We start from the raw sequence: 47,672 nt of genomic DNA on the forward strand, positions 1-47,672 counted from the left end.
AAGCCCCAGCCGCGAGGACGGCGCACGCTCGCTGTGCGCCTCACTCGGTCGCTGACGCTCCCTCGTTGCGGTGCTTGCATCGCCTGCGCCCGCCTCGCGGCTGCCCCTTTGAGTCCCGCCCGCCTGCACCGCATCCTCACGCCTCCCCAACCTCGCGGTTCGCGCTCTCCGAGCGCTCACCGCGTCCCTCGCACGCGCTGACTCGCGGCCGCCGAGGGCGGCCGCTCGCAGGCGCGCGCCACCGCATCGTATCTTAAATAATCGTCGCGGTCGCGTTCCGTTATTTAAATATCATATATCGGTGTCTACTCCTGCTCGAATCCGAAGACCTCCCGGGGATTCTCCAGCACGACTTTCCGGATGTCGTCGACGTCGATCCCGTACCGGTACAGCTCGAATATCGCGCGCTTGAGGGCGTACGGGTCGGTCCGGAGGACGTTCGCGCAGTCGGTGTCGACCATGATCCGGTCGGGGCCGTACTCGTCGATGGCGTCGGCGACGTCGGCGGCGTCGACGCCGACCAGCCACGAGTGACCGATGGTGTAGCTCAGGTAGCAGTCGGTCTGTTCCATCAGGTACGCGGTGTTGTTGCGGTCGGCGTGCGAGGCGACGACGCGCTCGTCGTCGAGGCCGGCGTCGCGCATCGCCTCCACGTCGAGCCGGACCGCGTCGAGCGCGGGGTTCTCGCCGTCGAGGACGGGGTCGGTGCCGAGCCCCGCGTTCTTCTCGTAGCCGGGCGTCACGCCCAGCCCGTCGCGGTAGGGCCGCTTCGCGTCCGTCGACGTGTTCGGCGTGTGGAGGATCACGGGGAGGCCGTGGTCGCGCGCGAGCTCCATCTGCGCCCCGACGACCGCCTGCTGCTCGTCGAGCGCCCACCCCTCGACGTGGCCGGCGGGGACGACGCCGGTCTCGCCGACCGCGACGACCTCGTCGAGCGCGCAGTAGTCGTCCATCGCCGCCAACAGCTCGTCGGGGTCCTCGATGCGGACGCCGGTGTGGACGCCGAGCCCCAGCTTCGCCTCGAAGAAGTGGTTCCGCTCGATGGCCGCGCGGCGATTGATCGCGTCGTCCCAGAGGAAGCGGATGTCGTCGGCCGCGACCGGCTTGTATGGGGCCCAGTGGTAGCCGGACGCGACCATGAGCATGGACCGACACCCGGAGAGCGCGTAGCGCTCGCGGTCGTCCCACGAGAGCGTGTGGGCGTGGTTGTGGACGTCGATCCACGGGAGGGTGAGCAGCTCCCGCGGGGGGTCGATGTCGTCGTCGAGGTGCGCCGCGTCCGTCGGCCGCTTGGTCGGGTGGGGTGTAGTCATGGCGTGTGGAATCGGGATGCCCGCTGCTCTCCACTTTCACCCCCGGCCACTTAGCGTTTTACAGCTTGGTAAAAACTTTAGTACGCGTCCGACGCACGTAGCCGTGTATGACACTGTTGATCGGGACGGACGACGGGCTCTATCGAGTCGACGACGTGCCCTTCGAGCGCGACGAGGCCGAGCGGGTCCTCGACTGCGAGGTCGTCACCGCGGTGAAGTCGTGGGACCACGCGGCGGGCGTCTTCGTCGCGTCCTCGACGGGGGCGTACCGCTCCCGCGACGGGGGACGGACGTGGGAGGACCTGGAGGTTCCCCTCGGCGACCGCTTCTGGCACGCCGGCCAGAGCGAGGTGTGGTCGATCCTCGCGACCGCCGACGGGGCGCTGTACGCCGGGACGAACGACCCGTACATCTTCCGCTCGGTCGACGACGGGGAGACGTGGACGGAGCTGAAGGGGTTCCGCGACCTGCCCTCGCGCGGCCACTGGGAGTCGCCGATCGACCCCCACTACGCCAGGCTCCGGGCGCTGGAGGCCGTCCCGGGGCGACCGGAGCGGCTGATCGCGGGCGTCGAGGCCGGCGGGATCCACCTCAGCGACGACGCCGGGCAGACGTGGACGGACCGGCGCGACACGATCGTCGACGACGTCCACCAGATCCTCCCGATCTCGGATGACGTGTGGCTCGCGACGACCGGCTACCTCGACCACGACCTGGAGAACCTCGGGCTCGGCCACGCGGTCGGCGAGGGCGGGCTCTGGCGAACGACCGACGCGGGCGAGTCGTGGAGCCGGATCGACGCCGGGAACGACTTCTCGTACATCCGGCGGGTGTTCGTCCACGACGGCACCGTCTTCTTCTGCGGCGGCGAGGAGGCGCCGCCGGCGTGGGTGAACGACGACCACGAGGTCGCGCTGTTCGAGTCGACGAACTTCGGCCGCGACTTCGAGCGCGTCCCGTTCCCGGGCGAGCCCCACGAGATCGTCGAGACGTGGGCCGTGCACGACGGTGACGTGATCTGCGGCTCCGGGCTGTTCGACGTGCCCGATCAGCGCGACGACGTCGAGGGCCGGATCATGCGTCGCGGCGACGACGGCGCCTACGAGACGGTCGGGCGCGTCGACGCGAACGTCAGCCGCATCGAGGTGGTGTCGGCGTGAGCGACGACGACGCGGCCTCGGCCGACGACGCGGCGCCGACGGTGGGGTCCGCCTCCGATCCCCCGTCGGCGATCGGCCGCGCCCTCTACGGCGGCATCCTCGCGTACATGGCCGTCGACGGGTTCAAGAACAACGAGAAGCGGGTCTCGGTCGCCGAGGAGAAGGGCGTCCCGATGCCCGACGTGCTCGTCCCGTTCGTCACCGGGATGCTGTTCGTCGCCAACCTCGGCGTCGTCTTCTGGAAGTTCCCGCGCGCGTCCGCCGGCGCGCTGATCGTCTTCTTCCTCGGCACCACCCCCTCGATCCACGACTTCTGGACGATGGAGGGGAAGGAGCGGCACGGCAACAAGATCAACTTCCTGAAGAACGTCGCGCTCCTCGGCGGCGCGGTGATGCTCCTCGACGCGGCCGCCGAGAGCGCCGACGAGTAGCCGCCGCTTCGGCGTTACTCGTCCGCGCCGGGCGATTCCGGATCGAATTCATCGGGATCGAACGCCTCCGGGTCGAACTCGTGCTCCCGGAGCCGGTCGGGGTCGACGGCCCGGAGCACGGACTCGTCGGTCGCCTCCAACACGACCGGCGGCGCGACCCCCGCGTCGGCCGCCTCGACCCACCGGCCGACGCAGAGGCACCACCGGTCGCCCGGCTCCAGCCCGGGGAAGTCGAACTCCGGCCGCGGCGTGATCAGGTCGTTGCCCCGCTCCCGGCTGTACGTCAGGAACTCCGCCGTCACGACCGCACAGAGGGTGTGCTCGCCGACGTCGCCGTCGACGTCGCGGCAGTAGCCGTCGCGGAGGTACCCCGTCGTCGGCTCGCGGCCGCAGGGCGCCAGCTCGCCGCCGAACACGTTGCGGTCGCCCTCGCTCCCGTCGGTCTCGTCGGTGGACACGCGTGTCGTTCGGTGCCCGCGCGACTTATCGGTGGCGCCGGGCGACCGCCGCTCTCCGGACACCGCAGCGTCGAGCGCGCCGTCGAGCGCCCCCTCGGATCGGTGCGACTATGCGACTTCCGCCTCATCCGGTAGCATGGCCGAACGCTGGCTGTACGGCTGGGGGCTCGGGTCGGTCGCGTTCGGAGGCGCCTCGCTCGTCGTCCCGCTGTACGTCGTCGAGCTCGGCGGGGGACCGTTCGTGCTCGGCGTGCTCGCCGCGGTCGCCGCCGTCGTCGGGGTCCCGGCCGCGCTCGGCGCCGGTCGGATCGCCGATCGGACCGGCAAACGCCGCCCGATCGTGCTCGCGATGCTGGCGCTCGTCGCGGTCGGAATCGGGGTCATCCCGCTCACGGACCGGGTGACGCCGGTGATCGTCGCGAACGGCGCGATCTGGTTCGCGTTCGCGGCGGCGACGCCCGTCCTGACGCTGCTCGCGGTCGCCGACGTCCCGGAGAGCGCCTGGAGCGAGCGGATCGCCCTGTTGAACCAGTACCAGGGCGTCGGCTGGGCGCTCGGGCTGCTGCTCGGGGCGGTCTGGACGGGCGTCGGCGGGCGACTCCTCCCCGCCGAGACCGTGATCCGGTGGCTGTTCGTCCCGTTCGCGGCCTTCGCGGTGCTCGGGCTCGCCCTCGGCGTCCGCACGCTGCCCGCGGACCCGGGCCCCGGCGGCGACCGACGGGCGTCGGGGACGCGCCTCAGGCGCGCCATCCGCGCGGCCGACCGCTTCAGCGTCCGGACCGCCGCGTTCCCCGTCACCGTCGGTCGGGCCGACTTCCGCGGGCTCCACCCGCGCCGGTTCGTCGAGCGGTTCACCCCGGCGCTCGCGCTGTACTTCCTCGCCGTCTTCTTCGCGTTCGCGGGGTTCGCGGTGTTCTTCGCGCCGCTGCCGGCGTTCCTCACCGCGGTCGGCTTCGGCTCCGACGGCGTGTTCGCGCTGTACCTGATAAACGGCCTCGCCGCCGCGGCCTTCTTCGGCGCCGCGGGAGAGCTGACCGCCGACCGCGACGCCGCGCTCCTCCAGCTCGCGTCGCTCTCGACGCGCGCGGTCGCCCTCCCCGCGGTCGCGCTCGTCGGCGCGGCGTGGGGCGCGGCCGCGCTCGGGTTCGGCGTCGCCGCGGCCGTCTTCGCAGTGATCGGGGTGACGTGGGCGGTGATCGCGGTGACCGCGGGGACGCTCGTCGCCCGGCTGTCCCCGCTGTCGATCCGCGGGGAGGCGCTCGGCACCTACGCCGCGCTCGGCGCCCTCGCCGGCGGGGTCGGGAGCGTCGCCGGCGGGTGGCTCGCCGCCCTGAGCTACGCCGTCGCCTTCGGCGTCGCCGGCGGACTGGTCCTCCTCGGCGCGGCGCTGGTGGCCCTCGTCCGACGGTACACGGCCGCGCCGCCGGTCGACCGCACCGCGGGCTGACCGGATCGGGGGGTCCGCCTCGCCGGTCAGTATAAGGAGCGCCCGGCCGAACCCCGACTCAATGAGCCGGAACGACGAGGTCGCCGCCCTCTTGGAGGAGTTCGCCGACCTGCTCGAGGCGACCGGCGTCGAGTACAAGCCGACCGCGTACCGCCGCGCCGCCGAGAACGTCCGCGAGCACACCGCCCCGATCGAGAACCTCGCGGGGGAGGGGGAACAGGCGGTCGCCGAGATCGACCGCGTCGGCGACGCGATCGCGTCGAAGATCGTCGAGTACTTCGAGACCGGCGAGATCGAGGAGCTGGAGGCCCTGCGCGAGGAGCTCCCGGCCGACATGGCGGGGCTCACCGCCGTGGAGGGAGTCGGCCCGAAGACGGTCGGAAGCCTCTACGAGGCGCTCGAGGTGACCACCCTCGACGAGCTGGAGGCGGCCGCGGAGGCGGGCGAGATCCGGGAGGTCTCCGGCTTCGGCGCGAAGACCGAGGAGAACATCTTAGCGAACATCCCGTTCGCCCGCGAGGCGCGGAAACGGACCCGGCTCGGCGACGCCCGGCCCGTCGCCGACGCGGCGCTCTCGTACCTGACCGACGTCGACGCCGTCGAGTCCGCCGAGGTGTGCGGCTCGATCCGGCGCTGGAAGGACACCATCGGCGACATCGACCTCCTCGTCGCCAGCGACGCGCGCGAGCCGATCGTCGAGGCGCTCACCGGCTGGTCGGAGGCGGACGCGACGATCGAGGCGGGCTCCGGGAAGGCGAGCGTCCGCGCGAGCGGGACCCGGGTCGACCTCCGGATCGTCGACCCGGACGAGTTCGGCGCCGCGCTCCAGTACTTCACGGGGTCTCGGGCCCACAACGTCGCGGTGCGCAACCGCGCCATCGACCGCGACCTGAAGCTCAACGAGTACGGGCTGTTCGACGTGAGCGACGTCGACGACGGGGCCGACGCAGACGACGCGAGCGACGACGGGGCCGAGTCCGATTCCCGGCGCGTCGGCGAGCGCGTCGCCGGCGAGAGCGAGGCGGGGGTGTACGAGGCGCTCGACATGGCGTTCGTCCCGCCGGAGCTCCGAGAGGACAACGGCGAGGTCGCGGCGGCCGCGGCGGGCGAGCTCCCGGACCTCGTCGAGACGGTTGAACTGCGCGGCGACCTCCACACCCACACCGACTGGTCGGACGGCGGCTTCTCGATCGCGGAGATGATCGAAGCGGCATCGGAGCGCGGCTACGGCTACCACGTCGTCTCCGACCACGCCGCCGGACCGGGGATCTTCGGGAACACCGGCCTCGACGAGGCCGACATCGCGGAGCAGGCCGCGGCGGTCGAAGACGCGGTGAGCGAGGTCGACGGCGCCGTGATGGGCCGCGAGGTCGACGACGCGAGCGCCGACGACGGAGCGGGCGCCGGCGACGACGACGCCCGGATCGCGGTGTTCCACGGCATCGAGGCGAACATCGACGCGGAGGGGGCGATCACCACCGACGACGCGACGCTCGCCGACCTCGACCTGGTCGTCGCCTCGCCGCACTCCGCGCTCGGGCAGGACGGCGACGCCGCCACGGAGCGACTGGTCCGCGCGGTCGAACACCCCCACGTCGACGTCCTCGGCCACCCGACCGGCCGCATCATCAACAGCCGCCCGGGGATCTCGCCCGACCTGGCGGCCGTCGTCTCGGCCGCCGCCGACGCCGGCACCGCGATCGAGGTGAACGCGAACCCCGCCCGCCTCGACGCAGACGGCGACGCCGTGCGCGCCGCGGTCGACGCGGGCGCCGCGATCGCCGTGAACACCGACGCCCACTCGCCCCACGAGCTGGACAACGCCCGGTACGGCGTGCACACCGCCCGGCGCGGCTGGGCCGAGACCGCCGACGTGATCAACGCGCGCCCGGTCGACGGCCTTTGGGAGTTCCTCGACGGCTGATGGCGCCCCGCGTCCTCGTCGACACGATGTGCGGCAAGCTCGCGACCTACCTCCGGATGTGCGGGTACGACGCGGCGTACGCGCTCGACCGCGGGGTCGAGGCCGACGACCGACTCCTGTCTCTCGCGGCCGACGAGGACCGACTCCTCGTCACCCGCGATCGGGAACTCGCGGCGCGCGCCGCCGACCGCGACCACGGGGCGGTCCTCCTGACCGAGCGCGACGTGCTCGACCAGCTCCGCGAGGTCGCGGCGGCCGGGCTTCCGGTGGCACTCGCCGCGGAGCCGACCCGCTGTGGGGCCTGTAACGGCCCGGTCGAGCGGGTCGGCCCGGAGGGCACCGATGTCGACCCCGACGACCGGCCCGAGTACGTCCCCGACGACGTGGGCGCGTCGCCCGCGGCCGACTCCGATTCAGCCACCGACACCGACCCCCGCCCCGCGTGGCGCTGTCGCGACTGCGGGCGCTGGTTCTGGAAGGGCGGCCACTGGGAGTCGGTCGCGGCGCGGCTCGACGACCTCTGAACCGCGACCCGCGGGACGCCCGGCGCCCCCGAGCGTAACCGGTTTGCCCGCGTGCCGCCAACGGTCCGCCAATGAACCGCGAACAGGCGGTCGACCGGCTGGCGACCCTCGTCGACCGGGTCGAGAACGAGACGATGCCGGTCCCCGTCCGCGAGGTGTGGGCGTTCGGCGACGTCGCGCTCGGCCTCGACCCCGTCGAGCGCCTCGACGTCTACCTCACCAAGGACGTGATCATGGGCGGCGACGCCGACGCGGCGGCGGCGTTCGAGGCCGAGTACGGCGTGAAGGGGGTCGGCACCTCCGTGCGGGCCGAGTGGGCCGAGGCGCACCCGGACCGCGTGCGCGCGAGCGACAACGGGTACGCCGCCCCCGAGAAGTGCCTCGCCGCCGAGCTCGTCGGCGACAGCGAGGGACGTAGTCCCTCTGGCAGCCGGACGCAGTCCGGCGACAGCGAGCCGATCCACCTAGAGGTGTGTAACGCGAGCTTCGAGGACAACGTGCGCCAGCGCCTGAAGGGGGCGCTGGCCCGCGACGCGTACGAGGAGGTGCTCGACCCCCGCGGGGTCTGCCTGTGGGTCGACGGCACCCGCGACGAGGAGGCCTTCGACCGCCTGCGGGCGGGCTCGCTCGCGATGCCGACGCTCCCGACCGCGCTCGGGATGCTCGGCGCCGACGAGGACGTGGCCCGCGAGGCGGCGGACGTGCTCAAGCGGCGCCGGGCCGAGCAGGAGGGGTCGTCGGTGCGCGGCGACATGGTGTAGGCGGCGGACGCCGACGGCGCCGCTCCGCCTCCGCTCGGGCCGCGTTTGGCCGCCACCCGACGGTTTTTTGCTCGGTTCGCCGTGTGGACGGTATGCCAACGCCCACCGACCGCGTCCGGCGCGCGGAACGCTCGCGGATCCGGGTGATGTTCGACCTCGCACAGCGTCACGGCGGCGACCTCGTCAGGCTGGAGGTCGGCGAACCCGACTTCGACACGCCAGCGCACGTGATCGACGCCGCCGCGAGCGCCGCCCGCGACGGCGCGACCCACTACACCTCAAACGCGGGGCTCCCCGCGTGTCGGCGGGCCATCAGCGACACGCTCGCCGCCGAGTACGGCGTCGAGCACGACCCGGACGAGGTCGTCGTCACCGTCGGCGGGATGGAGGCGCTCCACCTGGCGGTCCTCGCGGCGGTCTCGCCCGGCGAGGAGCTGCTCGTCCCGGGCCCGACGTGGCCTAATTACAAGACGCAGGCGACGCTCGCGGACGGGCGCTTCCGCGAGGTCCCCATGCCCGCGGAGACGGGGTTCGCCCTCGACGCGGACCGCGTGATCGACGCGATGAGCGACGACACCGCGGCGGTCGTGCTCACGACGCCCTCGAACCCGACCGGCCGCGTCTTCGACCGCGACGAGTGCCGTGCGGTCGTCGAGGCGGCGGCCGACCACGACGCGTACGTGATCGCCGACGAGGTGTACCTCGGGCTCACCTACGACGGGCCCGCCCAGGGGATCGCCGCGTACACCGGCCACCCGGACCACGTGCTGACGGTCGGCTCCTGCTCGAAGCGGTACGCGATGACCGGGTGGCGGCTCGGCTGGCTCGCGGGCGACCGGGAGATGATAGACGCGGTCGCGACGGTCCGCGAGTCGACCACGGCCTGCGCGTCGAGCGTCGCGCAACACGCCGCGATCGCCGCCTTGACCGGCCCGCAGGAGCCGTTCGAGGAGATGTACCGGGCGTTCGAGGAGCGTCGCGACCTCGTCGTCGACCGTGTCGACGCCATCGACGGGCTCTCGGCTCCCCGTCCCGAGGGCGCGTTCTACGCCTTCCTTGACCCCGGCATCGACGCGCCCGCGATCGACGTCGCGAAGTACCTCCTGCGGGAGCACGGCGTCGTGCTCGCGCCGGGCGACGGCTTCGGCGACACGGCCCCCGGGCGGCTCCGCCTCTCGTTCGCGAACTCCGTCGACCGGCTGGAGGAGGGGTTCGACCGGATCGAGGCGGGACTGGCGGAGTACTGATCGCCTACCGCATCAGCTCCCCGCCGTTCACGTTCAGCGTCTCGCCCGTGACGAATCCCGCGTCCCGGAGGTAGGCGGCCGCGTCGGCGATGTCCTCGGGCTGGCCGTACCGGTCGACGGGGATCGCGGCCAACTCCTCGCGCTTCTCCTCGGGCGTCCGGTCGCCCGTCATGTCCGTCTCCACGTGGCCGGGGGCGATCGCGTTCACCCGTATCTCGGGCGCGAAGTCGCCGGCGTGGCTCCGGGTGAGCGAGAGGAGTGCCCCCTTCGAGGCGGCGTAGTGGCACTCGACCGGCGCGCCGGTGTGCGCGAGGATGGAGGAGACGTTCGTCACCGACGGGCCGTCCTCCGACTCCCGGAGGTGCGGGAGCGCCGCCTTCGTGACGGCGAACGCGGAGTTGACGTTGACGTCCATGATCCGGTCGAAGTCGTCGGGGCTGAGGTCCGCGGTGTACACGTGCTGGTCGATCCCGGCGTTGTTGACGACGTGGTCGACCCCGCCGAGGGCGTCGGCGGCCGTCTCCACGAGGTGGGCCGCCGCGTCGGGGTCCGAGACGTCGGCGCCTACGGCGACCGCCGCTTGCCCCCGGTCGCGGACCGCGTCGGCGACGGCCGCGGCGGCCTCGTCGCTGGTGCGGTAGTTGACCGCGACGTCGTAGCCGTCGTCCGCGAACCGAAGCGCGATCGCTCGCCCGATACCCCTGGAGGACCCCGTCACGAGTGCGGCCGGCATGTGTCTCGAGTCGACCCGGTCCGACTTCGACCTTCCGGACGCGGCGGCGGAACGCCGCGTCCGTCAGTCCCCGGTCTCGACCCGTCCCACGGTCACGTCGAAGGGGACGCGCTCGACGCGCTCGTACTCGCCGGCGTCGATCGCCTCGACCACCTCGCGGCCCATCTCGCGCCAGCGCCGCCGGAGGTCGTCGTACGCGTCCACGGAGGTCGCGGCCACCAGCTCCTCGCGGTGGTCGGCGAGGCCGGCGCCGGACGCCTTCCGGGCCGCCGACGCCAGCGCGGGCTCCGCGTACGGGGCCGCCGTCCGCTTCTCGTGGACGTACCGGCGGGTGCGGAGGTCCTCGACGCCCGCCGCCGCGAACGCCTCCCGGACGCGGTCGCCGAGGGCGACGTCGGTGCCGACGCCCTCGAGGTACGCCTCGCGCGCCTCCCGCTCCAACCGCTCCTCGGCGTCGACGGTGGACGTCACCGTCACGTCGCCGTTGTCCGGTTCGATCGCGGCGACGAGGTCGGCGGAGACGCGCGCGAGCTCCCGGACCGCGGCGACCGGCTCGGGGAGGTTGATGAGGAGGGCCTGACAGACGGCGAGGTCGACGGCGCCGTCCGGGAGCGGGAGCCGGGTCGCGTCGCCGGCGACGTACGGGAGTCCCGTCTCCTCGCGGGCGACCGCGAGGAGGTCCGTGTCGGCGTCGACGCCGATCACGGTCGCGTCCGGCCTCGCCTCCGCGTCGAGGACGCGCGTCAGTTCGCCGGTGCCGCAGCCGACGTCGACGACGCGGCGGCGGCTCGCCAGCTCGATGTCCGCGAGGGCCGCCCGGTCGTCGGCCCACATCCCCTGCCGGGTGTGTTCGAGGTACTCCGCGGAGAAGCGTCGCACGGCACCGCGTTCGACGCGGGACGAATTAAACGTGGGGAAGCCGAGCGCCCGGGCGCGCTCCGACTCTCAGTCTTCGTCGCCCTCGCCGTCGCCGCCGCTCCCGAACCCGACGAGGTCCGAGAGCAGCGCGGCGGTGACGCCGGCGCAGTAGCCGACGAACGCGCCGGTCAGCCCGACCGCGGCGAACGCCATCGTCACCCCGCCGATCGGGGAGTCGCCGGGGCCCACGCCCGGGACGCCGAAGACGGTCCCGACGACCACGAGCGCGGCGAAGACGACCGCGGGCACCGCGCCCACCGCGAGACACGCCGGGCCGCCGCAGCGCGCGTACCCGCCGACGGCCGCGATCGGCGCCGGCGCGTAGAACGCCAACAGCGGGACGAGCCGGTCGGTCAGCGCCGCCGCGGTCGGGAGACCCGCACGCTCGGCGACGACCGCGACCGCCAGCGAGAGCGCCACCAGACCGGCGAATCCGCCGACCATCGTGAGGGCCAAGCGGCGCCGGCGACCGATGAGGAGCGCCTCAGTGGTGGTCATATCCGTGGATCTCGGCTCCGACCACATAAAGCCGCGTCGGACAATTGTAACTAAATTCGGGGGTTTCCTCCCCTTCGCTCCCGCGACGGCCCGGCCGCCCCGGGCTCACTCCGCGCGCAGTTCGCGGACGCGATCGATGTTCCACGCGAAGCTCTTCCCGTTCTCGGTCGGCGTCTCCAGCGCCAGCGGCACGTCCGTCAGGTCCGGGTGGTTGACGATCCGCTCCATCCCGGCCTCGCCGATGTGGCCCTCGCCGATGTGGGCGTGCTCGTCCTTGTTGGTGCCGCAGGCGTGCTTCGAGTCGTTGAGGTGGATGTACTCCAGGTGTTCCAACCCGACGGCGTCGTCGAACTCGGCGACGGTCTCGTCGACCGCCTCGGGCGTCGAGAGGTCGTAGCCCGCCGCGAACGCGTGGGCCGTGTCGACGCAGACGTCGATGTCCGTCTCGGTGCGGTCGATGATCCCCGCGAGGTGTTCGAACTCGTCGCCGAGCTTCGTCCCGGCGCCCGCGTCGCTCTCGATGAGGATCGTGACGCCGTCGGGGACGTCGACGTCGTCGATGACGCTCGCGGCGTTGTCGAGGCCGCCCTCCACGCCGGCCCCCGTGTGCGCGCCGAGGTGAACGTTGACGTACGGAATGTTCAGCTTCGCGGCCGCGTCGACCTCCTTCTGCATGGAGTCGAGCGACTTCTCGCGGAGCCCCTCCTTCGGCGTACAGAGGTTGACGAGGTAGGAGGTGTGGATCACCCACGGCCCGACCAGGTCGCGTTCGGTCCCCTCGCGGAACTGCGCGGCTTCCTCGTCGCTGATGTCCGGGTCCTGCCACACCTGCGGGGAGTGCGTGAATATCTGTCCGCAGTTGCCGCCGAACTGCTTCTGTCTGAACACCGCGTTGGCGATGTTCCCGTACGGCGGCGTTTCGGGATCGTTCGACGCCCGCGAACCGGAGATCGAGACGTGCGCGCCGACCTTGAGACTCATACCGCTACAACGGGGGCGATTGAAAAAGCCCCTTCGGAACCGGTTGGTCCGGTTCCCCTCCCGTTCCGGCGGCTACGCGCCGTCGTTTCCCGGTCGGGTCCGGACCCAGCCGTCGTCGCGGTACTTCTCCTCGACGAGCTCCTCCGCCCGCACGAGCTCCGCGCTCGACCACGAGCCGTCGCGGTCGAGCGCGACCGCGTCGGCCCGGCCGTTCTCGCCGTCCGCCTCGTCGCCACCGCCCTCGTCGCCGTCTCCGCCCGTCACCCACGCGACGAGCGCGTCTTCGACGGCCGCCGCGGCGTCCGCCCGGTCGGCGTCGGCCAACTCGTCCATCCCGACGACGCGCTCGCGGAACTCCTCGGGCGTGACCGGCGGATCGGAGAAGACCCCGAGGTGACGCTCCGCGTCGACGGCGAACGTCAGCGAGCCGTGCTGGATCACGGCGTCGCGCTTGCGGTACTGGGCGTTGCCGGCTATCTTCCGGCGGTCCGTCGCGCCCTCGTCGCCGTCGCCGGCCGCGCCGCCAGCCTCCGTCGCGCCGTCGGCCTCCGGCTCCGCCGAACCGCCCGCCACCACGTCGTGCGCGGGGTGAAGCTCCCGGAGGTAGCAGGCGGGGCGGTACAGCTCCGGCACCGACTCCTCGACGTAGTCCGCGTCGATCCCGAGTCGGTCGAACGCGTCGAGGACCGGCTCGCAGAGGAGGTGGTAACAGTCGAGCAGTTCGCCGGGCACGTCGGCGGCCGGCACCGCGACGGAGTACGCGACGTCCCCGCGCCCGTCGTGGTAGATCCCGCCGCCGCCGGTCTGTCGGCGGGTCACGTCGATCCCCTCGCGCTCGCAGAACGCCCAGTCGACCGTCTCCGGGTCCTGCCGGTAGCCGAGCGTGAGACAGCTCGGCTCCCATCGGTACGTGCGGACCGTCGCGGGGCCGCCCGCCGCCGCCGTCTCCGCCGCCACCTCGTCGAGCGCCATCTGCATCGGCCCCGGACGGGCCTCCTCTCGGATCAGCCGCCAGTCGCCCGTCGGCGCGGTCATACCGTCACTCTTGGGCGGCGAGCCGAAAGCGGTTGCGCTCGCGGTCGGCGGCGCCCGTCAGTGCCCGTCGCTTCCCGCCTCGATCGACCGCGACTCGTACTCGATGTCGGCCTTCTCGAGGGACGACTCCAGCCGCTCCATGCCGCGTTCGGGGTCGTAGCCGACGCCCTCGCGGTCGCGGGCGATGGCCCACGAGAGCGCGACGAGCGCGTATTCCTCGCAGTCGCCGCGGCCCGCCTCGACGCACCCCCGCGGGCACCGCGCGAAGTCCCGGAGGGCGTTCCACGCGTCCTGCGTCCAGTCGTACTCCGACCGCGACCACGCCTCGAGGTCGAACTCCTCCCACCAGTCGTCGCGGTCGACGTAGCGAGCGGGCACGACGAACGTGAAGGGAGTCCAGCGACGGGGGTTCATGCCAGCCGATACGCCGTCGATCGAGGTAATGGTACTAATTGGCATGGTCACGGTGCCGCCTCCCGACTCGCCGCACGCGCGCCGTCGGAACGGGCGGGCCGAGGCTCCTTCCGTCGAAGGTTCATTTTAGGCCGCCCAAAAGTATCTGATATTTGACAAGTTTTAAGAGGATGGAGAATGTATCTCACGCGCATGAGCTCCCAAGAGACAGTTCGCCGCCAGGCTGACACCGTTGGCGAGAACCCCGTGCGGATCGACGAAGAGAAGGCCAAACAGATCGTCGAGGCGTTGAACACCGACCTCGCGGACGCGTACGTCCTGTTCCATCAGCTCCACAAGCACCACTGGAACGTGGAGGGCGCCGAACACCTCGACATCCACGTCTTCCTCCAGGAGGCGTACGAGGATGTCGAGGAGGCCGCCGACGAGATCGCGGAACGCCTTCAGGCGCTCGGCGGCGTCCCGCACGCCAGCATGCCCGCCCTCTCGGCGGCCGCGACGGTCGAGCCGGAGGACGAAGACGTCTACGACATTCGCACGTCGCTTTCGAACGACTTGGAGATGTACGGGGACGTCATCGAGAGCTACCGCGAACACATCGAGCTCGTCGAGGGGCTGGGCGACTACGCCACCGGCGAGATGCTCCGCGAACAGCTGGAAGACCTCGAAGAACACGCCCACGTCATCGACCACTACCTCGAAGACGACACCCTCGTCTTAGAGTCCGCGACGCGCTAGGCCGCCCGATGGCGGGCTCTTGGACGTCCCGTGTTTTTCCGCCGTTCCGATCCGGCCGCCCGAGTTCGACGTCTCCGGTTCGGATGGTGGCCTGTTCCGCTCTCCGCGGCGGTAGCCGAAGAGTCAGCAACCGCGCGTCGTTGCATGTGTTTCGGGCCTCCAGCCCCGTCCTAAGGGCATGGGGCATGTCAACGAGTCACGTCGACCGTGAGATCGCTTGCGATCCATCCGTCGGTGTTTCCCGATTCGAGAAATACTGACGTCCCCGGACACCCCTCACAGACAGAGATTTCGGGTCTGCCGTGTGTTTCCGATTCGGAGACCGATTCGAGGTGGGGCTGGGTGCCAGCTGCCATTACGATATTTAGGCAAGCCTAAAATAATAAAGGATGCGGTCCGGCCCGAATGGGCGTGACTCGATCTCCTTTTCGAGAGCCTACCCATAATAATCGTGTCCTTCAGGCGCCTTTTGTCTACGCGACGGCCGAGGAAACGACGGCGAGCGGCACGAAGACGGGAGATGCTTGGCGTCCGCGACGCTCTATCATCCCGCAGACCGCGCGGACTGTCCGTCGTCGCGCGCGACTCGAATCCGCCACCTCCACCCGACCCATCCGTCGAGACCGTGGACTCCGGACGGCGTGTTTCGTATCGTTGTATTCTGTTTATCGCCTGGCGCTCGAAACGCGCGTCCCTTTTAGGAATCGCCGGAGTAGGGGCCGTATGGTCCGAAACGTCGCCGGCGACATGGCGGAGCTCGAACCCGAGGACTTCTATCTCCTCTCGGGCGTCGAGCAGGGGATGCGATTCTCGGAGTGGGTCCGCCGGGACAAGATCCCCGACTACGCCGACCTGACGCGCGAGGAGGTGGACTACCGGATCGACCGGTGTCTCGACCGCGAACTGATCCAGCGGAAGACGATCCAGTACGAGGGGTACCAACTCACGTTCGAGGGGTACGACGCCCTGGCGCTCCGCACGTTCTCCGAACGCGAGACCATCGACGGCGTGGGCTCGCCCCTGGGGTTCGGCAAGGAAGGAGACGTGTACGAGGCCCAGTCGTTCAAGCCGCTCGCCCTGAAGTACCACCGCGAGGGATACACCAACTTCCGCGAGGTGAACCGCGAGCGCGAGTACACCGCCGACCGCGACCACGTCTCTTGGATGTACACCGCGCGCAAGGCGGCCGAGCGCGAGTACGAGGCGATGGAAGCGATGTACCCCGACGTGAGCGTCCCCCGCCCCGTCGACCACAACCGCCACGCCATCGTGATGGACAAGTTCGACGGCGCGGAACTCTCGCGCGCGAGACTCGAACCCGAACAGGCCTCCGCGGTCCTCGATTTAGTCCTCCGCGAGCTGGTCACCGCCTACGACCTCGGCTGGGTCCACGCCGACATGTCCGAACACAACGTCGCGGTCGCGGAGAGCGGCGTCACGATCTTCGACTGGCCGCAGGCGGTCCCCGTCGACCACGAGAACGCCGGCGAGTTCCTCGAACGCGATGTCGCGAACCTCCTGCGGTACTTCAGCCGGAAGTACCCCCACGAAGTCCCTCGAGACGCCGATATCGAGGGGATCGCCGGCGCTATCGCCGACGGCTCGTTCGAATCGGTCCGCGCGTTCGCGGCAGAGTAAATCGCATAGCGCGATACGAAATCGTTCGCCCCGTCCAGTCCACTGTTTCCGAATTCTGGAGTTATCGTCTTGTGGGAACTACTGGTGGATATTATAGTCTAATAAACACTATGATTGAATGTGATGTACAGGGTGCTCGTTCCGGTCGACAGAAGTGAGGAACGCGCGTTCCACCAGGCACAGTACGTGTCACGGCTTCCGAACGCCCCCGACGATGTCGAGGCGACGGTGTCGTTCGTGGTGCCTCCCGATGAGTTCAACGACGCCGACACGATGGAGTTCTCGGACATCGACGCGGCCGTCGGGGCGGCCAACCTTCTCGAGGGCGAGGGCGTTTCCGTGACCCGAACCGTGGACGACGGCGGTATCTCGGACCAGATCGTCCGTTCCGCTGAGGGGCTCGAAGCCGACGAGATCGTTATGGGCGGGCGCAAGCGGTCGGGCGTCTCCCGTGTGCTGCTCGGTAGCACGGTTCAGGACGTTATGCTCTCGGCCGAGCGGCCGGTTACCATCACGAGCGAGACGGCCGTGCCCGGCGAGGGGATCCGACAGGTTCTGGTACCGGTCGACGCCGACGTGGATCGCGCCCATCATCAGGCGGCGTACGTTGCGGGGCTGCCGGAGGCGGCGGAAACGGTTGAAGCGACGGTTCTCGTCGTGTTCCGTCACCAGGACTACAAGGGGGCCCCTCCCCACACGTTCGAGGAGATCAACGCGGCAGTCGAGGCGGCCGATACCCTCGAGAACGAGGGGATCCCCGTCGAGCGTGTCGCCATCGGGGGCGAGGTGGCCCGGAAGATTCTCGACGTGGCGGCGGAACGCGATGCCGACAGCATCGTCATGGGCGGGCGTAAGCGGTCGGGGCTCCAAGAGGTACTCATTGGGAGCATCACGCAGGACGTCATGCTCTCGACCGAGCGGCCGGTCACTATCACCGGCTGACCTCGGTCGAGCGCCGTCCCACGTCAACAGTAGTCACGATCATCGCGCGCAATGCTGTACACTGTTGGTCTGAGCAATCCGGTATCGAGCAGATCAAAGTCGCCGAGGACGCCCCGGTAGCCGGACATACGCTCGCGGAGATCAGCCTCCCGAGAGGGAGCCTTGTCATCTCGGATCGGAACCGAACACGGATAGCACGTGCGGATATGGAACTCGAACGCGGCGAGTATTACATCGCCGGCGCCGAGTCCGGAACGGTAGACCGCGAGGCCGGACGGGCCACGGTGGACGGCCTCTACGCGGCCGGATGGATGACGAACGAGACGGTCCACCAGGCGGTCGTGAGCGCGGGCCACGACGCGCGCGCGCCGCCGTCTCGCTGATCCGGGACGACGTCGCCGCGCGTTATTGGCCCGCCGTCGCCGACCACTACGTCGACTGGGTCGTTCGCGAGGGGCGATACGCGGGCGACGCTCGCTGTCGGGAGGTTCGACGTGCGTTCCACGAGACGGCTCGGCCCCACAGCCTCGCCGACGTCGACGACGCCGACGCCGAGTCGCTGCTGGAGACGGTCCGCTCGGAGTTCACCGAGTCGGTCGCGGTGGCGCTCGCGCCGACGACCGACGCCTCCTCCACCCCCTAGCTGAAGCGGACGATCGTCGGCGAGACGACCGCGCGTCGGAACGAAGTCATCGCGGTCGCGGAGGCGCTCGCCCGCGAGGCGGAGCACCTGTCCGAGGCCGCCGACGTCGTCGACGAGGTCACCGGGCGCGTCGTCGCCCTCGACGAGACGCCGCTGACGGCGCTCGGTTTCGACGCGCTCGGGCGTGGATGTACGCCGCGCTCTTCGCCCCGGAGGACGATCGTGGCGCCGACGGACCCGACAAACGCCCGTCGAACGAGGTCGGCGGCGAGATCCGAGGGGGCGAACGATGACCGGCGCCCCGCGGTACCTGTCGACCGTGTACATCCGCGGACACCGGGACGAGGCGCCGATCCAGACGAGCGCTGTGGACGAGGCGCCGGACCGGCCGCCGAGCGTCTCGCCGACAAAGCGCGCTCGACCGGCCGTTCCGACCGGTTCCGGCCGCCGGCTTCCCGTTTCGGCGAAGTGTTAGGCGAGCCTAAGATCCGAAACCGATTTAATCCTTTAGGGTGGCCTAAATCGTATGGAACCAGACGCGGACCGATCCCCCGCGACGCGACGCGACGCGATCAGGTACTGCGGCGGCGTCGCCGGCGCGGGACTGCTCGCCGGGTGCGCCGGGACCGATCCGGCGCCGGACGGTGCCGAGGGAGACGACGGCTCGGCGAGCGGCGGTTCGAACGGGAGCGGTTCGGCCGACGGCGACGGTGCCGGCGGCGAGGACGGCTCGTACACGGCCGAGATGGCGCCGGCCGGCGAGGTCGCGTTCGCCGCGGTTCCGGAGGACGTCATGGTGTACAGCCTGCTGTACGCCGACCTCGCGGTCGCGCTCGGTCACGGCGGCGCGGTGAACTCGCTCGGCTTCGACGCGAACGCGGGCGGGAACACGTTGGACGCCTACTACGCGCGCCTCGACGGCGTCTCCTTCGACGCCGAGGGGCTCACGCAGCTCAACTCCGGCTCGGGCGGCGGCATCTCCGTCGACCGCGAGCTCCTCTACGAGCTCGACAGCGACCTCCACCTCGCGGACCCGTGCCTGTTCGCGTCCTTCGACGGCTGGAGCGCGGCCGACGTGGCCGAGGTCCGCGACAACGTCGCGCCGTGGTTCGGGAACGTCTACAGCCGCCGGCACTCGGACCCCCCGGAGCCGTGTCGCGACGACTACGAGTACTACGCGCTCCCCGAGATCGGCGAGCGCGTCGCCGCCGCCTTCCGCGAGACGGAGCGCTTCGCCGCGCTCGACGCGGTCCGCGAGGACCTGATCGAGACGATCCGGAGCGACCTCCCGCCGGCCGAGGAGCGCCCGACGGTCGCCGCCCTCATCTACATGGACGGGACCTACTACCCCTCCCGGACCGACGGGTCGGGCTTCGCGAACGCGCACGTCCGTCCGTTCGACGTCCCCGACGCCTTCGCCGCGGACGAGGTCACCTACGAGACGGCCTACGACCACGAGCGGCTGCTGGAGGTCGACCCCGACGTCATTCTCCACCAGTACGGGATCGCCTCCTACTACGACGTCGGCGCGGTCCGCGAGGAGCTGGCCGACCACTCGGTCGCCGGCCGGCTCTCCGCGATCGAGAACGACCGCTTCTACCCCTCCGGAACCCCGGTGCAGGGGCCGATCATGAACCTGTTCCAGCTGGAGATGACGGCGAAACAGCTGTTCCCGGGTCGGTTCGGCGAGTGGCCCGGCTACGAGCACGGCGACGACTACCCGGCGATTCCGCCGGCCGAACGGCTGTTCGACCGCGAGGAGGTCGCCGCGATCGTCTCCGGAGGCGCGGAATGAGCGCCGCCGTCGATCGCGACGTCGTCGTGGTCGGCGGCGGTCCGGCGGGCTGCTCGGCGGCGGTGTTCGCGGCGCGGGAGGGGCTCGACGTCGCGGTCTTCGACCGCGGTCGGTCCTCCCTCGCGCGCTGTGCGCACCTGGAGAACTACCCCGGATTCCCCGCCGGCGTCGACGTCGAGACCTTCGCGGAGCTGCTCCGCTCGCACGCGGAGCGGGCGGGGTGTTCGGTCGTCTCGGACCTCGTCGAAGACGTCGAACGCCGAGCCGGAGACGGGGATGACGCCGCCGGCCTCCGCGTCACGCCGCAGGAGGGCGAGCCGGTCACCGCCCGCCGCGTGGTCGCGGCGACGCGGTACGGCGGCGAGTACCTCCGCGGGCTCGACGACGACGAGGCGATGTTCGCGGTCCACGAGCACGGCGACGAGACCCACGAGGGCTTCGACCGCGAGTACGCCGACCGCGACGGGACGACGCCGGTCGACGGGCTCTACGTCGCGTCGCCGTCGGCGGCCGACCGCCAGGTCGTCACGGCGGCCGGCCGGGGCGCCCGCGTCGGGAAGCGGGTCGTCGCCGACGCGCGGATCGACGACGGCTGGTGGCCCGCGGCGGCCGAGGGCGTCGACTGGCTGCGTCGCGAGGCCGCGGTCGACGACGAGTGGACCGACCGCGAGCGGTGGGTCGAGTGGTTCGACGCGGAGCACGCCGACGCCCCCGTCGACCCGGACTCGGACCGGTTCGCCCGCGTCCGCGAGGCCGCGATCGACGCCTCGCTGTCGTCGTACGTCGACGCGGACGAGGCCGAATCGCTGGCGGCCGCCGGGCGGCGCGCGCTCGCGGCACACCTCGACCCGGCCGCGGTCGTCGACGCCCACGGCGCCGACGCCCTGCTCGACGCGATGGACGACGAGGCGATCGCGGCGCACGCGACCGAATTGAACGGCGGGCGGGAGGCGGCCGACGGAGCGAGGGGAGACGGAGCGGCGGCCGACCAGGGGGCGCGATGAGCGGCGAGCGGTCCGCGGTCGGCGGCGGGGCGTCGACGAGCCGGTCGGCCGGGACCGACCGCTTCGGCTGGCTGCTCGACCCGAAACTCGTGAGCGTCGCGGTCGGGAGCCTCGCGGTGGTCGTCGTCGCGGGCCTCGTGCAGGTGAGCTTCGGCGCCTACTCGATGACGGTCGGCGAGGCGTGGCGGGCCGTCCTCGACCCCGCGGTCCTCCTCGACCCGCGGTGGCTGCTCAACTTCCTCGTCGGCGAGGAGCTGATGCGGGCGATCACGGGCTTTCAGGGCGAGCTGCCGGAGCTGTCGCACGGCACGCTGATCGTCTGGAACATCCGCCTACCGCGGGTGATCGTCGGGGCCATCGTCGGGATGAACCTCGGCGTCTCGGGCGCGATCTTCCAGGCGGTCACCAGGAACGAGCTCGCGAGCCCGTTCATCCTCGGCGTCTCCTCCGGCGCCGGGCTGATGATCCTGCTGACGCTGGTCGTGTTCGGAGGGCTCTCTGCGTTCCTCCCGCTGATCGCGGCGCTGGGCGGCGCCGTCGCGTTCCTGATCGTGTACGCCATCGCGTGGAAGAACGGGACGAGCCCCGTCCGGCTCGTGCTCGCGGGCGTGATCGTCGGGACCGTCTTCGGGAGCCTCCAGACGGCGCTGTTCTTCTTCGCCGACGACATCGGCGTCGTCCAGTCGGCGATCCAGTGGACGACCGGCTCGCTGACCGGGACGGACTGGGCGCAGGTGCGGCTGGCGCTCCCGTGGACGGTCGTCGCGGTACTGCTCTCGATCGCCGGATCGCGGCAGCTGAACCTGCTCCTGTTGGGCGAGCAGACCGCGAAGTCGCTCGGGATGTCGATAGAGCGCGTGCGGTTCGCGCTGTCGGGGGTCGCGGTGCTCGCGGCGGCCGCCAGCATCGCGGTGGCCGGCATCGTCAGCTTCGTCGGGCTGATCGTCCCGCACATGGTGCGGAACCTCGTCGGGAGCGATTACAAGCGGCTGATCGTCGGGTGCCTGTTCGTCGGCCCCGCCCTGATGGTCGCCGCCGACGTGGGCGCCCGGCTCGGGATGAGCGTCCTGACGGGCGCGGACGCGCAGATCCCGGTGGGGATCGTCACCGGGCTCGTCGGCGGGCCGTACTTCCTGTACCTGATGCGGAGACGGCAGAACATGGGTGAACTCTGAATGTCCATCGAACGCACGAACGCGACGGATTCGGACGAACCGAGCGGCGCGAACGCGCCGAACCGAACGACCGGCGAGCGCGCGGCGGGCGCCACCGACGCGAGCGACCTCGACGCGAGCGACCTCGACGCCGAGGGGCTCGTGTTGGGGTACCCGACCGCTCCGGAACCGGTCGTCGACGGCGCGTCGATCGCGGCCGAGCCGGGCGCGGTCACCGCCCTCGTCGGTCCGAACGGGTCGGGCAAGAGCACCCTGCTGAAGGGGTTGGCGAACCAGCTCGCGCCCGAGGACGGCTCCGTGCTCCTGGACGGACGCGACGTTCACTCGATGGACACGAAGGCGCTCGCCCGGAAGCTCGGGCTGCTGTCACAGGAGAGCACGTCGCCGGACAGCATCACCGTCGAGGACCTCGTCCATCACGGTCGGTACCCGCACCGCGGCTTCTTCGAGCGGACGACCGAGGCGGACGCTCGCGCGGTCGACCGCGCCATCGAGCTGGCGGGCTGCGGCCACCTCAGGGACCGCGAGGTCGGGAGCCTCAGCGGCGGGCAGAAGCAGCTCGCGTGGATCGCGATGGTCCTCGCGCAGGACACCGACGTGCTCCTCCTCGACGAGCCGACGACGTTCCTCGACTTACACCACCAGATGGAGGTGATGGAGATCATCGAGACGCTGCGCGACGAGAGCGACGTGACGGTCGTCGTCGTGCTCCACGACATCGAGCAGGCCGCGCGGCTCGCCGACCGGATGGTCGCGCTCAAGGACGGCGAGATACGGGCCCGCGGCGCCCCGGGAGAGGTCGTCACCGAGGAGCTGCTCGCTGACGTGTTCCGCGTCGACACCGACGTGGTGCAGACCGAGAACGGCCCCCGCGTCACCCCGTTGCGCGCCAGGCACGAGGGGTCGGAGTAACCCGACGCGTCCGGCCGACGACGACGTGGCAATATATTTTAGTCCGACCTAAAAACCGAAGTGGTTAAACATCTTTAGGCTAGCCTAAAAACATGTCCAGAGACGACGCGGTACACGGGGATCCGACCCGCAGAGCGTTCGCGAAGTACGGCGGTACCGTCGCGCTCGGCGGTCTGCTCGCCGGCTGCACCGGCGGTGGCGACGGGGAGGGCGACGGCGCCGACGACGGCTCGGCCGACGGCAACGGCACCGACGACGGCTCGGCCGACGGCGACGATTCTGACGGGTCCGGCGACACCGCCGAGAGCTACACGGCGTCGATCTCGCCGATGGGCGAGGTGACGTTCGAGTCGCCGCCGGAGACGGTGTTCACGCGGCTCACCCACCACGCGGACATGGCGTTCGCGCTCGGCCGGGGGAACGACGTCACCGCGCTGCACGCGCCCGACTACTACGACGGGCTGTGGAACCAGTTCGTCGAGCGGCTCCCGGGCGTCTCGCTCGACTGGTCCGGGCGCTACTCCTCGTGGAAGCCGGACAAGGAGAAGCTGTACGAGCTCGACAGCGACGTCCACCTCGCGGACCCGGCGTGGATCACCCGACAGGACGCCTGGGACCGCGCGGACGTCGACGAGGTCGCCGAGAACGTCTCGCCGTGGTTCGGCAACTCCCTCAGCGACCGCCACCAGGAGCCGACGGACGAGTGGGCCGACGGCTACCAGTACTACGGCCTGTGGGAGCAGTTCGAGACCGTCGCCGACGCGTTCCGGGAGCGCGAGCGCTACGAGGCGCTCGCGGAGGTCCGCGAGGGGCTTCTGTCGACGATCGAAGAGGGGCTGCCGCCCGAGGAGGAGCGCCCGACCGCGATCATGATCGCCGCCGCCGACATCGAGAGCATCTACGCGTACACGCTGAGCAACCCCGGCTTCCTCACGTCGCACACGCGCCCGCTCGGCCCGCGCGACGCGTTCGAGGGGAGCGTCGAGTCCGGCACGGTCGTCGACTTTGAGACGATGCTCGAGGCCGATCCCGACGTCATCCTCTACCTCGGCGGGATGGAGCCGGGGACGGACATGGCCGGGCGACGGACCGCCTTCGAGGAGGACGCCGTCGGCTCGGAGATCGCGGCGGTCCGGAACGACCGCATCCACCCGCAGGGCGCCCGGTATCAGGGCCCGATACTGAATCTGTTCCAGCTGGAGATGACGGCGAAGCAGCTCTACCCCGACGCGTTCGGCGCGTGGCCGCGGTACGAGGAGGGTCCGTATCCGGCGATCCCCGAGAACGAGCGGCTGTTCGACCGGAAGCGCGTCGCGGACGCGATCAAGGGGGACCTGTAGATGCGCGCCCGCGAGTGGACCGTGGCGGCGACCTACGGCGACCCGACCGACTACGACGTCCCGGCGCTGCCGACGTGGCGGGTCGAACGCGGCGCGTGCGGCGACCTCGCGTTCGCGGCGACCGACCGGGACGAGCCGTTCATCGCCGCCGCCAACCCGGTCCGGGTGCGGCGATGAGCGGGGCGAGGCCGGCCGCTCGACAGCGCATCGCGTCAGACCCGCGGGACCGAAGATCCTACCTCGCCTCGCCCGTGTCGACGGGTATGGAGCCGAATCAGCTACGGGCGGCGGACCGTTCCCGACGGAACCGACGGGTGGTCGACCGATGACCGACGGGTCGACCCCCCCGCGCGACGTGGTCGTCGTCGGCGGCGGCGTCGCCGGGCTCTCGGCGGCCGTGTTCACGGCGCGTCAGGGGCTCGACACGCTCGTCGTCGACGGCGGCGCGTCGATCCTCCGGCGGAACGCCCACCTGGAGAACTTCCCCGGGTTCCCGCTCGGAGTCAACGCCCGCCGACTGCTCGACCTCCTCGGCGAGCAGGCCGAGGCCGCCGGCGCGGACCGACTCGACGCGCGGGTGACGCGGGTCGCCGCGATCGACTCCGGCGACGCCGATTCCGGCGGTGACGGCGCCGTCCCGAGCGACGGCGCCCCGAGCGACGACGCCCGGTTCGCCGTCGCCACCGACGGCGACGACCGGATCCGGACGCGGTACGTCGTCGCGGCCACGAAGAACGAGGTCGGCTACCTCGACGGCGTCGACGGCGTCGGGATCATCGAGCGCGGGAAGGCGTACGTCGACGTCGACGAGCGCGGCCGGACCGGCGTCGACGGGCTGTACGCGGCGGGGCGGCTCGCGGAGAAGCCCCATCAGGCCGCGGTGTGCGCCGGCCACGGCGCCGAGGTCGCGGTCACGCTGTTGGAGGACGACGACGCGCCCTTCTACCACGACTGGGTGACGCCGGAGGGGTACTTCACCGACCGGGGCCGCGAGGTGCCCCCGGGCTGCGAGGAGATCGGCGCCGACGAGCGCCGCGAACGCGAGGCCGCCTCGCTGGACGCGACCCGCGAGCGGTTCGCGGAACCGCATCCCGACCCGCAAGAGACCCACCCGAGCCTGGAGGAGTGACCGGATGCGGAGCGTGACCGCGACGTGATCGGGACGACGCTGGCGGCTATCAGCGACCATATCGAGGCGCTCTCGTCGGAGACCGGCGAGTACTCGCTCGTCTGCGCCCGCTACGGCGACCGACCGGTCCCCGCGGCCGGGCTCCGGTTCGAGAGCCGGGCCGCCGCGCGCGCCGCCGCCCGCGCCACCGAGCAGTACCGCGACGCGCTCCGCCGGTACGACCCGCAGGTCCCGTACTACGACGTGATCGTCCGGCAGGAGTACGCGGGCGACGAGGGCGTCGACCGCGGCGTCTGCGACGGGAGCGCCGACGGCGACGCCGGAAGCGGTCGGTCCGCCGGCGACGCGCACGACGTGCGGCGGTTCTCGGCGACCGAGGCGGCGGACTGGTCGCTCTCCGACCCCGCCGTGGGCCGCGACCCCGGACCGAACCCCGATTCGAGCCGCGACCCCGAACCGAGCCCCGTTCCGAGCCGCGACCTCGTCGGGTTCTGTCACGACGCGGCGGCGGCGGTGTTCGAGGCCCTCTCGGCGGGCGACCACGACGCGGTCGAGTCGGCGGTCATGGACGCCTACTTCGCGTTCGCGGAGGAGCGGTCGGACCCGGACGGCCTCTGTCTCCGGCTCCTCGAAGCGATGGCGTTCGAGCTCCGCCGCGGCCTCGAGCCGACCGAACAGGCCGCGGTGCTGGCCGACGCCGCGTCGCGGCTCCCCGTCGCGCCCGACGCGGACCCGGTCGCGGGGGCGTTCGAGCGCCTCGCCGGAGCGGGGGTCGTCGGGAGCTACGCGGCCGACTCGGGCGGCGACGAGCCGCCGGCCGAGTCGGTGGTCGTCCACGTGTCCGACTACGCGCTGACCCCCCGGGACGGGCGGTTCCCGACGCTTCCGGTCGCTCTCGAACTGTGCCGACACGGCGACCGGTCGCCCCCGCGGGCGGTCCGCGTCGACGCCGTGGAGGGGGGCTGGCGGCTCGGGATCGACACCGCGTCCGGCGACGAGCCGTCGGGGCTGACGAGCGCGCCGATCCGCGAGTAGGTCGGCGTCGGCCTATTCGGCGTCGACCTATTCGGCGTCGGCGGTGCCGCCGGACGCGTCCGCCTCGCCGGCCTCGTCCGCCTCTATCCGCACGAGGTCGGCCTCGACGTCCTCGACGAACGCGCCCTTCCCGCCGACGGTGACGGTGCCGTCGTCGGTCTCCACGACGAGCGAGTGCTGGACCGGGAACTCGTTGTTCGTCGGCTCGACCATCCCCTGTTTCGCCTCGACGACGCGTCCCACGAGCTCGACGGCCTCGTCGCTCTCCGTCCGTCTCCCGCCGACGGTTACGCGCGGCGTCTCGCCGGCGCGGAGCCGCAGGGTCGCCTGTAACACCGTGTGCCGGAAGTTCTCGTACTCCGCCGGGAGCGGCGCCGGCGGCGCGGTCGCGGCCTCGGTCGCGGCCGGCCAGTAGTTCCCGAGGAAGGAGCCGACGATGACGGGCGCGAGCTGTTCCTGCGAGAAGTGGATCGCCTGCCGGTCGGTGTCGGACCGCCGGAGCAGCTCGGGCGGGGCGACGACGCCGGCCGCCGAGTCCACGGTGAGGAGCGTGGGCATCGCCTCGCTCCACGTCCGAACGACGCTGGCGACGCCCTCGAGGTCGACCGCGTCGCCGCCGACGTCCCCGATCGGCGTCCCCTCGGCGTCGGAGACGACGAGGAGCACGAGCACGCCCCGGTCGACCGCGTCCGCGAGCGACTCCCGGACCTCCGGGAGGTGCTTGGCCGTGACCGACAGCGCGACCTCCGACTCCGCCCCGTCGAGCAGCGACCGGATCCGCTTGATGACCGTGACGCGGGACTTGATCACCTCGAACTGCTCGGCCCGCCGCTCCACCCGCGAGAAGCGCTCCTCCAGTCCGGGTCGGATCGCGTCGACGTCCGAGCGGAGCCGGTTTATCACCTCGTCGGGCGGGTTCGCGCGGATCGTCGTCGGCACGACGTGGTCGTTCACCTCTACGAACCCGCGGTCCGCGAGCGACTCGCTCACGCTGTAGACGTAGCGCTTCGACACGCCGGCGGCGTCCGCGATGGTGCTCGCCTTCGCCTCGCCGTGCTCCAAGAGACTCAGATACGTGTCGATCTCCTTGTCCGAGAGCCCGAATCGGCGGAGGAGATCGTTCAGCGTCCGGTCGTCCATACGCAACAGAGGGCGAGGCGACCACTTATAAGGGTCGGACGACGCGACGGACGCGGATACCGCGACCGGGGAGACGGGACCCTATCTGAGGACGGCCACGGCGTCGACGGCGACCTCGGTCCCGACCGCGCGGTCGGCGAACAGGTCGGTCTCGACTCCCTCCGGCACCGCGACCGTCGCCGGCTCGGTCGCGAAGTTGACGACGACGAGGAGGGCGTCGCCGTCCGCCTCGTCGGCGCCCTCGTTATCGCCGACCGCCGTCCGGGCGTACGCGGTCACCCGCTCCGGGTCGCCGTCGACGACGCGCACGTCCGTCGCGGGGCCGCTGAAGTCGACGGCGCCCTCGCGGAGGAGCGGCTCGCGCTCGCGGAGCGCGGCCAGGTCGCGGTGGAAGTCGGTGAGGTCGTTGTCGCCGTCGTGCCAGCGGACGGGGCCGCGGTACGTCTCGTTGCCGCGCTCCTGCCCGGCGTAGATCATCGGCGCGCCGGGGAGCGTGAAGACGGTCGCGGCGGCGGCCTTCAGGGCGTCTCGGCCGTACTCGGCGAGGTAGCGGTCCTCGTCGTGGTTCTCGACGTAGCGCATCTGCGCGCTCGGATCGTCGAAGCCGAGCCACGCGGCGCGGTCGAACGCGTCGCCGACCGCGCTCGCGGGGGCCTCGCCCGCGCCGACGTCGCGGAGGATCCCGTAGAGGGAGGTGTCGTAGTGGAGGTCGAACTCCCCCTCGCCGTAGAAGGGGTCGTGCGGGAGCGTCTCGTCGAGCAGGAGGACGTCGTCGGGGGCGCGGTCGGCGACCTCCTTCCAGAACCCGTGCGGGACCCCCCACGCCACGTCGGCGCGGAAGCCGTCGACGACGGCGGCCCACTCGTCGACTACGTCCAGCAGCCACGCCCGGACGGCCGGACTGTCGAAGTTGAGGTTGGGGATCCGCCGCCAGTTGAAGTAGTACTCCGGCATGTCGCCGGGGGCGAGCTCCGCCCAGTCGGTCCCGGTCACGTCGAAGGCGCCGTCGGCCCGGCGGTAGTGGTCGGCGTACGCGTCGACGCCGGCGGCGTGCATCTGGAACGCGGGGTGGTCGCGGGAGGTGTGGTTGATCACGAGGTCGAAGACCACCCGGATCCCGGCGTCGTGGCAGGTCTCCACGAGCGACTCGAACGCCTCGCGCGAGCCGAGGTCGCTCGCCGTCTCGTAGTAGTCGGTGACGTGGTAGCCGTGCTCGGTCGGCGAGGCGAGCACGGGCGTCAGCCACAGCGCGTCGACGCGCAGGCTCTCCAGATACGGCACCCGGCGCTCGATCTCGCGGAACGTCGTCGGGAGGGTGTCGCCCGCGAACGACCTGACGAACGCCTCGTATATCGTCGGCGCGTCGGCCCACTCCGGGGCGGCGTGAGGGTCGGTGACCGCGACCGGCGCGCCGCCACCGGCGACGCCTTCGGCCGTCGGCCGCTCGTCGACGCCGCCTCCGTCCGCCGTCCGCCTCTCGTCGCCGTTCCCGCGCCCGATGCGCACCGTCTCGGCCGCCCCGTACCGCTCCGCACGCGGGACCGCGTGAACTCGGAGGCCGTCGCCGTCGAGGGCGTCGTCGGGGACCGCTTCGAGCGGGACGGCGAGGGTAGCCCCGTCCGCCAACGACTCGATCCGCGTGACCGTCTCCGGGGCGGCGTCGCGGTCGTCGACGAGGAACTCGACGCCGACGCCGCGGTCCGCGGCGTCGACCTCGCCCCGCACCCCTTCGCCCCCGCCGGCCGCGGGCGGCGCCTCGACGTCGGCCGTCAGGACGACCACCGATTCGGCGTCGCTACGGTCCTCGACCCGCCCGTCGAGCGAGAGTCGGGGGCGTCCGGGTCCCGGGACCTCGACGACGTCGCCGTGCTCGTTTCCGGGGTCGTCGTTGGCGACGAAGCTGAACCGGTGGCGCCCCGGCGGCACCCGGGTCTCGAGGACCCAGTCGTCGCCGTCGCGCTCGGGCCGGTCGCGGGCGAGGAGGCGCTCGTTGTGCGCCCACATCAGCGAGACGCGGTCGACGGCGTCGTCGTCGACCGGGATGTCCGCGGCCGCGACGCGGAGTTCGGTCTCTCGGCGCTCGTCCGGGAATGCGCGCACGCGCTGGCGGTGCGTCCCGTCGGGCGCGTCGAGCGTCAGGACGTAGGTCCCCGGCGCGTCCGGCCGGAGGTGAACGACCGGGGCGTCCGATCGGCTCGTCGCCCCGGAGACGAGGACCGGTGGTGTCCCCTCGGGTTCGTCTTCCGGTCGGTCACCCTCTCCGCGTCCGGTTCCCTCCTCGGACCCGCCGCCCTCCTCGGACCCGTCGCCCACCCCGGATTCGTCGCCCTTGCCGGATCCGCCGCCGCTCCCTATCGGTCCCTCGCCGACGGCGCTGTCGGCGGGCGCGTCGCGGACCGTCCACTCGTACGTACCGTCCGGATCCGGGGACCGAGGCGCCAGCTCGACCGATTCGCCGACGCTCGTCGTCCGCGGAGGCCCGGGCTCGTGCATGCCGGTACCCGGGCGCCTCCCGGCTTGAGGGTTTCCGTTTCTCGAACACATGAATAATAATTACACCAAAACTTCATACGCGGAGGGGGCGTTTACCCGCGTAATGCAACTCCGCGACGCGCTCGACGACTACAAGCGCAACACCGGACACGCCACCCGGTTTCCCGGCGAACGGCGGACCGTCACCGGACGGTTCACCGGCGGCGAGGGGCGGCTGGTCCACGTCGACGAGGACGGGGAGCTCCGCGATTTCGGCTACCCGCTGACGGGACGGACCGGGCTGGTCCGCTCGCGGATCGGTCTCGCGATCGGCGACGAGATCGTCTGGCTCGACGAGACGCCCACCGAACAGCGGTACGTCGGTGACGCGACCCTGATCGAGACCGTCCACGAGGCGGACGCCGCCACCGTGACCCGCCGCGACGTCACGATCGGGGACGCGCACCTCACGCGCGCGACGGTCGACGTCGGCGAGGACGGGCACGCGAACGTCGACCCCGACGCCCTCTCGCTCGTCGTCTACGCCCGGTTCGCTCCCGACGGCCGCGACGACCGCGTCGGCCAGCTCCGGTACGACGACGCGGTCGAGGTGTACCACGCCGACGAGCACGACTTCCTCGCGAGCGACACGGGGTTCCGCGACCTCCGCGGCCAGCTCCCGGCGACGTTCCCGGAGCTCCTCGAAGACGCGCCGACCGACCTCCCCCGCGACCGCGACGGCGACCGCTACGAGGAGGAGCGGCTCTCCGGCGAGGTGATCGCCGAGGCCCCCTTCGAGGGCGGCGTCGCCGCCGTCGCGTCGCTCCTGACCGACCGCGCGGAGACGCCGCGGGAGGCGGCCCGCGCCCGGCTCGACGAGCTGTTCGCCGACCTCGACTCGGCTGACGCCCTCGCCGCGGCCGCGGACGAGACGACGCCCTCCGTCCCCGCGTCGGCGCCGGCCCGCGAGTCGCTCGTCGCCGACCTCCGCGTGCTCTCGCTGCTCTCTGCCGACTCCGGGCTCCGGATCGCCGGTCCCGACTTCGACCCGTTCTACGCGACCTCCGGGGGCTACGGCTACACGTGGTTCCGCGACGACGCGGAGATCTCGACGTTCCTGCTCGGCGCCGACGACCGGCTCGGGCTCGGGCTCGACGACTGGCACGCCCGCTCGGCCGCGATGTACGTCGCCACCCAGCGCCCGGACGGCTCGTGGCCCCACCGCGTCTGGCCGCGGAACGGCTCCCTCGCGCCCGGGTGGGCGAACGCCCGGATCGAGGACGGCCCCGACGTCGACTACCAGGCCGACCAGACCGGCAGCGTGATCGCGTACCTCGCGCAGGCGCGAGAGAGCGGTGTGGCCGTCCCCGACCTCGACGCGACCCTCGTCGCCGCGCTCGCCGGCCTCGACGAGACGCTCGAGGACGACGGTCGACCCGTCGTCTGTCAGAACGCGTGGGAGGACAGCGCCGGGCGGTTCGCCCACACCGCGGCGACGTTCCTGGAGGCGTACAGCGAGTTGGCGCTCCACGGCGACGGGCTCGACGCCGACGCGCTCGGCGCCGACTCGGACGCCGCCGGTACCCCCGACGGCGACGCGGGGGCGTCCGGTGGCGACCTCGACCCCGCCGCCCTCCCCGACGACCTCGCCGGCCACGCCAGGGGGCAGGCGATTCGCGTGTACGAGGCGCTCGACGACCTCTGGGTCCCCGAGCGCGGCTGTTACGCGCTCCGCGAGACGCCCGAGGGGGCGATCGACGACCGGCTCGACTCCTCGACGCTGTCGCTGGCGAGCGCGCACCGATCGTTCGACGGGCTCGGGGGGGCCGACGGGAGCGACGGGGCGGCCGGCGCCGTCGACGAGGAGCGGCTCGACCGGCTCGTCTCGCACGTTGAGACCGTCGTCGACGGGCTCGCGCACGAGAGCGACGAGATCGCCGGACTGATCCGGTACGAGGGCGACGCGTGGCGGCAGGCCGGCCAGCTCTCGGAGAAGGTGTGGACCGTCTCGACGGCGTGGGGCGCGAACGCCTGCGCGGAGCTCGCGGCCCTGCTCGAAGCGCACGAGGACCCGCGGGCCGACCGGATGGCCGAGCGCGCCCGCGATCTCCTCGCGCGCGTCTCGCCCGGCGGCTCGCTGTGCGAGTCGACCAGCTACCTCCCCGAGCAGTTCTTCGACGACGGGACGCCGGACAGCGCGACCCCGCTCGGCTGGCCGCACGCCATCCGACTGGCGACCGTCACGCTGCTCGACGACCGCGACCTGCTGACGACCGACGCCGTCGCGGCCGACGACTGACCGGGGCGGTCGACGGCGCGAACCGATCGGGGGCGGTCGGCGGTGCAAGCCAGGAGCGCCGGCGAGACGACCCGGCCCGAACCGCGTCAGGGCCTCACGTCGCGTCCGCGAGCGCGGCACCGCCGATCTGCTGGACGACGTAGTAGACGATTATCGAGACGGTGACCAGCGGGTCGGCGAACGGCAGCGAGATCGGCAGCGCGATTCCGAGGTTCTGCAGGTTCGCGGTGAAAAACGGGGAGATCGACCGGTCTCGCCCGATGCCGAACGCGCGTCGACAGCACGCCGTGAGCGCCGCACCGACGCCGACGAGGAGGCCGGCGCCGGTCCGGATCCTCTACCGCCACTCGTCGCGCGGCACGCAGTCCGCCTCTCGGACCGTGATCCACCTGGTCGTCCGCTCGTCGGGATCGCGGTCCCGTTCGAAGAACGTCACCTCCCCGTCTCCAGAGCCGTCGTCGGTCCGTCGGCAGACGAGCTCCGGGCGCTCGGCACGGACACGCGTCGATGACGTGGACATACGTCACGATTCGCTCGGCATCGCATAATAACTGTTGATTTCGATCACAACTATTGGAAATCACGACAGTTGTGAATGGTAATTATTCTGTTCCGAGTAAGAACGACGGCCGTTCGGCTACAACCGGACGGGAACGCCGCGCTCGTCGAGGTACTCCTTCGTCTCCTCGATGGAGTAGTCGCCGAAGTGGAAGATGGAGGCCGCGAGCCCCGCGTCGGCGTTCGCCTCGGTGAACACCTCGTACATGTCCTCTGGACCGCCGCAGCCGGAGGAGGCGATGACCGGGGTGGAGACGGCGTCGCAGACGGCCGTCATCAGCGGGATGTCGTAGCCGTCCTTCGTCCCGTCCATGTCGATGGAGTTGACGAACAGCTCGCCGGCGCCGCGCTCCTCGGCCTCTTTCGCCCACGAGACGGCGTCGATCCCGGTGCCCTCGCGGCCGCCCTTCTTCGTGCACTCGAACCACACCGTCTCGCCGTCGTCGTCCTCGTAGAAGTGCTCGCCGGCGTCGTCGCGTCGGCGGCGCGCGTCGACCGAGATGACGATACACTGACTGCCGAACGCCGCGGCGCCCTCCTCGATGAGCTCGGGGCGTTCGAGCGCGCCGGTCGTGATAGACACCTTGTCCGCGCCCGCGCGAAGCGTCTCCTTGATGTCCGCCTTCGTGCGGATCCCGCCGCCGACCGTGAGCGGGATGAAACACTCGTCGGCGACCGCGTTCACCACGTCGAGCATCGTCTCGCGGCCCTCCGCGCTCGCGGTGATGTCGAGGAAGACGAACTCGTCGGCGCCCGCGGCGTTGTACTTCTTCGCCAGTTCGACCGGGTCGCCGGTGTACTTCAGGTTCTCGAAGTTGACGCCCGTGTACACCGCCGCGTCCCCGTCGTCGTCGAGGTCGACGTCGATACAGGGGATGATCCGCTTCGTGAGTCCCATTCGTTACCGGCAGTAGACGACGGTGGAGGTTAAAAGGCGCGGGGACGGCGCGGATCGGCCGTCTGCCGTCCGCCGTCCGCCGCCCCTCCACCCGCCCGTCACTCCTCTCGCTCTCGCCGGTCGTACTTCGCCACGGCGCGGTCGGCGCGCTCCGAGATGCCGTTCGGGTTTCGGGCCGGGCTCCGGTCGCGGCCCCGGGCGACGAGCCCGTCCGAACCCCCGCTGGCGAGGCCGACGAGCACGTCGCGTCCGTTCGCGGCCCACCGGGAGGGCGTCGACTCGCCGCGGACCACGTCGGCGGCCGCGTCGACCGCGTCCGTCGCGGCGTGCGACCCGACCCGCGCCATCACCGTCGGCCGGACGCCGTAGTTTTTCAGGAGCCGGTACGCGAGCGCCCGGTACTTCCATCCCCACTCGTGGGCGCTGCGACCCCCGTCGGCCGCGGTCGGACTCGGCAGCTCCTTGGTCACGCCGAGCGCCTCGCGCCACGCGATCTCGTGGCCCATCCGGGCCAGCCGGTGGGCCGCGTCGCGCGCGCCGCCGGTCCGGAGGTACTCGTCGAAGCCGTCGATGTCCCGGAGCGTCTCCCGCCGGAAGGCGACGTTCCCGCCCGCGAAGTAGGTCACGTCGCGGCCCGCGATCGTCCGGCGCTCGGGCCCCACGGGGGGTTCGTCCGCGGCGTCGTCCCCGCTTCCGTCGCCGGCCTCCTCGTCGGCGCTAACCCGCTCTCCGTCGGCGCTAACCTGCTCTCCGTTGCCGCCGGCCTCTGGCCGTCGGGACGGCTCCGCCGGCGTCACCGGTCCCGTCACCGCGGCGGCGTCGGCGAGGCCGGCTCGGACGGCGCCGGGCCACTCCTCACCGATCCGGTTGTCGAAGTCGACCAGCGCCACCGCGTCGCCGGTCGCGACCTCGATCCCCGCGTTGCGCGCGACGTTGACGGTTCGGTCCGAGATCTCCACGAGCACGTCGACGTCGTCGCGGTCGCGCACCATCCCGGTCGTCCCGTCCGCGGAGGGGCCGTTGGCGACGATCACCTCCGCCTCGGGAGCGTGCGTCGCCAGCGCGTCGAGGCAGGCGCCCAGCCGGTCCCGCCCGTTGAGCGTCGGTACGACGACCGAGAGGTCCATACGGTCAGGTATCGGGACGAGGGATTAAAAAGAACTCCGTGCGAAGTCGACGGTCGACTCGCTCCGCCCGTCGCGCGGCGGCCTCAGACAGTCAGGTAGTAGACCTGCTTGCGCGCGTCCTTGAAGCTGTAGCGGGAGTCGACGAGCCCCTCCTCCTCCAAGCGGTTGAGCGCGTAGCGGACGGTCCGGTCGGGCAGAAGCGACTCCTCGGCAAGCCCGCCCTGCGAGAGCGGCGAGTCGCCCTCCAGTACCTTCGCGACGAGCTTGGCGCTAGGGGGTAGTTCGCGCAGGCGATCGCGGTACTCGCTCTCGGACAGGCGGTCTTGGTCGGCGGTCTCCGCTGGACTGGTACTCATGTTATATCTGAATCCTTTGCCTATTGGTAAAGGTTAGCTACATATTGGGGAATCCGATTGGGATAATATAATGTGTTAATATCACGTCTCAGGCGAGCGATTATCCTGATCGATCGGGATATTTTCCCCGCTTCCCGCCGTACGCGTCTCCGTGATTCCCGAGTCTCACGTCGACATCTTCGAGCGCGAGTCGTACGCCCACCTCGCGACGGTGACTCCCGACGGATTCCCGCACGTCACGCCGGTGTGGGTCGACCACGAGGACCGCGAGTACGTCCTCGTGAACACGGCCCGCGGGCGGCGGAAGGAGCGGAACGTCAGGCGAAACCCGAAGGTCGGAGTCAGCGTGCTCGATCCGGACGACCCGTACCGCTACGTCTCGGTCCGCGGCGAGGCGGAGCTGACCGAGGAGGGAGCGAAAGAACACATCGACGAGCTCGCCCGGCGGTACTTCGACGTCGACGAGTACCCCCACCACGGTGAGGAGTCGGGGCCGCGGGTGATACTCAAGATCTCGGCCGACGCCGTCTCGACGAGCGGATAGCGGCCGATCGGAGCCGGCGAGCGCCGACCCCGCCGCGACCGGCGGATGCCGACGCCGTCCCCGACCGCATCCAGTACGGTTTTGTCGGTCGGGCGTGCAGTACTGACAACGTGAAGGGACAGGACTGGTACCAGGCCGACGAGGTCGCGGAGGAGTACGAGGACGTCCGGTTCTCTGGCGGCGGGGAGCTCATCGACCGACGCGAGAAGGAGGCCGTCCTCTCGGCGCTCGGGCCGATCGAGGATGGGCACCGCGTGCTGGAGGTCGCCTGCGGCACCGGTCGGTTCACGACGATGATCGCCGACCGGGGCGCCGACATCGTCGGGATAGACATCTCCCGGGAGATGCTCGAACAGGGCCGCGCGAAGGCGGTCGAGGGGGGACTGTCGGACACCGTGGAGTTCGTTCGCGGCGACGCCTCGCGGCTCCCGTTTCCGGACGACCACTTCGACACGGTGGTCGCGATGCGCTTCTTCCACCTGATGGACGATCCGGTTCCGTTCGCCCGCGAGCTACGCCGCGTCAGCGCCGATCAGGTGTTCTTCGACACGTTCAACCGTCGTAGCCTCCGGACGCTGTACACCTGGCTGCTCCCGATGGGCTCCCGGCTCTACTCCGAGCGACAGGTCGTCGATATGCTCCGCGCGGCGGGCCTCACGCTCGCCGGCGAGGAGCACGACTTCGTGCTGCCGTACGGCTTCTACCGCGAGCTTCCCGGCCCCGTCGCGAGGCCCTTCCGGGTCCTCGACGAGCTCGTCGGCAACACGATCCCGGGCGACTACGTGGCGTCCGTCTCCTACTGGGACGCCCGCGTCTCGGCTGACGGGGACGACTGAGTCGCCTCTCTGCCGACGGGGACGACTGAGTCGCCTCTCGGCACCGCCTCGCTTGAACGAGTCGCCCGTGCCCGCGGGCGCGAAACCGGACTGCGCGGCTCAGTACGTGTGGATGACTTCGCCGCACCGCAGGCACTCGATCGTGTCGCTCCGGAACAGCCGCTCCTTCTTCTCCGTCGGCCCGTTACACTCCGGACAGACGCCGAGGTTCCGCCCGTCCGCGACGCGGGCGGACAGATCGAGGAACCGATCCTCCAGCGTCTCGATCTGTTCGGACTGCGCTTCGACCACGGACTCGAGCTCCTCGATTGTCTCTTCCCGTTCCTCCAGCGCGGACGAGAGCTCCTCCACGCGGTCCTCGTACGTGTCGAGCGCCTCCACGTCGATGGCCGTCGTCTCCGCCTCCGTCTCGCGCTCCGTCGTTTCATCGGTCTCGTCCGTCGTTTCGGTCTCCGTCTCGGCCTCGTCGTTCGCCATACGGGTAGTACGGTCGCCAGACTGGTTTCATTTTGGGTCACTAGTAAGGTCCGTCCCCCCGACGCCGGCGGACAACCCGCCGAGACCGCCGACGCTCGCGGCGCCGAATCCGGGAAACCCCGCCTGATCGGTGTTTCTTTCTAATTCAAAATAGTGATATATATTCTCGCTCAGACCCGGCCGGAGCGCGTACCTTACTATGCTGTGTCGAAGTTGATTGTTTTATGGGTGATACGTGTAGTTGCGTATGGATCCGACAGTACTTCAAGCAGGGTTCGACCTCCTCGGCGATGGTCGGCCCGAAACGCTGTGGCTGGGTATCGGGACGATATTCATGCTCCTCGGGACGTTCTACTTCATCGCGAAAGGCTGGGGAGTCACGAACAAAGAGGCGCGTGAGTACTACGCGATCACGATCCTCGTGCCGGGGATCGCGTCGGCGGCGTACCTGTCGATGTTCTTCGGTATCGGGTTGACCGAGGTCGAAGTCGTCGGCCGGGGGACGCTCGACATCTACTACGCGCGGTACGCTGACTGGCTGTTCACCACGCCGCTGCTGTTGCTCGACCTCGCGCTCCTCGCGAAGGTCGACCGCGTGACGATCGGGACGCTCATCGGCGTCGACGCGCTGATGATCGTCACCGGCCTCGTCGGTGCGCTCTCGCAGACGATGCTTGCGCGGTACTCGTTCTGGCTCATCAGCACGATCGCGATGATCTTCGTGCTGTACTACCTCGCCACGAGCCTCCGCAGCGCGGCGAAGGCGCGCTCGGCTGAGGTGGAGAGCACGTTCAACACGTTGACCGTGTTGACGTTGGTCCTTTGGACCGCGTACCCGATCCTGTGGCTCGTCGGAACCGAAGGGGCCGGCATCGTGGGTCTCGGCGTCGAGACGCTCGGCTTCATGATCCTCGACGTGAGCGCGAAGGTCGGCTTCGGGCTCATCCTCCTGCGCAGTCGCGCCATCATGGGCGACACCGAAGCGCCGGAGCCGTCGGCCGGAGAGCCGTCTGCCGCCGATTAAGGCCGTATCGACCGGTAACTACCCGACTCGCTGTGAGTCTTTTTATCACTAATGTCAGACGACATCGATGAATCGGTTGCCGTATTGAACGTTCGATCAGTCGTCGGTATCGTCGTCTGCTTCGTCGTCGCCGCCGGCGCGTTGTTCGCGTTGCCGACGCTCCAGAACCAGGGGTTGGAGTTCTCCACGGCGTTCTGGCTGATCTCCGCGGTGGAGTTAGTCACGGCACTCGGGATCGCCTACTTCGTCCTCAACTTACACGAGGAACGGGCGTAACTCACCGCTGGAACGCGCCGTCCCGATCGGGAGCGTCCCCCACCGACGGCGTCGTTTCGGCCAACGCACGTTCGAAGTGATCCGCGTCGACGGTGAGATCCCCGTTTCTCCCGTCGTCGGTGATCGTGTCCTCGATGGCGAGCATCGCGGCCTCGCGGACCAGCGCGGCGAGGTCGCCGCCGCTGTACCCCGCCGTCCGCTCCGCCAGCGCGTCGAAGTCGACCGTCTCGGCCGTCGGGGTGTCACGGGCGTGGATCCGGAGGATCTCCCGCCGCGCCGGCTCGTCGGGAAGCGGCGTCTCGACGGTCTTCTCGATCCGGCCGGGGCGCAACAGCGCCTCGTCTATCATGTCCGGCCGGTTCGTCGCCGCGACGACGACGACGTTCGTCAGCGGTTCCAGCCCGTCCAGTTCGGTCAACAGCTGGGACACCACGCGCTCGCCGGCGCCGGTGTCGTCGCTCCGTCGCTTCGGGGAGATCGCGTCGACCTCGTCGAAGAAGACGACCGCCGGCGCGTTCTCCCGAGCCGTGGCGAACAGGTCCCTGACGGCCTGCTCGCTGGCCCCGACGTATCGGTCCAACAGCTCCGGCCCGTTCACCGAGATGAAGTTCGCGTCGCTGAGGCTGGCCGCGGCCCGCGCGAGGAGCGTCTTCCCGGTCCCCGGCGGGCCGTACAACAACACGCCCGACGGCGGCTCGATACCGGCTCGCTCGAAGCGGTCGGCGTACTCGAGCGGCCAGTAGACCGCCCGCACGATCTCGCGTTTGGCCGCCTCGAGCCCACCGACGTCGTCCCACGCGACCGAGGGAAACTCGACCGCGACATCCCGAAGCCCGCTGGGCTCGACCACGTCCATCGCGTGGTCGACGTCGGACTGGCGGACCGCGGTTCGGCCGTCCCGGCGGATCGCCCGCTCCAGCGCCACGTCGACCAGCACCGTCACGTCGGCGAGGACGAACCCGTTGATCCGGGTCGCCGTCTCCGCGAAGTCGACGTCCATCGCGAGCGGCACGTCCCGCGCGACGCTCTCTAAGGCCTCCCGTCGGTCCGCGACGCTCAGCGGCGCGACCTCGACCTCGCGGTCGAACCGCCCGCCGCGTCGCAGCGCCTCCGGGACGCGCTCGGCGTCCGTGGTCACCCCGATCGCGACCGTCCCGTCCGCGGCCCGCAGTTCGTCGAGCGTCTCGCGGAGGCGATCGCCGAGCGTCGCGGCGGCGCCGTCGTCGCCGAGGACCTCGAGGTCGTCTAAGAGCACCACCGCTCGGTCGGCGTCGCTCGCGGCCTCGACGACGCGGTCGAGGCGACGCTCGCGGTCGCCCGCGCCCTCGCCGCGGAGCCGCGCGGCAGAGGCCCTGACGAGGGTCGCGTCGACCGCGGCCGCGACCGCCTCGACGAGCGTCGTCTTCCCGGCGCCCCGCGGCCCGCGGAGGAGGAGCCCGAGCGTCGTCGGCCGGCCGGCCGCCGCGAACGACTCCCGCCCGTCGAGTCGGGTCGCGGCGGCCTCGCGGAGCTCCCGGAACGTCTCGGCGGGCACGACGCTGTCGGTCGCGGACACGGAGGGCTCGCTGACGACCGCCGCCGTCCCCTCGCCCGTCTCGACCTCGATCTCGGTCTCCTCGCTCGCGATCCCGGGCGAGGACGGCGCCACGTCTTCGACGACGAACGTCAGGTTCAGCGCGCCGCCCAGCAGCGTCGCCTCCACCTCGTCGCCGACCGAGACGGCCGTCCCGTCGAGGCGCCGCCGGAGGGCGGCCCCCGCGCGGGTGAGGTCCATCCGCTCGTCGAGGCGGAGAGTGACCGCGGACGCCGCGACGGCGTCGACCGGCTCGACCGTCACCGTGTCGCCGACCTCGGCGCCCGCGTTCCGGCGGATCGACCCGGGGAGACAGGCCCCGCCGGGGTCGCCGTCGACGCGCGCCGCGACGGCGACCGTCGTCCGACCGCCCCGAACGCTCACGGGGTCGCCGGGCTCGACGCCCAGCTCAGTCAACACGGTGGCAGAGAAGCCGGCGCGGCGGTCCCCGACAGACTCGGGGGCGTCCGCGACCGGCAGTCGAACGCTCATGTGCGGCATGGTCGTCGAGGGGTCCGCTCGTCGTCGGCGCTCGTCGACTCCATGTTTCGAGGTAAACGCGGGTCGCACATAGAAGCCACGACGGTTCAGGATAGAAGCCACGACGGTCCGGACCCCATCCCGGCTCGAATTATGCCCGCTCGGTCCGGGTTCGGTCCGGGTTCGATTCGCGCTCGGTTCGCGCTCGGTTCGCGTCGCCGCTATGCGGCCTCCTCGACGACCTCGCCGACAGCGAAGTTGGACTTGACCTCCGTGATCTCGATCTTCACGCGCTCGCCGACCTCCGTGTCGGGAACGATGATCACGTAGCCGCGCTCGACCCGGGCGATGCCGTCGCCCTGCTTGCCGAGGTCCTCGATCTCGACGTACCGCATCTCGCCCGGTTCGACCGGGGGTTGAGGCCCGTCGTCGGCACGGGACGCGGAGACGTCGGCGCCGCCGTCGGTCTCGTCGCCCGTCTCGGCCTCCGAGCGGGAAATAAGCGCGACCCGATACGTCTCGCCCGGTTCCAGCGACCCGGTCTCGATCTCGCGGCGCGGGACGTCGACGACGTACTGGCCGTCCGCCTCGCGCACGTCGGCGCTGAACAGACAGAGGAGCTTCTCTGAGATCTCCATAGTAGACTCCACCCGTACGTGGCGACGGACCAGTATAGTTGTACCGCCGATCCGGTAGACGCGGCGCCGACGCTCGCGGAGCGTCCCCATGGACTGGGATCAGCCGTCGAGGAGCGCCTCGACCAGCGCCGCCTCCGCCTTCCGGAGGTGCGCCCCCGCCGTCGACGAGGAGCAGCCGACCGCCTCGGCGACGTCGGCCACCGATCCCGTTCGCGGCACGTCGTAGTACCCGACGCGGCGCGCGGCGCGGAGGGCCTCCCGCTGGCGCTCCGTGAGTTCGACGCCGGCCAGCCGCCGACCGCCGCCGTACGAGCCGATCCGGTCGATATCGACGTCGATCGGGTCCGGAACGGTCGCGAGCACGTCCCGGAGCTGGTCGGGCGGGCCGATCACCCCGAACGACATGCGTCCCTCCGAGCGGTACACCACGGGCGGCACGGAGACGAAATCGGTGTCGGCGAACGCCCCGAGGAACGCCTCCAGCGGCCCGCCGAGTCGCTCGTACGCCTTGAGATAGAACGCGTCGTCGCCCGGGGCCGTCTCGAACCGGTCGATGGCGTCGATCGACCGCAGCCGGTCGAGGTACGGCTCGCGGGGAGCGACGACGCGGAACAGCGTGACGAAGGTCTCGTCCGGGAGCCGCCGCCACGTGAGCATCTCGGTCCGCCAGCCGTCGCCCTCGTCGAGGAACCCGTGCATCGGATGCCGGACCGACGGCGGGAACGTGATATCCACGTGCACGTATCGCATGGGAATCGTCCCGACGACCGACCGCCTATCAGTTAAAAATACCCGGACGCGTCCGTGCGAACCCTCAGCGGTTCGCGGCGCCGATCGATCCGTATGAGCGAGACGACCGACGGAGACGGAGTCACCGCTCCGCGCGACGCGCCGCGACCGCCGGACCCCGGCGGGATTCCGCTGTTCGGAAACGTCCACGAACTCGCGAGCGACGCGCTCGGGTTCTACGAACGGCGGTCGTCCGAGCACGGCGGGATCGTCCGCTACGACGTGTTCGGCACGGAGAGTTACCTCGTGACCGACCCCGACGCGATCGCGGCGATCCTCGTCGAGGAGCACGACCGGTTCGAGAAGGGCGAGATGCCCCGCGAGCGGCTCGGCGGGCTCCTCGGCGACGGGCTGTTCCTCGCCGAGGGAGACGCGTGGCGCGAGCAGCGAACGGCGATGCGGTCGGCGTTCTTCCGCGAGCGGGTGGCCGCGTACGGCGACGCGATGGTCGAGCACGCCCGCCGAACGGCGGCCTCGTGGGACGACGGCGACGTCGTCGACGTCCACGCCGCCGCGACCGACTACGCGTTCGCCGTCCTCGCCGAGAGCCTGCTCGGAAGCGACGTCGAGCGCGAGCGCGACACCGTCCGGGCGGCCGCCGAGAGCGTCACGGAGCGGTTCGACACGGGCCGGATCGCCTCCTTCCTCCCGGAGTGGATCCCGACCCCGACGAACCGGCGGTACCGGCGGCGAATCCGTGCGCTCCGGGCGACGATCCGCGACCTCGTCGCCGAACGCCGCGCCGCCGGCCCGCCCGCGAACCCGGGCGCCGCGGACGACCTCCTCGGCACGCTGGTCGCGGCCGCCGAGCTCGGGGCCATCGACGACGACCAGCTCGTCGACAACGCGGTGACGTTCCTGTTCGCGGGCCACGAGACGAGCGCGCTCGGCCTGACGTACACGCTCTACTGCCTCGCCCGCCGGCCCGAGTTCCAAGCCCGGGTCCGCGCGGAGGTCTCGGCGCTCGACGCCGACCCGACGCCCGCGGACGTCCGGGAGTGTCCGGCGCTGACGGCGGCGGTGGACGAGGCGCTCCGGCTGTACCCGCCCGTCCACTCCTTCTTCCGCGAGCCGACCGAGCCGGTGACCCTCGGCGGCTACCGCGTTCCGGCCGGCGTCGTGCTGACGCTCTCGCCGTGGGCGGTTCACCGCGACGAGCGGTGGTGGGACGACCCAGAGACGTACCGGCCCGAGCGGTGGCTCCGGCAGACCGACGGCGACGAGGCCACCGGTGACGAGGCCGCCGGCGGCGGGAGTGACGGCGACGAGGGCGACGCCTCAGGGACCGCTCGCGGTGACGACGGCGCCGGCCCGGCGGTCGGCGACCGCCCCGAATACGCGTACTTCCCGTTCGGCGGCGGCCCGCGCCACTGTATCGGGATGCGGTTCGCGAGACAGGAACTCCGACTCGCGACCGCGACGCTGCTCCGCCGGCTGCGGCTCGAACCCGTGACGACGGAGCTGTCGCTGCGGGCGAGCGCGAACACGCGGCCGACGCATCCGGTCCGACTGCGCGTCAGCGCGCTCGACGGACCGGGCGCATCGGCCGGGCGCGGCGACGGACAGCGGGACGTCCGTCGCGGGACTCGGACCGGGCCCCGCCGGTCGCGGCTACCGACTGACCCTTGACACCACTCACCAGACAGATATATGTCACTGAAAAATAATTCATCCGCCATGGACCCGTCCTCCAACGCGTTTCGTCGTCGTATCGCCGTCGCTCTCGCCGTCGTCGCGCTCCTCTTCCCGCTCGCGACGGGGCTCGCGACGGCCCAGTCGGTGCAGGGAGCCTCCGGAACGATCGTCGTCGACGAGGGGGAGACGGTCGACGGGATCGACGGCGTCGCCGGGACGATCGTGGTCCGCGGCACCGTCGACGGCGACCTCTCGGGAGCGGCCGGTTCGATCCGCGTCGCGGAGACCGGCCGCGTCGACGGGAACGTCCAGGCCGCCGCCGGGACGATCGTGGTCGACGGGACTGTCGGCGGGAACGTCGAGACGGGCGCCGGCTCGTTCGAGCTGACCGACACCGGTCGGATCGGCGGATCGCTCGACGTCGGTGCGGGCTCGATAACGGTCGACGGCGCGGTCGACGGCGACGTTCGCGCGGCCGCCGACTCGGTCGTGCTCGGCCCGAACGCGGACGTCGGCGGCGAGTTCCGGTACGACGCCGAGACGTTCACCGAGAGCCCGGACGCGACGGTCGCCGGCGGCGTCGTCGAGGACACGAGTCTCCGCGGCGACACCGGGGTCGCGTTCGGCTCCGACCTCGCGCCGTCGTGGGTCGGGTCCGCCTACGGCGTCGCCGTCAACCTCGCGCTGGGCGCCGTGCTCCTGCTCGCGTTCCCCCGCTTCTCGCGTGGCGTCGCCGACCGCGTCGGCGGCGACTCGCTCCGCAGCGGCGGCGTCGGCCTGGTCGCGCTGATCGGGACGCCGATCCTCCTCGTCCTCGTGGCGGTCACGGTCGTCGGGATCCCGCTGGCGCTCGTCGGGATCGCGGCGTACGTCGTCGCGATCTGGATCGGCTCCGTGTACGGTCGGTACGCCCTCGGGTCGTGGGTCCTCAACCGACTCGGCCGACCGAACCGGTGGGTCGCCCTCCTCCTCGGCGTCCTCGGGATCGCCGCGATCGGCCTCGTTCCGTGGGTCGGCGGCCTCGTCGACCTCCTCGTGCTGCTGCTCGGACTCGGCGCGCTCGCGCTCGGACTGCGCGACCGGTACCGCGGCGCCCGCGGAGTCGCATCGGACCGCGGTTCCGTCGGTGCGGACTGACCGCGGTCCCGTCGGCGCGGACTGACCGCGGCGCTCGGGATCGAGGTCCCGGCTCGACGCTACGGCGTCGCGAACCGCGACCCATCCCCGTCGCGCTCGCTTCCGGCAACCGCCGTCGCGGCACCAAGACCTTTCTCGCACCCTTCCGAACCGGACTGCATGCCCGACATCGAGTTCCGACACGGCGCCGTCTCGCCCCCGATCGTGACCCCGTTCGACGCCGACGGCGATGTCGACGCCGACGCGCTCGCGAGCCACGTCGGGGCCCTCGTCGACGCCGGGCTCGACGGGATGGTCCCCTGCGGGACCACCGGCGAGTTCGCCAGCCTCACCGACGCGGAGCGCCGGACGGTCGTCGAGACGACGGTCGAGGCGGCCGACGGTCGGGTCCCCGTGATCGCGGGCGCGGCGGACACGACCGTCTCGGGCGCCCTCGACCGGCTCCGGGCGGCCGACGCGGCCGGCGCGGACGCGGGGCTGGTCACGCTCCCGTACTACCACAACTCGACGGCGCCGGCGGGACAGCGGGCGTTCCTCGACGCGGTCGCCGACGAGACGCCCCTGCCGCTGTTCCTCTACGACATCCCGTCGACGGTCGGCGAGCCGATCGACCCCGACGTCCTCGCCGCCGTGGCCGAGCGCGAGTCGGTCGTCGGGCTGAAGGACACGAGCGGGGATATCTCGGCGATCGACGTCGCCGTCGCCCGAACCCCCGAGGAGTTCACCGTGTTTCAGGGCGTCGACGCCCTGCTGTACCCGAGCGCGTCGCTCGGCGTCGACGGCGGGATCCACGCCCTCTCGCAGGTGATTCCGGAGGCCTTCATCGCGCTCGGCGAGGCGCTCCGCGCCGGCGACGACGACCGCGCGCTGGCGCTCCACCGCCGGGCGATCGCGCCGCTGTTCGACCGGTGCGGGGACCACGGGTTCGCGCCCGTCGAGAAGGTCGCGGCCGCGCACCGCGGGTTCATTCCGGACCCCCGCGTGCGCCCGCCGCTCACGCTCCCGGGCGAACCGGCGCGCGAGGAGATCGCCGCCGACGTCGACGCGGCGCTCGACGTCGTCTGAGGCTCCGCCCGCGACGGCGAGGGCTCGCTCAGTCCCCGTCGACCGGCGTCCCGTCGGCCTCCTTCGGTCCCTCCGAGTCGAAGACGACGACGTCGCCGTCGGCGCGCTCGGCGGCTTCCGGGTCGTAGTTATCGCGGACGCCGATCGCCTCCGCTAACTCGCGGACCGCGCGCTCCTTGAGCGACGCGGCGAGCGCCTCGGCGTCCTCGCGGGAGATGTCGCGGCCGAGCCCCTCGCACTCGTGGGCGCGGACGACCCCCGCCTCGTCGACCGCCTCGCCCATCGGCTGGCTCGTCCCGTCGAGCGCGACGCTGAACGGGTACGTCCGACAGATGAGCGGCCTGTCGTCGTGGACCGCGCAGGCGCCCGTTCCGTCCGTCTCCTCGTAGAAGGTGCAGTCGCCGCAGTCGTCGGTCGCGAGCGCCCACTCGAACGTCTCGCCAGTCGGTTCGCCCCCGTCGCCCTCGGAGAGGCCGAACGGCATCGGGCGGGCGACGTCGCGCCAGTCGTACGACTCGCCGAACCGCTCCTCGGCCGCGGCCGCGACTTCGCGGACCTCGTCCGGGAAGACCGTGGCCGTGTGGGGCTCACGGTCGGGGGCCTCGGCGTCGCCGCCGTGACACCCGGCGTCGCTCTCGCCGCTCCCGTCGCTCTCGCCGATCCCCTCCCCGGCCGGCGCGCCGCCCGGTTCGTCGGGGGCGTAGCCGGTACAGCAGCCGCCGCAGCGCGTGCATTCGAAGCCGATCGCCTCGATGGCGTCGGCGAGGTCGTCGACGGCGAGCTCGCGGGCCCGCGAGAGCTCGGCTTCGAGCGGCTCCATGCGGACCGCTAGCGGCGCGGTCGGGTTAACGTCGTCCCTTCTCGCGGTGCGACGAGCGGCGTCCGGACGCGCGGTTCGCCGCCGCCGTCCGCTGTCCGCCGCCGCTCGCCGTCCGCTGCCCGCCATCCGCTGTCCGCCGCCGCCCGCTGTCCGCCGCCGCCCGCGCCGAAGGAGCGAAGTGCGACCGCCGCCTACCAGACGGCCGTGAAGGAGTACGAACGGAAGGGGCTCCTCGAACGGGTGAACCGCGAGGCCGCGACGGTGGGCGCGGACATCCCCGAGGAGATCGAGGTCCAGGGGGAGCCGATCGAGCTGCGGTCGTTCGTCTTCGAAATCAAGCGGCGCGACTCGGTCCCCTCGGGCGAGCGCGACCGCGTCGAGCGCGCGAAGCGGAACCTCCGCCGGGAGCGGTTGGCGCGGCTCGAACCGATCGAGGAGAACGAGGTGAGCTACGAGCGCGGCGAGGAGCTCGCGGCGTCGATCATCGGGATCGACCGCGCGCTGGAGGCGTTAGAGGGGCTCGACGCCCCCGACCCGGAGACGGAGGAGCAGCGCCAGAAGGCCGCAGACCGCAAGCGCTGGATGAGCTTCCTGAAGAAGGCGCTCGGTCGGGACGACGCTGGCGGGGCGAGCGGTCGGACGCGGTTTTAAATCCGGAGGTGCTCCGATACGGACGTGATCCGCCCGTCTCAGTTCCCCGTGAAGTCGATCCGCGAGTCGCCGCTGTCGCCGTCGCGGCGCGAGTGGCCGAGCCTGACGAACTCGTAGGCGTCGTCGGCGAGGTAGACGCCGTCGCCGTCGACGGTCACGTCGACGCCCTCCAGCACGGCGCCCTCGCAGGGGCCGAAGTTGCAGTAGCCGCCGTCGGCCTCGAAGGTGGCGCCGTGCTTCTGACAGAACACCTCGCCGTTCCGCACGAAGGCCCCGTCGTCCTTGTCGATGCGCACGTCGGTCCAGTGCTGACAGTAGTTGCGGAACGCGCGCACCTCGCCGGTCGCCCGCGTGAGGATCGCCTCCGCCTCGGGGGCGCCGTCCTCTGACTCGCCCACGTCGCCCTCGCCGTCGTCGACACTCTCGGGGTCGACGGGCTGCAGCGTCACGAGCAGCGTGCTGTCCTCGGGAACCTCCTCGACGGCGGCGATTCGACGGTCCGCGTTCATAGGTGTTGGAAGGATAGGGCGGGTTTGAACGCTGTGATACCGGCGGGGATCAGACCGGACCCTCGGATATCGTCGACCGGATACCGGCGGAGAATCACCCCGAAGCCCCAACCGCTCGCTTATAAATCGGTGACGCCGCGATGACCGCCTCCGAAGCCCCAGCCGCTCGGTCG

Annotated in this window: 50 protein-coding genes; 29 read left to right on the plus strand and 21 right to left on the minus strand. The window is 71.3% G+C overall.

All coding sequences use genetic code 11. The features are described 5' to 3' along the window. Positions 1 to 305: 305 nt before the first annotated feature. A complete protein-coding gene (locus DJ74_RS05075) occupies positions 306 to 1,313 on the minus strand; it encodes a TatD family hydrolase (protein WP_094526552.1) in 1,008 nt (335 codons plus the stop codon). Between the two features lie 107 nt (positions 1,314 to 1,420). On the opposite strand from DJ74_RS05075, the gene DJ74_RS05080 reads away from it, so the two are divergent. Further along, positions 1,421 to 2,473, plus strand: coding sequence for a sialidase family protein (locus tag DJ74_RS05080; RefSeq protein ID WP_094526553.1), 1,053 nt, complete (start codon positions 1,421 to 1,423; stop codon positions 2,471 to 2,473). Next, positions 2,470 to 2,904, plus strand: a complete 435-nt coding sequence (locus tag DJ74_RS05085; RefSeq protein ID WP_254922012.1) for a DoxX family protein — start codon at positions 2,470 to 2,472, stop codon at positions 2,902 to 2,904. Before DJ74_RS05080 ends, DJ74_RS05085 begins: the two co-directional genes overlap by 4 nt. A gap of 14 nt (positions 2,905 to 2,918) precedes the next feature. On the opposite strand, the gene DJ74_RS05090 is transcribed toward DJ74_RS05085, so the two are convergent. Further along, the gene (locus DJ74_RS05090) at positions 2,919 to 3,362 is read right to left on the minus strand and encodes a DUF2237 family protein (protein ID WP_094525813.1); all 444 of its coding nucleotides are present in this window, start codon (positions 3,360 to 3,362) and stop codon (positions 2,919 to 2,921) included. 136 nt (positions 3,363 to 3,498) lie between these two features. Here DJ74_RS05090 and DJ74_RS05095 point away from each other — a divergent pair, with 136 nt between their 5' ends. From DJ74_RS05095 to DJ74_RS05115, 5 genes are all read left to right on the plus strand, one after another. Further along, on the plus strand, positions 3,499 to 4,809 hold the full coding sequence (locus DJ74_RS05095; protein WP_094526554.1) for an MFS transporter: 1,311 nt from the start codon (positions 3,499 to 3,501) through the stop codon (positions 4,807 to 4,809). Positions 4,810 to 4,870: 61 nt separating this feature from the next. Further along, positions 4,871 to 6,733 (plus strand): helix-hairpin-helix domain-containing protein, encoded by a 1,863-nt coding sequence (locus DJ74_RS05100; protein ID WP_094526555.1) that lies wholly within the window; start codon positions 4,871 to 4,873, stop codon positions 6,731 to 6,733. Then, on the plus strand, positions 6,733 to 7,257 hold the full coding sequence (locus tag DJ74_RS05105) for a Mut7-C RNAse domain-containing protein (protein ID WP_094525816.1): 525 nt from the start codon (positions 6,733 to 6,735) through the stop codon (positions 7,255 to 7,257). The genes DJ74_RS05100 and DJ74_RS05105 overlap by 1 nt, the downstream gene beginning before the upstream one ends. A 71-nt stretch (positions 7,258 to 7,328) precedes the next feature. Further along, entirely contained in the window at positions 7,329 to 8,018 is a 690-nt protein-coding gene (locus DJ74_RS05110) for a hypothetical protein (protein WP_094526556.1), read from the plus strand. Positions 8,019 to 8,110: 92 nt separating this feature from the next. Continuing rightward, the gene (locus tag DJ74_RS05115; protein ID WP_094526557.1) at positions 8,111 to 9,265 is read left to right on the plus strand and encodes a pyridoxal phosphate-dependent aminotransferase; all 1,155 of its coding nucleotides are present in this window, start codon (positions 8,111 to 8,113) and stop codon (positions 9,263 to 9,265) included. Positions 9,266 to 9,269: 4 nt separating this feature from the next. On the opposite strand, the gene DJ74_RS05120 is transcribed toward DJ74_RS05115, so the two are convergent. The 6 genes from DJ74_RS05120 to DJ74_RS05145 all read right to left on the minus strand — a co-directional run bounded on the left by DJ74_RS05120 (position 9,270) and on the right by DJ74_RS05145 (position 13,844). Next, positions 9,270 to 9,998, minus strand: a complete 729-nt coding sequence (locus DJ74_RS05120; RefSeq protein WP_094526558.1) for a 3-oxoacyl-ACP reductase family protein — start codon at positions 9,996 to 9,998, stop codon at positions 9,270 to 9,272. 63 nt (positions 9,999 to 10,061) lie between these two features. Then, positions 10,062 to 10,877 (minus strand): class I SAM-dependent methyltransferase, encoded by an 816-nt coding sequence (locus DJ74_RS05125; RefSeq protein WP_094526559.1) that lies wholly within the window; start codon positions 10,875 to 10,877, stop codon positions 10,062 to 10,064. A gap of 66 nt (positions 10,878 to 10,943) precedes the next feature. Next, positions 10,944 to 11,414 (minus strand): hypothetical protein, encoded by a 471-nt coding sequence (locus DJ74_RS05130; RefSeq protein ID WP_094525821.1) that lies wholly within the window; start codon positions 11,412 to 11,414, stop codon positions 10,944 to 10,946. Between the two features lie 105 nt (positions 11,415 to 11,519). Then, positions 11,520 to 12,395, minus strand: coding sequence for a deoxyribonuclease IV (locus DJ74_RS05135; protein ID WP_094526560.1), 876 nt, complete (start codon positions 12,393 to 12,395; stop codon positions 11,520 to 11,522). Between the two features lie 72 nt (positions 12,396 to 12,467). Then, positions 12,468 to 13,430 (minus strand): lipoate--protein ligase family protein, encoded by a 963-nt coding sequence (locus DJ74_RS05140; RefSeq protein ID WP_094526561.1) that lies wholly within the window; start codon positions 13,428 to 13,430, stop codon positions 12,468 to 12,470. Between the two features lie 57 nt (positions 13,431 to 13,487). Continuing rightward, positions 13,488 to 13,844: a hypothetical protein gene (locus DJ74_RS05145; protein ID WP_094526562.1), complete on the minus strand. Its 357-nt coding sequence runs from the start codon at positions 13,842 to 13,844 to the stop codon at positions 13,488 to 13,490. Positions 13,845 to 14,036: 192 nt separating this feature from the next. Here DJ74_RS05145 and dpsA point away from each other — a divergent pair, with 192 nt between their 5' ends. Beyond that, the gene (dpsA, locus tag DJ74_RS05150) at positions 14,037 to 14,582 is read left to right on the plus strand and encodes a DNA starvation/stationary phase protection protein DpsA (RefSeq protein WP_094526563.1); all 546 of its coding nucleotides are present in this window, start codon (positions 14,037 to 14,039) and stop codon (positions 14,580 to 14,582) included. Between the two features lie 188 nt (positions 14,583 to 14,770). Here the strand turns inward: dpsA and DJ74_RS19060 are convergent, their stop codons facing one another. Then, entirely contained in the window at positions 14,771 to 14,938 is a 168-nt protein-coding gene (locus DJ74_RS19060; RefSeq protein WP_176451311.1) for a hypothetical protein, read from the minus strand. 367 nt (positions 14,939 to 15,305) lie between these two features. On the opposite strand from DJ74_RS19060, the gene DJ74_RS05155 reads away from it, so the two are divergent. From DJ74_RS05155 to DJ74_RS05210, 12 genes are all read left to right on the plus strand, one after another. Continuing rightward, positions 15,306 to 16,220, plus strand: coding sequence for a serine/threonine-protein kinase RIO2 (locus DJ74_RS05155; RefSeq protein WP_094525824.1), 915 nt, complete (start codon positions 15,306 to 15,308; stop codon positions 16,218 to 16,220). Between the two features lie 123 nt (positions 16,221 to 16,343). Further along, a complete protein-coding gene (locus DJ74_RS05160) occupies positions 16,344 to 17,162 on the plus strand; it encodes a universal stress protein (RefSeq protein ID WP_094526564.1) in 819 nt (272 codons plus the stop codon). A 206-nt stretch (positions 17,163 to 17,368) separates the two neighbouring features. Then, a complete protein-coding gene (locus DJ74_RS19925) occupies positions 17,369 to 17,545 on the plus strand; it encodes a hypothetical protein (RefSeq protein ID WP_254922142.1) in 177 nt (58 codons plus the stop codon). Further along, complete coding sequence (locus DJ74_RS05170; RefSeq protein ID WP_094526565.1) at positions 17,470 to 17,805, plus strand: hypothetical protein; 336 nt, start codon at positions 17,470 to 17,472, stop codon at positions 17,803 to 17,805. The genes DJ74_RS19925 and DJ74_RS05170 overlap by 76 nt, the downstream gene beginning before the upstream one ends. A gap of 526 nt (positions 17,806 to 18,331) precedes the next feature. After that, positions 18,332 to 19,600 carry an ABC transporter substrate-binding protein gene (locus DJ74_RS05180; protein WP_094526566.1) on the plus strand — a complete coding sequence of 423 codons (1,269 nt, stop codon included), beginning with the start codon at positions 18,332 to 18,334 and terminating at the stop codon, positions 19,598 to 19,600. Continuing rightward, positions 19,597 to 20,604, plus strand: coding sequence for an FAD-dependent oxidoreductase (locus tag DJ74_RS05185; protein ID WP_094526567.1), 1,008 nt, complete (start codon positions 19,597 to 19,599; stop codon positions 20,602 to 20,604). Before DJ74_RS05180 ends, DJ74_RS05185 begins: the two co-directional genes overlap by 4 nt. Continuing rightward, on the plus strand, positions 20,601 to 21,779 hold the full coding sequence (locus tag DJ74_RS05190) for an iron ABC transporter permease (RefSeq protein ID WP_094526568.1): 1,179 nt from the start codon (positions 20,601 to 20,603) through the stop codon (positions 21,777 to 21,779). Before DJ74_RS05185 ends, DJ74_RS05190 begins: the two co-directional genes overlap by 4 nt. Beyond that, complete coding sequence (locus DJ74_RS05195; RefSeq protein ID WP_094526569.1) at positions 21,780 to 22,691, plus strand: ABC transporter ATP-binding protein; 912 nt, start codon at positions 21,780 to 21,782, stop codon at positions 22,689 to 22,691. A 92-nt stretch (positions 22,692 to 22,783) separates the two neighbouring features. Then, the gene (locus DJ74_RS05200) at positions 22,784 to 24,031 is read left to right on the plus strand and encodes an ABC transporter substrate-binding protein (protein WP_094526570.1); all 1,248 of its coding nucleotides are present in this window, start codon (positions 22,784 to 22,786) and stop codon (positions 24,029 to 24,031) included. Then, positions 24,032 to 24,208, plus strand: coding sequence for a hypothetical protein (locus tag DJ74_RS19065; protein ID WP_170938255.1), 177 nt, complete (start codon positions 24,032 to 24,034; stop codon positions 24,206 to 24,208). It abuts the gene before it with no gap. A 148-nt stretch (positions 24,209 to 24,356) separates the two neighbouring features. Then, entirely contained in the window at positions 24,357 to 25,160 is an 804-nt protein-coding gene (locus tag DJ74_RS05205) for an FAD-binding protein (protein WP_094523735.1), read from the plus strand. Positions 25,161 to 25,184: 24 nt separating this feature from the next. Beyond that, complete coding sequence (locus DJ74_RS05210) at positions 25,185 to 26,195, plus strand: hypothetical protein (RefSeq protein WP_094526571.1); 1,011 nt, start codon at positions 25,185 to 25,187, stop codon at positions 26,193 to 26,195. 27 nt (positions 26,196 to 26,222) lie between these two features. Here the strand turns inward: DJ74_RS05210 and DJ74_RS05215 are convergent, their stop codons facing one another. Together DJ74_RS05215 and DJ74_RS05220 are read right to left on the minus strand one after the other, a co-directional pair. After that, positions 26,223 to 27,335: a TrmB family transcriptional regulator sugar-binding domain-containing protein gene (locus tag DJ74_RS05215; protein WP_094526572.1), complete on the minus strand. Its 1,113-nt coding sequence runs from the start codon at positions 27,333 to 27,335 to the stop codon at positions 26,223 to 26,225. Between the two features lie 81 nt (positions 27,336 to 27,416). Then, the gene (locus tag DJ74_RS05220) at positions 27,417 to 29,828 is read right to left on the minus strand and encodes an alpha-amylase family glycosyl hydrolase (RefSeq protein WP_094526573.1); all 2,412 of its coding nucleotides are present in this window, start codon (positions 29,826 to 29,828) and stop codon (positions 27,417 to 27,419) included. A gap of 103 nt (positions 29,829 to 29,931) precedes the next feature. Here DJ74_RS05220 and DJ74_RS05225 point away from each other — a divergent pair, with 103 nt between their 5' ends. Then, complete coding sequence (locus DJ74_RS05225) at positions 29,932 to 32,106, plus strand: glucan 1,4-alpha-glucosidase (RefSeq protein WP_094526574.1); 2,175 nt, start codon at positions 29,932 to 29,934, stop codon at positions 32,104 to 32,106. Positions 32,107 to 32,443: 337 nt separating this feature from the next. Here DJ74_RS05225 and DJ74_RS05230 read toward each other — a convergent pair whose 3' ends face one another. The 4 genes from DJ74_RS05230 to DJ74_RS05245 all read right to left on the minus strand — a co-directional run bounded on the left by DJ74_RS05230 (position 32,444) and on the right by DJ74_RS05245 (position 35,045). Further along, positions 32,444 to 32,626, minus strand: a complete 183-nt coding sequence (locus DJ74_RS05230; RefSeq protein WP_094523745.1) for a hypothetical protein — start codon at positions 32,624 to 32,626, stop codon at positions 32,444 to 32,446. A 117-nt stretch (positions 32,627 to 32,743) separates the two neighbouring features. Then, positions 32,744 to 33,562, minus strand: a complete 819-nt coding sequence (gene hisF, locus DJ74_RS05235; protein WP_094526575.1) for an imidazole glycerol phosphate synthase subunit HisF — start codon at positions 33,560 to 33,562, stop codon at positions 32,744 to 32,746. 98 nt (positions 33,563 to 33,660) lie between these two features. Next, positions 33,661 to 34,689 carry a glycosyltransferase family 2 protein gene (locus tag DJ74_RS05240; protein ID WP_094526576.1) on the minus strand — a complete coding sequence of 343 codons (1,029 nt, stop codon included), beginning with the start codon at positions 34,687 to 34,689 and terminating at the stop codon, positions 33,661 to 33,663. 83 nt (positions 34,690 to 34,772) lie between these two features. Next, complete coding sequence (locus DJ74_RS05245) at positions 34,773 to 35,045, minus strand: helix-turn-helix domain-containing protein (protein ID WP_092921017.1); 273 nt, start codon at positions 35,043 to 35,045, stop codon at positions 34,773 to 34,775. Between the two features lie 151 nt (positions 35,046 to 35,196). Here DJ74_RS05245 and DJ74_RS05250 point away from each other — a divergent pair, with 151 nt between their 5' ends. Together DJ74_RS05250 and DJ74_RS05255 are read left to right on the plus strand one after the other, a co-directional pair. Beyond that, on the plus strand, positions 35,197 to 35,589 hold the full coding sequence (locus DJ74_RS05250) for a pyridoxamine 5'-phosphate oxidase family protein (protein ID WP_094526577.1): 393 nt from the start codon (positions 35,197 to 35,199) through the stop codon (positions 35,587 to 35,589). 110 nt (positions 35,590 to 35,699) lie between these two features. Further along, positions 35,700 to 36,425, plus strand: a complete 726-nt coding sequence (locus DJ74_RS05255; RefSeq protein WP_094526578.1) for a class I SAM-dependent methyltransferase — start codon at positions 35,700 to 35,702, stop codon at positions 36,423 to 36,425. 99 nt (positions 36,426 to 36,524) lie between these two features. On the opposite strand, the gene DJ74_RS05260 is transcribed toward DJ74_RS05255, so the two are convergent. Continuing rightward, entirely contained in the window at positions 36,525 to 36,902 is a 378-nt protein-coding gene (locus DJ74_RS05260) for a hypothetical protein (protein ID WP_094526579.1), read from the minus strand. 247 nt (positions 36,903 to 37,149) lie between these two features. Between DJ74_RS05260 and DJ74_RS05265 the strand changes: the two genes are divergently transcribed. Both DJ74_RS05265 and DJ74_RS05270 read left to right on the plus strand, forming a co-directional pair. Further along, positions 37,150 to 37,926, plus strand: a complete 777-nt coding sequence (locus DJ74_RS05265; RefSeq protein ID WP_094526580.1) for a bacteriorhodopsin — start codon at positions 37,150 to 37,152, stop codon at positions 37,924 to 37,926. Positions 37,927 to 37,977: 51 nt separating this feature from the next. Next, on the plus strand, positions 37,978 to 38,202 hold the full coding sequence (locus tag DJ74_RS05270) for a hypothetical protein (protein ID WP_094526581.1): 225 nt from the start codon (positions 37,978 to 37,980) through the stop codon (positions 38,200 to 38,202). Position 38,203: 1 nt separating this feature from the next. Here DJ74_RS05270 and DJ74_RS05275 read toward each other — a convergent pair whose 3' ends face one another. From DJ74_RS05275 to DJ74_RS05285, 3 genes are all read right to left on the minus strand, one after another. Beyond that, positions 38,204 to 40,267, minus strand: coding sequence for an AAA family ATPase (locus tag DJ74_RS05275; RefSeq protein ID WP_094526582.1), 2,064 nt, complete (start codon positions 40,265 to 40,267; stop codon positions 38,204 to 38,206). A gap of 209 nt (positions 40,268 to 40,476) precedes the next feature. Next, positions 40,477 to 40,893 (minus strand): TRAM domain-containing protein, encoded by a 417-nt coding sequence (locus DJ74_RS05280; protein WP_094526583.1) that lies wholly within the window; start codon positions 40,891 to 40,893, stop codon positions 40,477 to 40,479. Positions 40,894 to 40,992: 99 nt separating this feature from the next. Next, positions 40,993 to 41,643: a helix-turn-helix domain-containing protein gene (locus DJ74_RS05285; RefSeq protein WP_094526584.1), complete on the minus strand. Its 651-nt coding sequence runs from the start codon at positions 41,641 to 41,643 to the stop codon at positions 40,993 to 40,995. Between the two features lie 93 nt (positions 41,644 to 41,736). Here DJ74_RS05285 and DJ74_RS05290 point away from each other — a divergent pair, with 93 nt between their 5' ends. The 3 genes from DJ74_RS05290 (at position 41,737) to DJ74_RS05300 (ending at position 45,519) form a co-directional block, all read left to right on the plus strand. Next, positions 41,737 to 43,311, plus strand: coding sequence for a cytochrome P450 (locus DJ74_RS05290; RefSeq protein ID WP_094526585.1), 1,575 nt, complete (start codon positions 41,737 to 41,739; stop codon positions 43,309 to 43,311). Positions 43,312 to 43,359: 48 nt separating this feature from the next. Continuing rightward, entirely contained in the window at positions 43,360 to 44,454 is a 1,095-nt protein-coding gene (locus tag DJ74_RS05295; RefSeq protein WP_094526586.1) for a polymer-forming cytoskeletal protein, read from the plus strand. Positions 44,455 to 44,613: 159 nt separating this feature from the next. Beyond that, positions 44,614 to 45,519: a dihydrodipicolinate synthase family protein gene (locus DJ74_RS05300; RefSeq protein ID WP_094526587.1), complete on the plus strand. Its 906-nt coding sequence runs from the start codon at positions 44,614 to 44,616 to the stop codon at positions 45,517 to 45,519. A 28-nt stretch (positions 45,520 to 45,547) separates the two neighbouring features. On the opposite strand, the gene DJ74_RS05305 is transcribed toward DJ74_RS05300, so the two are convergent. Further along, positions 45,548 to 46,339 carry a YkgJ family cysteine cluster protein gene (locus DJ74_RS05305; RefSeq protein ID WP_094526588.1) on the minus strand — a complete coding sequence of 264 codons (792 nt, stop codon included), beginning with the start codon at positions 46,337 to 46,339 and terminating at the stop codon, positions 45,548 to 45,550. A 204-nt stretch (positions 46,340 to 46,543) separates the two neighbouring features. On the opposite strand from DJ74_RS05305, the gene DJ74_RS05310 reads away from it, so the two are divergent. Further along, positions 46,544 to 46,990 (plus strand): DUF5788 family protein, encoded by a 447-nt coding sequence (locus DJ74_RS05310; RefSeq protein WP_094526589.1) that lies wholly within the window; start codon positions 46,544 to 46,546, stop codon positions 46,988 to 46,990. Between the two features lie 38 nt (positions 46,991 to 47,028). Here DJ74_RS05310 and DJ74_RS05315 read toward each other — a convergent pair whose 3' ends face one another. Further along, positions 47,029 to 47,499, minus strand: coding sequence for a Rieske 2Fe-2S domain-containing protein (locus DJ74_RS05315; protein ID WP_094526590.1), 471 nt, complete (start codon positions 47,497 to 47,499; stop codon positions 47,029 to 47,031). Positions 47,500 to 47,672 lie beyond the last annotated feature (173 nt).

The organism is Halorubrum sp. Ea8 (genome assembly GCF_002252925.1).
Lineage (GTDB): Archaea > Halobacteriota > Halobacteria > Halobacteriales > Haloferacaceae > Halorubrum.

Coding starts and splice junctions, on each gene's coding strand:
- DJ74_RS05285 (WP_094526584.1), bottom strand. CDS start 41,643: ATGCGATACGTGCACGTGGATATCACGTTCCCGCCGTCGGTCCGGCAT.
- DJ74_RS05185 (WP_094526567.1), top strand. CDS start 19,597: ATGAGCGCCGCCGTCGATCGCGACGTCGTCGTGGTCGGCGGCGGTCCG.
- DJ74_RS05230 (WP_094523745.1), bottom strand. CDS start 32,626: ATGTCCACGTCATCGACGCGTGTCCGTGCCGAGCGCCCGGAGCTCGTC.
- DJ74_RS05215 (WP_094526572.1), bottom strand. CDS start 27,335: ATGGACGACCGGACGCTGAACGATCTCCTCCGCCGATTCGGGCTCTCG.
- DJ74_RS05220 (WP_094526573.1), bottom strand. CDS start 29,828: ATGCACGAGCCCGGGCCTCCGCGGACGACGAGCGTCGGCGAATCGGTC.
- DJ74_RS05140 (WP_094526561.1), bottom strand. CDS start 13,430: ATGACCGCGCCGACGGGCGACTGGCGGCTGATCCGAGAGGAGGCCCGT.
- DJ74_RS05195 (WP_094526569.1), top strand. CDS start 21,780: ATGTCCATCGAACGCACGAACGCGACGGATTCGGACGAACCGAGCGGC.
- DJ74_RS05130 (WP_094525821.1), bottom strand. CDS start 11,414: ATGACCACCACTGAGGCGCTCCTCATCGGTCGCCGGCGCCGCTTGGCC.
- DJ74_RS05315 (WP_094526590.1), bottom strand. CDS start 47,499: ATGAACGCGGACCGTCGAATCGCCGCCGTCGAGGAGGTTCCCGAGGAC.
- DJ74_RS05275 (WP_094526582.1), bottom strand. CDS start 40,267: ATGAGCGTTCGACTGCCGGTCGCGGACGCCCCCGAGTCTGTCGGGGAC.
- DJ74_RS05075 (WP_094526552.1), bottom strand. CDS start 1,313: ATGACTACACCCCACCCGACCAAGCGGCCGACGGACGCGGCGCACCTC.
- dpsA (WP_094526563.1), top strand. CDS start 14,037: ATGAGCTCCCAAGAGACAGTTCGCCGCCAGGCTGACACCGTTGGCGAG.
- DJ74_RS05300 (WP_094526587.1), top strand. CDS start 44,614: ATGCCCGACATCGAGTTCCGACACGGCGCCGTCTCGCCCCCGATCGTG.
- DJ74_RS05155 (WP_094525824.1), top strand. CDS start 15,306: ATGGTCCGAAACGTCGCCGGCGACATGGCGGAGCTCGAACCCGAGGAC.
- DJ74_RS05170 (WP_094526565.1), top strand. CDS start 17,470: ATGGATGACGAACGAGACGGTCCACCAGGCGGTCGTGAGCGCGGGCCA.
- hisF (WP_094526575.1), bottom strand. CDS start 33,562: ATGGGACTCACGAAGCGGATCATCCCCTGTATCGACGTCGACCTCGAC.
- DJ74_RS05245 (WP_092921017.1), bottom strand. CDS start 35,045: ATGAGTACCAGTCCAGCGGAGACCGCCGACCAAGACCGCCTGTCCGAG.
- DJ74_RS05110 (WP_094526556.1), top strand. CDS start 7,329: ATGAACCGCGAACAGGCGGTCGACCGGCTGGCGACCCTCGTCGACCGG.
- DJ74_RS05120 (WP_094526558.1), bottom strand. CDS start 9,998: ATGCCGGCCGCACTCGTGACGGGGTCCTCCAGGGGTATCGGGCGAGCG.
- DJ74_RS05115 (WP_094526557.1), top strand. CDS start 8,111: ATGCCAACGCCCACCGACCGCGTCCGGCGCGCGGAACGCTCGCGGATC.
- DJ74_RS05080 (WP_094526553.1), top strand. CDS start 1,421: ATGACACTGTTGATCGGGACGGACGACGGGCTCTATCGAGTCGACGAC.
- DJ74_RS05200 (WP_094526570.1), top strand. CDS start 22,784: ATGTCCAGAGACGACGCGGTACACGGGGATCCGACCCGCAGAGCGTTC.
- DJ74_RS05265 (WP_094526580.1), top strand. CDS start 37,150: ATGGATCCGACAGTACTTCAAGCAGGGTTCGACCTCCTCGGCGATGGT.
- DJ74_RS05240 (WP_094526576.1), bottom strand. CDS start 34,689: ATGGACCTCTCGGTCGTCGTACCGACGCTCAACGGGCGGGACCGGCTG.
- DJ74_RS05295 (WP_094526586.1), top strand. CDS start 43,360: ATGGACCCGTCCTCCAACGCGTTTCGTCGTCGTATCGCCGTCGCTCTC.
- DJ74_RS05205 (WP_094523735.1), top strand. CDS start 24,357: ATGACCGACGGGTCGACCCCCCCGCGCGACGTGGTCGTCGTCGGCGGC.
- DJ74_RS19060 (WP_176451311.1), bottom strand. CDS start 14,938: ATGGCAGCTGGCACCCAGCCCCACCTCGAATCGGTCTCCGAATCGGAA.
- DJ74_RS19925 (WP_254922142.1), top strand. CDS start 17,369: ATGGAACTCGAACGCGGCGAGTATTACATCGCCGGCGCCGAGTCCGGA.
- DJ74_RS05160 (WP_094526564.1), top strand. CDS start 16,344: ATGTACAGGGTGCTCGTTCCGGTCGACAGAAGTGAGGAACGCGCGTTC.
- DJ74_RS05290 (WP_094526585.1), top strand. CDS start 41,737: ATGAGCGAGACGACCGACGGAGACGGAGTCACCGCTCCGCGCGACGCG.
- DJ74_RS05135 (WP_094526560.1), bottom strand. CDS start 12,395: ATGAGTCTCAAGGTCGGCGCGCACGTCTCGATCTCCGGTTCGCGGGCG.
- DJ74_RS05270 (WP_094526581.1), top strand. CDS start 37,978: ATGTCAGACGACATCGATGAATCGGTTGCCGTATTGAACGTTCGATCA.
- DJ74_RS05180 (WP_094526566.1), top strand. CDS start 18,332: ATGGAACCAGACGCGGACCGATCCCCCGCGACGCGACGCGACGCGATC.
- DJ74_RS05145 (WP_094526562.1), bottom strand. CDS start 13,844: ATGAACCCCCGTCGCTGGACTCCCTTCACGTTCGTCGTGCCCGCTCGC.
- DJ74_RS05260 (WP_094526579.1), bottom strand. CDS start 36,902: ATGGCGAACGACGAGGCCGAGACGGAGACCGAAACGACGGACGAGACC.
- DJ74_RS05095 (WP_094526554.1), top strand. CDS start 3,499: ATGGCCGAACGCTGGCTGTACGGCTGGGGGCTCGGGTCGGTCGCGTTC.
- DJ74_RS19065 (WP_170938255.1), top strand. CDS start 24,032: ATGCGCGCCCGCGAGTGGACCGTGGCGGCGACCTACGGCGACCCGACC.
- DJ74_RS05105 (WP_094525816.1), top strand. CDS start 6,733: ATGGCGCCCCGCGTCCTCGTCGACACGATGTGCGGCAAGCTCGCGACC.
- DJ74_RS05225 (WP_094526574.1), top strand. CDS start 29,932: ATGCAACTCCGCGACGCGCTCGACGACTACAAGCGCAACACCGGACAC.
- DJ74_RS05280 (WP_094526583.1), bottom strand. CDS start 40,893: ATGGAGATCTCAGAGAAGCTCCTCTGTCTGTTCAGCGCCGACGTGCGC.
- DJ74_RS05190 (WP_094526568.1), top strand. CDS start 20,601: ATGAGCGGCGAGCGGTCCGCGGTCGGCGGCGGGGCGTCGACGAGCCGG.
- DJ74_RS05305 (WP_094526588.1), bottom strand. CDS start 46,339: ATGGAGCCGCTCGAAGCCGAGCTCTCGCGGGCCCGCGAGCTCGCCGTC.
- DJ74_RS05100 (WP_094526555.1), top strand. CDS start 4,871: ATGAGCCGGAACGACGAGGTCGCCGCCCTCTTGGAGGAGTTCGCCGAC.